The following is a 57671-nucleotide window of genomic DNA, read 5'->3' on the forward strand; positions in this document are numbered from 1 at the left end:
ATCAACGTCCCCATCCGACTGATCAACACCTACGGCGCCATCCCCCGCAACGGCACCTACCTGCGCAACCACGCCAACGGCAACATCGTCATCATCGCCGGCAGCGCCAAATACAGCCTCACCGCCGCCCAGTACGACACCCTCGGCAAACCCGCCTTCACCAACGTCCCCATCGGCTTCATCAACAGAATCGGCACCGACCCCACCAACGGCACCTACCTACGCAACCCCGTCACCGCCTCGGTCTACCTCACCGTCGGCGGCGCCAAACACGGCCTCAGCTACGACGAATGGATCGCCCTCGGACAACCCGCCCCCACCAACGTCCCCATCGAATGGATCAACACCTTCGGCGCCATCCCCCGCAACGGCACCTACCTACGCAACCCCGTCGACAGCAGCATCTACGCCATCACCAACAACCACAAAAAGGCCCTCAGCTACGACGAATGGGCCGCCCTCGGCAAACCCGACTCCACCAACGTCCCCATCAACTACCTCAACACCATCCCCAACGTGTGACCCGAAGCATGCCGGCCGGACTTCCCAATGACGGCCCGGACGAGATCACCGCACAACCCCTCGAAAGGAATCACCGATGAACCGGACCTCCGGCAGGAGTTCCCGCGCCCGCCGCACGTTCACCGTGACGGCGCTCGCCCTGGCGAGCCTCACCGTGGCCGCCCCCGCGCCGGCGAACGCGGCGGCCGCGGCGCCGGCGTTCCAGCTTCCCTTCCCCTGCGGGGAGAAGTGGCAGCTCAACAGCTGGGGGCACGCCCCCGCGCTGGACATGGTGAAGGAGCCCAACCAGGCCGGTACCGACGGAGCGAAGCTCATCGCACCCGCCGACGGCACCGTCGTCCAGTCCACCTACCACTCCAACGCCGGCAACATGATCCAGATTAACCACGGCGGCGGCTGGTTCACCACCTACATCCACCTGAAGACCCGGTCGGTCAGCGTCAACCAGCGCGTCACCCAGGGGCAGCAGATCGGACAGGTGGGCGCCACAGGACCGACCTCCAACGGCCACCCCCACCTGCACTACGAGCAGGCCTTCGACTCCAACGGCGACGGGCGTGCCAGCTGGGGCGCGCCGGGCACCGAGCGGGTCCGCCCGACCTTCAACGGCGTGGAGTACGGCCAGAGCAACGGCCAGGAGTGGAACAACGTCACCAGCGCCAACGGCTGCTCGGTCGCGCCGGTGGAGGGTCGTCTGTATCGGGAGCCCAGCGGGACGATCGCCGTCGTCGCGGGCGGCGCACCCGTCCGCTTCTCCAGCATGGAGGAACTCAACGCCTCCGGCTACGAAGGCGCCCCCTTCACCAACGTCCCGGCCGGCTGGCTCAACACCCTGCCCCAAAGCCCCCGAGACGGCACCTACCTACGCAACGCCGCAGACGGCGGCATCTCCGTCATCGCCGGAGGCGCCAAATACGGCCTCAGCCACCCCGAATGGACCGCCCTCGGACAACCCGCCTCCATCAACGTCCCCATCCGACTGATCAACACCTACGGCGCCATCCCCCGCAACGGCACCTACCTGCGCAACCACGCCAACGGCAACATCGTCATCATCGCCGGCAGCGCCAAATACAGCCTCACCGCCGCCCAGTACGACACCCTCGGCAAACCCGCCTTCACCAACGTCCCCGTCGGCTTCATCAACAGAATCGGCACCGACCCCACCAACGGCACCTACCTACGCAACCCCGTCACCGCCTCGGTCTACCTCACCGTCGGCGGCGCCAAACACGGCCTCAGCTACGACGAATGGATCGCCCTCGGACAACCCGCCCCCACCAACGTCCCCATCGAATGGATCAACACCTTCGGCGCCATCCCCCGCAACGGCACCTACCTGCGCAACCACGTCGACGGAACCATCTACGCCATCACCAACAACCACAAAAAAGCCCTCAGCTACGACGAATGGGCCGCCCTCGGCAAACCCGACTCCACCAACGTCCCCATCAACTACCTCAACACCATCCCCAACGCCTGATCTGAGAAAGGCGCGGGAGGTCCGGATGGCCAGGTCTCCCGAATCGAGCACGGCGACCTCGAAGCCGATCCGAAACCACGTGGCCTCGCCGGGCGGACACGTCGACGTGACGATCAGCGTCGGCCCACACCCCGTCAAGGCCGCCTGAAGCAGGCGCCCCATTCCCCTCCCGAACGATGCGAAGGCCCTCCGAGATCGTCTCGGAGGGCCTTCGCCACGCGGAGCCACCCTGAGAATCGAACCCCTGGCCCCCTTCATGACGGGTGAACTGCACGGCCCAGGTCAGTGGAGTAAACGCCCTACTTCGGCGCCTGCTGACATCACTTGACCTCAAGTTAAATCGAGGTCGCATGATTCAGATCAGGGCCTCGGTCCTCATCTCACATCGCCGCACAGGGGAGAACGCACTATGAGCGCGGAGACCGGTTTCTACTCGATCATCGACTACACCGTTGACGGCGCCGGTACCCAGCGTGAGCTCGTGGACGCCTTCGCCGAGATCCAGGAGCGATGGGTGCGTTTCCACCCCGGCTACCGGTCGGCCCGCTTCCACGTGAGCACCGACGGCACCCGGGTTTACAACATCGTGCACTGGGCGAGCGAGGCGGACTACCGCAACTTCGTGGAGACGTCCGACACCGAGGGCCGGATGGCCGCCATCCAAAAGGCTCTGGAGGGACTTTCCGGTAAGGCCGAGGCGCGCATGAGTGGAGTGCCCACCTACACCGTCATCCGCGAGATCGGCCCGGGGCCGCAGACAACCGGTTCCTGATCCGACCGACCCAATGGGCGCGAACGCCTCGCTGTCGATGGACCGGCTCCGTGTCGCCGGCCACGTCCAGCGGCTGGTCCGTCATATGCCGAAAAGGAAATCATGAAGGTTGAAATCTACGCTGACGTGCTGTGCCCATGGTGCTTCATCGGGAAGAGACGTATCGCAACCGCTCTGGCACAGGTCGCCGACCGCGATCGGCTGGAGATCGTCTGGCGCAGTTACGAACTCGCCCCGGAGGCAGGCCGGATCCCCGGCCCGACGGCCGCCGAGGCGATGAAGGGGTGGTGGGGCGACCAGGCGCCCGCCAGGGTCGCCCGCATCCAGGCGATCGGTGCCGCGGAAGGCCTGGAACTCAACCTGCACGCCGCCCGGCCGGTGAACACCTTCGACGCCCATCGGCTGTGCCACCTGGCCGTCAAACACGAACTGGCCGACGAGGTGATGGAGCGTCTGCTTCGCGCGTACCACACCGAGGGCCTCAACATCGCCGACCCGCAGACGCTGGAGCGCCTGGGGGTCGAGGCCGGGTTGGATGCCACCGAGGTGCGCGCCACCCTGGGCGGTGACGCCTACGCCCAGGCCGTCAGGGCCGATGAACGCCGCGCCACCGAGCAGGGCGTCACCGGTGTCCCTTCGATAGTGATCGACGGAAGACTCCCCGTCTCAGGTGTCCAGTCGCCCGCCGAGCTTCGGCGACTACTGGAGGACGCCTTGGCCGCATCACATGCCACACATGGATCGGTCCGTTATACGGGATTTAATCCGTTTTAATCTTGCCAAGATCTTCAAGGTGATAGAGATTGGCAGGTTCTCTGACACCGCCAAACGAAACAGGACGAATTCTGATATGCCGTATCTGTCGCGGATGATCACTCGTAGGGGTCTGTTCAAGACCGCCACCGGCACCGCCGCGGCGACGGCCCTGGGCGGCTTCGCCGGCGTCCGGGGCGCCGCCGCCGAAACCGCGGCGGACCGGTTCGACCTGACCGCACCCGCGACGCAGTTGATCTGGAAGAAGGCCCTCTACGACGAGACGGTGCTGCAGTCGTTCGGCTTCGACAACACCAACGGGCACATATACGTGGTCCAGGTGAAGAACGGCTCGGGGTCGGCGGCGGCGGGCAACCTCTGCCTGACCAAACTCAGCCTGACCGGAACGGTGCTCGGGCACATGTACCTGATGGGCTTCGGGCACGGCGTCCAGATCGGAGTGGAGCCGTCGGGGACCTCGGCCTACCTGTGGACCGAGACCAACGCCGTGAGCGACGGCGCCAACGCCTGGGGCAACAGGCTGGCCCGGTTCAAGTTCGTCAACGGCCAGACCCTGACCGCGTCCTCCTCCGCTCTCACCAAGTACGCGCCGATCGCGGGCGCGACCAGCACCACGTGTGCGATCGACCCCTCCACCAAGCGGTTGATCATGCGTTACTGGGTCGACGGAAAGGCACGCTACGCGGCGTACTCCCTGTCCGCGCTCAAAAATGGAACGGCCACCCCGCTGTTCGACATCGCACAGCCGTCGGGGCTGGGCGTCTTCCAGGGCTACGCCGCCCACGGGAACTATCTGTACCTCCTGGACGGCACCTCCTACAGCACCTCCAACCCGGCTCCGGGCAACGCCTACATCACCTGCGTCGATCTGCGCACGGGCAGTAAGGTCCAGCGGTCACTCACCCAGGCGGGCAAGTCCCTGGACTTCCGGGAGCCGGAGGGCATGGCGATCCAGATCGCGGGCGGCGCGCCCCGCCTGTGCCTGGGACTCGCCTCGGGCGTCGAGGGAGCGAGGAAGGCCAGCATCTTCTACAAGACCGCCCTCGTCTGACAGCCGAGGGCGTCCCGGTTTCCGGTCGCCCCCGACCAGGGCCGGGGGTGACCGATCCGGCACGGCGTGAACGCCCTTACTCGCCGTTCAAGAACGAGGCGATCCGCACGGTGCTGGACGGAGACCGCCCGGTCGTCTGGGCCCGCCACCCCCGGTGGCCCCGGAACTCGTCCCCATCGTCGACCTTTTCAAGACTCCGGCCCCGAGCTCATCACGTCCTGGCCCGGCTGAGGGGCGGGCGGTGAGCCCAGGTGGCCCAGCGCCAGAGCCACTCGATGGGGCCCTGGCGGTAGCGGCGCAGCCAGAGGGTGGAGAACAACCACTGGGCCGCGAGGATGGCTCCCGAGGCTAGGAACGCCGCCTCCGAGGACTGGCCGACCGGCAGGCCGAGGATGTGAGCGGCCGCCAGGACGAGGAGTGTGGCGGTCAGATAGTTGGTCAGTGCCATCCGGCCCAGCGGCGCGAAGATGGCCCGCAGCGCCGGTCGCAGCGGCGTTCTGAGCAGGACCAGCAGGGCACACACGTACACGCCGGCGAGCAGCAGATCAGTCAGGCCGGAGGTGAAAGACGGCTGCGTCGTGTCCGTTCCAGTCTGCATGTTGGCCTGTCCCCACAGGACGGAGGCCGCCCCCGCCGCGAAGACAAGGCCCAGCAGGAGCGGCCCTCGGGTGGACCGCTCGATCTGCTCGATCACCCCGTATCGGACCAGTGCCGAGCCCAGCAGGAACAGCCCGGCGACCAGCAGGGGCCCGCCCCCACCAAAGATCAGCGCCGCCGGGATCAGTGCGGCGGCGAGGCCGGCCGCGGCCCACCGCGGCAGCCAGGTCGAGGGCAGTAGCACCAGCATGCCGACGAGGGCGTACTTGGTCAGGATTTCGCCCGGCCACAGCAGCATATGCGCGAGGCCGATCGCGAGCAGCGCCAGAAGCCTGCGCAGCAGGACCAGCCGTGGGCGGGGGACGCGGTTCGCGGCGGAGTTCAGCAACAGTGAGAACCCGATACCGAACAGCAGGGAGAAGATCGGGAGCCCGAGCCAGGGGTCCCAGTCGCCCATGGGCCGCGTCACGACGGCGGTGCCGTGGTTGGCTATCAGCTGGATGTTGGCGAGCAGGATCTCGCACAGCGTGAACCCGCGCAGCACGTCGAGCGCGATGATCCGGGGCCGATCCGGGGAGGCGGCGGGTCCGTCCTGCGCGAGACGGTGGCCGGGGTGGCTGGTCGGGCCCTTGGGGTGCGGTTCCTGGGGGAGATCTTCGCGTGGCATGGGGCCTCATCCTGCAGGGCCGCCCGGGGAACGGCACCGGTCGAAAGCAGGGTGCACGGCGTCCGAGACCGTACTTTCGGCCGCCGGTTCATCGGGTGAGGGCGGGCGCCTGCTTTCAAGCCCCCCTGTAGCCCCTGGTTTCGGCAGATGAGCGGGGGCGGCATCGCCGTCTAATACAGCTGGACACGGGTGATGATGCAGTGCGGCTCGGCCGCGTCCGCAACGACGACGTACTCGGCGACGCCCAAGATCCCATGCTTACCGAGCGGAACCCTACGCTGCTGCGGCCACTGAACAGAAGCCGTGTGCCCGGAGACATCGCCTCTCGTCTCGTTGATCTCAACGGACAGTGCGACAACCGCCGAAAACAACGCCGGGCTGATCTGAGGATCGGCTAAGAGCTCCGCGACCCCCTCGGAGAAATGGCAAGGCCACCCCTCCGCTTCGGGTTCACTCAAGGGGCAGCCCTTGCCGCTCTCGGCGATCAAGAACATCGGCGAGGGTGGCGACGGGCAAGGTGCCCTCCAGCGCAGCCTTACGGATCTGGTCGGCCTCGGGATCCGTGTCGAGCATCGCCTCACACCACCAACGGCGCAGGATCGTCTCCGCCTGATCCAGAGGTGCTGTGCCGAGCTCCCGGTAGAACTCCATCCGCCGACCGCTTTGAAGGGCCGCAGCGATCCCATCAACGGTGCGTGGCACCCGGGGCTCCCCAGGAGCATACGGATGGACAGGCTGAGCACTCATACCGTGAGAATAGCCGGAGGGGAGGCGTCACATCGGGAAGAGACAGGATGAATCCCAAAACCAAGCATGCCCCTAACCGCGAATCACCTGTTCAGAGACCTTACGGACGCAGAGCCGACGAGAAGACCCGGCTCGCGTGGCAGCGCTCCGAGCACTCCGCGAGCAGCAGTTCACCGAACGCTCCGGTCACTGGAACGACGGGGAGGAACACGGCATCGCCTTCCTGTCTCTGCGCGGCACTCCGATGGAGCCTGACAACCCCTGACCTTGCCCAGTGCAGGCTCAGGGACTTTACGTTGAGCTGTGCACATACGAACTGACCCCTCGGTATCGCCTCGTCTCCACACCTTCCTTCACGAAAACGCACGCTGGCATGAACCGACGCCTGTGGCCTGGATCGAACGGACTGCCCGTGCCGTTGATCATGCCGGGGTCGAGGTCGAGGCTCCCGCTGAAGCCGTTGAAGCGATGATCGCTTTTGAGCAGAGATACGGCGGACTGTGGTGCCCAGCTTTGGGACCCAATGGAATGGAGTACGGGCTGGATGGCGACGCGAGGGTCTACCGGACGGCCCAGGGATGGGCGTTCTTCGGAATCATGGACGGTGACTGGACGAATAGCGTGAAAGTCCTGCTGGACGGCCGCACCGGGATGGCCCTCGCCGACAAGCCGCTCAGGATTCTCAATCGGAGTGTCGACCAGCGACTTGAAGCACACGCCCTGCTCCTCGCCCTCCACCGCTGGCCACATCTGACGCTGGAGCTGGCCCTTCCGCAGGGAACAACACCCGGTCCTGATAGGTACGGACCTTCCGCCACGAGTCGATGAGGCCTCGGGGCCGGCGGACCTGTGGTGGTTCGACGGAGCATCCGCCGTGCACCTTCACCTCAATGCCTGGTGGACAGATGATCATGACATTTGGGTCGTACGGTGCTTCGGCCAAGACGACACAGCCCTGAACCAGATCAAGAAAGCGTTGCTCAGCGAGGTGACCGAACTGCTGCAGCCGAGGGAGATTCGATGCTTACTGTGCGGACGGCATACCACCTCGGGCGGACCGTGTTCATGAACACCGCAGCCTCCAGGTGTTGAAGACTGATCGATTCCAAACACTCACCCTGTCGCGGGCGAGGCCGCCGGATCCACAGCGCTGTCGGCAAGGGGGTTGACAAAAGGCCCCCACCGGAACCCGGTGAGGGCCTTCTGACCTGGAGCCGCCTTGGGGAATCGAACCCCAGACCCCTTCATTACGAGTGAAGTGCTCTGGCCGACTGAGCTAAGGCGGCGTGCCGTGTTTCACCACGGCCTACGGCAGTCTACAGGCTCCCGGGGCCTTCCCGCGCCCTGGAATCAGCTGATCTTGGGGCAGCGGGTCCCGTCCTTGGGAACGGTCAGATCGATCAGGTAGTCGTCCACCAGGCGATCCACGCACGTCGAGCCGGTCAGGTAGGCGGTGTGCCCGTCGCCGTCGAAACCGACGAGGACGCCGGAGGAGAGCTGGGAGGCGAGGGCCTCGGACCACTGGTAGGGCGTGGCCGGGTCGCGTTCGGTGCCGACGACCATGATGGGCGGGGCTCCGGGGGCGTCGATCTTCGGCCGTGGGCCTCCCCTGGCCGGCCAGTACGCGCAGGGCAGCGAGCTCCACATGACGTACGCGCCGAAGAGAGGGGCGTCCTTGGCCGACTCGCGGGCCGCCGTGGCGTAGGCGGCGGAGTCGCGGGGGTAGGGGGCGTCGACGCAGTTGACGGCCAGGTTGGACTCGGTCTGGTTGGTGTACTCGCCGTTCGTCTCGCGGTCGATCAGCAGGTCGGCCAGGCGGAGCAGGGTGGTGCCGTCACCCTTCATCGCCCGGCCGAGCGCCTGGCGGAGGATCGGCCAGGCGTGCCGGTCGTAGAGCGGGGTGATCAGGCCGAGGGTGGTCCAGGCCTCGGTCACCGTACGGCCGTCGCCCGTCCCGTTGGTCAGGGGGGCCGCGTCCGCGCGGCGGAGCAGGGCGGCGATCTCCGCGCGGGCGGAGCCGACGGAGCCGCGGAAAGGGCAGTCGGTGGCCGTGAGGCAGTCTCCGAGGAAGGCGTCGAGGGCGACCTCGAAACCGCGTGCCTGCGCGGTGTTCATCTCCAGCGGGCTGAGTGAGGGGTCCACGGCGCCGTCCAGGACGAGGGCGCGGACGCGGTCGGGAAAGAGGTCCGCGTAGGCGGCGCCCAGCTGGGTGCCGTACGACTTGCCGAGGTAGGTGAGGCGGGAGTCGCCGACGGCGGCGCGCAGCAGGTCCATGTCCCGGGCGGCGTCGGCCGTGCCGACGTGCGGCAGGAGCCTGCCGGAGCGGGCCTGGCACCCGGAGGCGAACCGCCGCGAGCCCTCCTCCAGCATGGTGACCTCCCCCGGCGAGTCGGGCGAGCTGTCGAGGCCGACGTAGGTGTCCAGCTCGCTCGACGACAGGCACCGGACCGGCGCGGACTCGCCGACCCCTCGCGGGTCGAAGCCCACGACGTCGAAGCGGTCTCGGACGGCCTTGCTCACCGCCGTGCGGGCACCTCGCGCGTACTTAACGCCGGAGGCGCCGGGACCGCCGGGATTGAGGAGGATCGAGCCGATCCGATCACCCGAGGCGGGGAGCCGGATCACGCTGAGCTCGATCTTCTCGCCGTCCGGCTTGGCGTGATCGAGGGGAACGGGGAGCTTCGCGCACTCGAAACCGTCCCCGCACCCGTCCCAGTCGAGCGACGCTCCCCCTACCTCGCCACCGCCCGTACCGCTGCCGGAACCGGCGTTGGCGCCGGTTCCGGTGCACGCGCTCGCGAGCAGGGCCACCGCCGCCAGTACGGCGACCACCTGGGATCTCATGCCTTGCCCGACTCGCGGGAGGGCGGATCGTATGCCGATCCGGCATACGAGGTCCGGTCACGGAGCTCCCGACGCGACGAATCCCCATACTTCTGAGGTGCACGCATCCGCTTCACCTTCTTAAGGCCGGAATGTCAAGATTGTGGGACACGATCGTCACGCGCTCAGCAGGAGAGCCCGGTGTCCTTCGAATGGCCACCGGCCGAGTGGACACCGGTGGCATCTTAGCCAACCGGCCTGATCCCGATGGGCGTCCTCCACGTTCCCCTGCGTGAATATGACGATCGGCGAACGGATGAAGCGTGCACCCTCACCGTCGAGGAGGCCTCATGTCCAGCAGGACGCCCCGCCAGACCCCCGGCTCTCCCTGGCCCGCGGGGACCCTGATCTCAACCCTTGACGCCGAGGGGCGCAACGAGCTTTTCAAGCTTGGCGAGTCACAACGCCACGAGCCCGGAGCGATTCTGATCCGGCAGGGCGACCTGCGATGTGATCATGTTCTCCTGCTCCGTTCCGTCCGGCCCGCGTCGCCCGCCTGCGCGAAGATCACGGCGATCCTCGACAACGGCACCGAGGCGTTGCTCGGCATAAGGCTGAGCGGTGACCTGGTGGGCGAGATGGCCGCGCTCCGGGAGACGGAGCGCTCGGCGACGGTCACGGCCTGCACCCCGCTGGTGGCCTTCCGGATCCCCGCGACCACGTTCTTCGCCCATCTCGACGAGCGTCCGCGCCTGTGGTCCGCGCTGGCCTCCATGATCGCGGAACGGCTGGAATGGGCCAACCAGCGCCGGCTCGAGTTCACCGCCTTCGAGGTCCCGGTACGACTGGCACGGGTGCTCGGCGAGCTGGCGGCGCGTCACGGATTCGCCGTCGCGGGCGGTACGGACCTCGGCATCAGGCTGTCGCAGCCCGAGCTGGGACGGCTCATCGGAGCGAAGGAGGCCGCGGTGAACAACGCGGTCCGGCTCCTCAAGCGGAACGGGCTGCTGCTGACCGACTACAGGCGGGTGGTCATCACGGATCTGGAGGCGCTCCACGCCTTCGGCGCCGCGGGTTGAGCGCACGGGGGTGGCCTCGCCGCCGCCCGGATCGCACTCCGCGAGGCGTCCTCCCCATGACGCCGTGACGCTCCGCGGGCCGCACCCGCGGCGGTGTCGCGCAACGGGGGTCATCTCCATACCGCCGTGACGCTCCGCGGGCCGCGCCCGCGGCGGTGTCGCGCGACGGGGGTCATCTCCATGCCGCGACGAGCACCGTCAGCGATATCGCCGCGACGAGCGTCAGCCCGGTCCAGGGCAGCGCGCTGGACACGTGACGGTACTTGCGCTCGGCGATCTGGGCAAGGAGGCGCGTCATCGCCCACGCCTCGTCGATCCTGGTCGCGACGTCCTCGTCCGCCGCCTGGGGCAGGTGGCCGGCGACCCCGGTTATGCCGTACCGGCTCCGCGTGTTCGGCGGCCACAGAACCGGCCGGATGGTCTGGAGCATGTGATAACCGGACACGAGAAAACCCAGCAGGAAGAGTCCCAGCAGCGCGTTCCCCGCGACGAGGCCCGCGTGGGCGAGTCTGGCGACACCTCCGGCCTGGGCCGCGACCGTCGCCGCGGCCCCCGCGTGCGCCACGGCGAGGACGCCCACCTTCCCGTCGGCATGCTGAACGTAACTCTGGAACGAGATCATCACCGCCAGCGCGCCATCTAGATCCTGATTCGTCAACTTTTGCGGCTTTTGTCGCATCCAGTGCACCGTTTTCCCCTCGCCTCTTGGCATCAAACTTCAGGAAATGGCGCGAACCAGGTTATGAGTATGCATTAATCCACCTTGGGGCTTATTCTCCATATTTGCTAGGGCCACATCCCCTACCAGTAGGGGATGTGGCCCTAGACATTCCCCCATACTGATGGCTTCGAGCTGGAGTTACCACCAGACCGTAAGGAACCGGAAGAATCCATGAAAAGCGGCGATTTCGGACGCGCCCTCATCATGTCCAGCGATCTACGAGGATACGGACAAGGAGCTGACAAACGCCACGAGACCATGCAGCACGGCTTCATCGACCTTCACGAGAACGCGGCTGCCCGGACGGGGCTCAACCGGCACCGGTGGGTGATCCAGCAGGGAGGCGACGGCGAGCTCGCGGTGCTCCCCGCCGACGAACCCGACCCTCTCGTCGTCGACCAGTACATACGCGCCATCCACCAGGGACTGGTCGACCACAACGACGGCCTGGCGGCGGAGGAGCGGCTCCGTCTCAGGGTGGCCCTCGCCTTCGGCACCGCCTACCCGTCGGCCAACGGATACGCCGGCCAGGCGGTCGTCGAGGCGAGCCGGCTGGTCGACTGGCGGCCACTCAAAAAGATCTTCAAGAAGAGAGAGGACATGAACATTGTTCTCATTCTCTCCCAGCGGGTTTTCGAGGACGTGGTGCAGCAGGGACACACCTCCTACGGGATCGGCGACTTCCACAGGGTGACGATTCGGGAGAAGGAGTTCTCCGGCTCCGCATGGATATGGAGCCCGGAATTCAGGCCTGAAGATTTGCGCCTCCTGTCCGATTCAACGGATACGAAAGCGGACGACCAGGCGGAGAACCTCGGAACCGGTACCTCCCAGCAGGCGGAAGTGATCAACAATCTGAGTGGTCCCGTCGACGCCCGCCGCGCGGTCTTCGGGATCGGCCGTAAATGACGACGGCGGAACCCCCTCCGGGCAACGATCCACCGGCCGAGCCCCTCGCCGAACCGGAGCAGGAGGAGCGGCAACAGGCCACCCCGGACGAACCGGCCGCCGAGCGCACGGACGAGGACTTCGACGAAGGCGCTCTCGGCCAGACCGCCACAGTGATCAACAACTTCTTCGCCGAGGTACAGGCGCAGAAGGCGACCTTCGGCATGGCGGGCACCGGAACGGCGCGATCGACGTCGCGACGGCTCGACGAGAAGGAGATCGATCGCGCCCTCAGGCACTTCGTCAGGCCGCCGGGTTTCGACAGGGCCGTGACGATCCTGCGCGAACGTCGCGTGGTGGTCCTCGTGGGAGGCGAGGGCATCGGCAAGTGGACGAGCGGAACCGCCCTCCTCGCCCAGGTCAAGCTACCCGCGGACAAAGTGGTCGTCCTCTCCCCCCGCCGTGACCTGGAAGACCTGCTGGCGACCTCGTTCAGGAAGGACCGCGTCTACTTCATCCATGACTGGATCAACGACAAGGCCGAGAAGGGCCTGCGGCGCTTCACCTTCGACACGCTGAGCGCCAGGCTGGCCCAGGCGGAGGCGCATCTGGTGATCACCCTCAACCGCGCGGAGGTGCGCTTCGAGCTTGAGGCGTTCGAGATCGGATGGGAGCCTCCCGACTCCCTGAAGCTGCTCGACGCCCATGTCGGCACGGATCACCCCGCTCTCTCCGAGGTCCAGGTCCGCGAACACGTCGCCGCGCTGCGCTCACCCCAGCGGGTCGTCGAGCTGGCCGAGCAGCTGACCGGCGGCGCCCGGCACGCGCGGGAGATCCTGGCCGACCTGGACGGCAGTACCGTCATCCAGTGGTTCGACGGCGAACCGAAACGCTCCGAGGTGCTGGCCGTCGCGGCCCTGGCCTTCGCGTACGGCATGCCGGAGCGGGTCTTCGAGCGGCTCCTGGTGCGACTGACGAGCATCGCGGACGAGATCGAGCGCCAGGGGGCCGAACGCGAGACGCGCCCGATCGGGGAGGATCTGCCGCAGAGCCGGAAGCTGTGGAACAGCCGGCATTCGCTGATCGGCACGTCCACCGAGGCGGGCGAGCCCAGGGTGGTCTTCTGCGGTCCTCGCCACCGCGAGCACGTGATCACCCAGCTCTGCCTGCACTACGGATACAGCGTGTGGGAGCCGTTGCGCGAGTGGATCCGCGAGCTGGCCGGGGAGCTCCCCGAGGTCCAGGTACAGGTCGCGGCGGGGCTCGCGCTGCTCGCGAGGACACGCCCCGAGGAGGTCAGGGAATCCTTCCTGCGGCCCTGGGCCGGAGGCCTGGCCCAGGAACGGCTCACCGCGGCCAACACGCTCTCCATGATGTGCGTGGACGACGTCACCGCGGCCATCGCCTTCGGCACCGCCCTGAGCTGGGTGGAGAACGCCGGGCAACCACAGGCCATGACCGCCGCCCTCGCCCTCGCGGGCGGCCTGTCCATCCGATATCCGGGTGAGGCCGTCGACTGGCTCTGGTACCTGTCACTGCGCGGGATCCGGGTGAGCAACGTGGCCCAGAGGGCGCTGACGCTCCTGTTCCAGACCGCGGCGGAACGAGACGGTGAGGCGCTGACCGGGCTGCGGCTGCTCGCCAAGCACCTGGAGCGTGACCTCGATGAGGGCATGCCACCGCAGTTGGCCAGGCGGGCCCTCGAAGCCGTGCTCGGCGTGCTGCGATCCGACCGGTTGGAGAGCGAGAGGCCACTCATGGCATGGCTGCTCCTGTCCCAGCCGTCGAGCGCCGAACCGATCGGCGTCCTGTGGGCATGGGCCCTCCACAACGCCCACCACCGCGCGGAGGCGGTTCGGGCGCTCTGCCGCACCCTCCAGGCCCTGGAGGAGCAGGACGGCGCCCTGGCCGCCGCGGAAGCGCTGGGCCAGGTGATCTGGACGACCCTGCCCGGCGGCGTGACGGTGCTGGTCAAGCGCGCGATCGATCGCGCCTGCGGCGAGACGCACGCGCGGTGGGATCCCCCGCTCGCCAAGGAGATCGTCCTCGCCCTGCTCAACGCGGGCACACGGCGAAGCCAGCAATGACATCAAGGAGAACATCGATGCCCGCGCACAGCGAATACCCGATCGTGGAAGAACGCGCCCTCCGGCCTCCCCGTCGGCGGCTGGGACTCTTCCCCCGCCGCGATCCTGACGAGCTTCCCGAGACCCCGGTGGGAACCGTCCTCGTCTTCGCGCTGAACGGAGGCTACAAGGCGTACACGGAGGGCCAGCACCTGCGCGGGTCGGAGGACGCCGTCGTGGAGGCGAGATCCGTGAGCGTCGTCTACATGCGCAACCGGCAGGTCACGCTGGGGATCGAGATCCCGTCACAGGACATGGGCTACCAGTTCCTGCTGAAGGCCGTCTTCAAGTGCAGGGTGACCGACGCCGAGGCGGTCGTCTCCGCCGGGATCGAGGACGCCGCGGACGTGCTGACCAACCATCTCCGTGACGACGCGCAGCTGATGCGGCTCGGCACGACGCGGCCGATCGAGGAGGTGCACCTGCTGTCCGTGGAGGTCACCAACAGGGTCCGGGCCTACCTGGAGTTCTACCCGCCCCGGATCGACGGGCTGGAGGTGGTCCTGGTCAACGTCGACCTTCTCCCGCCCAACGACATTCTCGTCCACGGCCAGCGGCTCAAACGGCTCAAGTGGGACGGGGAGAGCAGGGAGCTGGCGTCGGCGATCGAGAACCGTGACGTCACCAGGATCGAGGAGATCTTCAAGCGCGGCGCCGAGGCGACCGTGGCGTTCGGCGTCAGCCGGGAGCAACTGCTGATGACCGACGCCGTCGGCATCACCCGCGAGGCGCAGGAGAACCGGATGAAGGCCCTGTCCGATCTCATCAACGGCATGCCCGACGGGGCACTGGACTTCCTGCCCATCGACACCCAGAGGCTCATCGAGAGGGTGGTGACGTCGGTCACCGGGGACAACCTGTTCGCCGAGGCGCCGAAGGCCGTGGAACCTCCCGCGCTGGGCGGTGGCCGGTCGTTCCAGAACGGGCACGACGGCCCGCGCAGGATCGGCCTGGAGGACCTCGATGACTGACGAGGTGCCGCCCGGCAGGCACTCGAAGGTCCCGCCCGCCGAGCCGGGCAGCCGGTTCGACCTGGGGCGGCGGCTCCGGGTCCTCTCCGGGGTCGACGAGGAGATCCTGGACCAGGTGCCGCTGGAGCGGACCCGGTACGTGGGTCTCGGCGGCGTGGTGCTGGGCACGGCGGTCGTCGCCGGGATCTCGATGTGGTTCGCCCTGAGCCAGGTTCTGGGCGGCTCCCACATCGGGCTGGTCATCCCCACGGTGATCTGGACGCTCATCGTGCTCAACCTCGACAGATGGCTCGTCTCGACCGTGACCGGCATCTGGCAGCGCAGGCTCCTGATGCTGGTCCCCCGCCTGCTCGTCGCCGTGGTGCTGGGCTTCGTCATCGCCGAGCCGCTGGTCCTGAAGGTGTTCGAGACCGCGGTGGTCCAGCACGTCCTGGACGAACGCCAGGACGCCCGCGGCGCGGAGCGGGCCCTGCTCCTGAGGTGCAATCCCCAGGAGCCCGGCGACGCGCGGGAACAGCGGGGTTGCGAGGACGCCAGGCTCCTGGCCCCGGCCGCCGAGTCGGACGCGACCAGGCTGCGCGATCTGGAGAGGGACGCCGAAAGGCTCCGCACCCGGGTCAACGCCGACAGCGCGCGGTACGACAGGCTGTTCACCCAGGCCACGAACGAATGCGGAGGGAAAAAGACAGAGGGGACGAGCGGCAGAAGAGGCATGGGACCGCTCTGCGAACGCCTGGACACCGCGGTGAAGGCCTTCGCCGCCCGCAGCAAGCTGGCCGAGAACCAGAAGAGGCTGCGCTCCCTGGACGACCAGGTGTCCGCGCTGCGCGAGCCTCTCGCCGACAAGCGGGCCGACTTCGGGCAGCGGGTCGAGGCGGACGTGCAAAAGCGGGTGGACGCGATGCCCGGGGCGGACGATCCCGTGGGTCTCCTGGAGCGTATGCGGGCGCTGCACGAGCTGACGGCCGAGAACCCCTACCTGTTCGGGGCGAGCTGGCTGCTCCGGCTGTTCCTGATCCTGATCGACTGTCTGCCCGTCCTGGTCAAGCTCATGGGGGGCACGACCGCCTACGACCGGATGGTGGATCGCGCGAACCGTACCCAGGAGAGAATCCACGAGAGGCGTCTGCAGTTCAGCGCGGACGGGCGCGTCGGCGAGCTGGAGCTTCAGGCGCACCGCGACGCGGAGGACCGCCGACGGCGGCGCCAGCTGATGGACATCGAGAGCAAGGCCGCCGACGCCGAGGCGCGCGCCGCGGTGGAGGCCATGATCAGGCGTCGGACCGAGGAGATGAGTTTCCAGGGCGTCACGCACGTCATCAAGGAGGAGCGGCGCAACGGCTCCCACCCGCACATCGACCTGACGAGCTCCCAGAACTGACCGCGTTCCGGGCCGTCGGTCGACTCCGGGCCGGGCGCCCTTCCCTCACCCTCCCCACGTGCTCACCGCGTGAGTCCGCGGACGGCCCCGATCCTCCGGGCGGGTTCCGAGGCAGGGGTCCGTGACCGTCGGCCCATCGGCCCGGCGACCCGCCGGGCCACCCGGTAGGCCCCCGCCGTGGCCAGGTGACCCGGCGGGCCGGCCGAGTCACCTGGTACGGCCCGCCGTGACCGCCCGCCGTCTCTTCCCCGAGGGCCTGGCGGGCCTCGTCGCCGCCCGCCGGTCTGGCCGGACCGGCGGGCGGTCATTCTTCCCCGCGGCACGAACCCGGGTACCCGTGAGAACACCGGCTCGGCCGGTCACCCACCGGCGTGCCGCGGGACGCGGACGCCCGCGGCCCCCGGCGACCCCGGTCACCCGTGCTCAGACCCCGGTCACCCATGCCCACGCCCTGGTCATCCCTGCTCAGGCCCTGGTCACCCGTGCTCAAACCTCGGTCATCCCTGCTCAGACCCCGTCGTCGGCGACCTTCACCGCGTCCCCGTACGCCGCGTCGTGCTGTTTGCGCGGGGAGCACACCGACGCCGACGGGCACGCGCAGCGGCGCCCGCCGTCCTCCAGGCGGACCACGACGGAGTCGGAGGGCACGTTACGGCCCACGACGGTTCCCGCCCCCTCAGGGGTGTCGACTTTCAGCCCGACGCGGGGCATCCTGCTGTGCGCGTCGAGGTAGAGAGGGTGCTCGTACTTCAGGCAGCACATCAGCCGCCCGCACGCCCCCGCGATGCGCAGCGGGTTGACCGGCAGGTCCTGGTCCTTGGCCATGCGGACGGAGACCGGCTCGAAGTCCTTGAGGAAGGTGGCGCAGCACAGGTCGCGACCGCACGGGCCGATGCCGCCCTGGAGGCGGGCCTCGTCGCGTGGGCCGATCTGGCGCAGCTCCACCCTGGCGCGCAGGTTGCGGGCCAGGTCGCGGACGAGGGCCCGGAAGTCGACCCGCTGGGGAGCCGAGAAATAGACCGTGTAGACGTTCTCGGCGTCGGTGTAGTCGACGCCGACGACCTTCATGGGCAGTGTGTGTCGCTTGATCAGGCGCTTGGAGACGCTGCGGGCCTCGGCGCGACGCCGCTTGTTGCCCTCGTCGCGGGTCAGGTGCTCCTCGTCCGCGATGCCGGCGCACACCGGCAGCCCGCCGACCTCCTCACTCGTCCACTGGGGCGCCCAGACGCACTCGGCCACCTCGGGCCCGGCGTCGGTGGGGACGAGCACCTTGTCTCCGACCTTGGGACTGTACTCACCGGGATCGAGGTAGTACAGCCTGCCGTAGCGGGTGAAACTCACCGCCATGATCATGCCCATATGGCTCCAAACCTGGGGGTACGGCCTTCGCCCACCCGCCACATTACGCGCCGGGGCCACCCCTGGGGACCCGCCGCTTCAGCATTTCCCCTCGGGCGACAGGCATCCTTGGTCGATCACGTTGGCGACACCGGGCAATGTCCTGACGGCCGCGACGATCGCCTTTCGATCGGCACCCGGCTCCGGCGTGACCCGGAACGATATGGGCATGTCCTTGACCTGGATCGCGGTGATCAGCTCCTTGTTGGCCTTGTTATGCTCCTTGAAGTTCTCGTAGCTCTCCGCCTGGTCCTCGAAGCCGATCCACGCCACGTCCCGCCGGCTCCACAGCGCCTCGGCGATCTTCGCCCTGTTGGGGCTCCGGTCCTCGCACTGGGGAAAGGGGTCGCGCTTCTTGCACAGGAAGACCGAGATCTCGAGCTTTGGACCCGGCGGAGCCTGGACGGCGGTGGCCGTCCGGGGGTCCGGCCGTCCCCCCCACGCGTATCCGGCCCCGACGACGGCCGTCACCGTGACGGCGGCGACCAGCAGCATCGGGACTCTGGACCGGCGGCGGGTCCGGACGGCCAGCGGGCGGACGTCCACGGCGGTCGCCGCGGCACCGGACAGGGCGTCGCGAAGGCGGTTCTCGGTGACGGGCAGGGCGTCGCGGAGGCGGTTCTCGGTGGCGTTCATGATTGCTCCCCAAGCACTCGGGCGAGGGCGGCCAGCCCACGCGCGATGGTGGAACGGGCAGTACCGGCGGCGATCCCCATGGTCTGGGCGATCTCCAGGTCCGTCAGGTCGAGGTAGTAGCGGAGCGTCAGCGCCTCCCGCTGCCGCCTGGGCAGCGCGCGCAGGGCCACGAGCACCTCCCGGCGCTCCTCACCGAGCAGCGCCGCGTGTTCGGCCGACCAGACAGGCGGCTCGTACGGCGCGGCCCGCCGGAAGGCGACCGCCCGGCGGCGCAGCACCGAGCGGGACCCGTTGAGCACCGCCGAACGGATGTACGTCAGCGCCCGGTCGGGGTCGCGCAGGCGGCGTCGTCCCGCGTGGGTGCGGGCGAACGCCTCCTGTACGACGTCCTCGGCCGTGGCCTGGTCTCCCACCATGAGCAGCGCCAGCCGTACGAGGCCGAGATGGTGCTCGGCGAACAACGCCGCGACGTCGACACGGTCCCTCGACACCGCGGCGTCCACGTACTCCTTCGACATCGCGGCGTCCGTGTACTCCTTCGACGCCGCGACACCCACCTGTTTCTTCGACGTCGTGGCTCTGACGCGGTCCCTGGCCAGGGGCTCCCCGTGGGAGAGCATTTCGATCACTGGGTCGGGAATTCTTCCCGAGGATGACAGGGTCACATCACAGAGACGCCCTACCGGGCCATCCGCTGCTCCGGTCAGCGACCGAGTTTGGCGAAGGACTTCTCCCAGCGGTTTACGATCATGGAAATGTCATAGTTCCTGGCCGTCTGGAGAGCGTTCTCGGCCATCCGGCGGCGGCCCTCCTCGTCGTCGATCATCTGGATCAGCCCGGCGGCCAGGGCGTCCACGTCGTCGGCGGGGACCAGCAGCCCGTTCACCCCGGAGGTGATGATCTCGCGGGGACCCCGGGGGCAGTCGAAGCTGATCACCGGCACCCCGGAGGCGAACGCCTCGATGATGGTCATGCCGAAGCCCTCGAACCGGGAGCTGACCGCGTGGATCGAGGCCTTGGCGAGCTCGCCCTCGATGTCTCCGGTGGGACCCATGAACGTGACGTTGTTGTGCAGCCGCAGCTTGACGGACTGTCTCACCAGTTTGTCGCCGACCCGGCCCTCGCCGTAGATCCGCAGCTTCCAGTCCGGGCGTTCCCTGGCCACCCGGACGAACGCCTTCAGCAGCCGGTCGTACCCCTTGACCGGCACCAGCCTGCCCGCGGCGAGCACGATCCGGTTCTCCTGCCTGGAGCGCGGACGCGGCCCGCCGGGCAGCCCGTTGCCGATGGTGAACACCCGGGTGGACGACCCGTTGAGCATCTTCCGGTAGTCGTGCTCGTCGGCCTCGGTGAGGGTCACGACGGCGTCGAGCTTCGGGTACCACGTCCGGATCTCCTCGAAGATCCCGGGCTGGTGGGCCTCGAAGTGCAGGTGCTCCTGGGCGATCGTGACGACTCGTTTGCGGGCGTACCTCGCGGCCATAATGTTGAGCCCCGCGCGGGTGGTGATCAGCACGTCGCTGCGGAGCCTGCGCAGCTCGCGGACAAGAACCTCGTCGCTCCAGGCGCTGAAGGAGGCGTACGCGCGCTCCTCGGGGTGGATCAGCGCGCTCTCCCGCGCGCTCAGCCGCTCGGCCCTCTTCGTGTACGGCCAGCGGACCTTGGCCCCCTCCCGCAGGTCCACCAGCGAGCGCAGGCGGACCTGGGAGCCCAGCGGCAGGAAGGGCGTGTCGGCGTGCTGGAAGACGCTGACGATCTCGACCTCGTGCCGCTCGGACATGGCCGTGGCCAGGTCGAAGGTGGCGCGAATGGTGCCGCCCATACCGTAGGCGTTGAGGATGAGGAAGGAGATTTTCACGAGCCCTCCTCCTCGATGCTGAGCGCGACGGCGAGGCTGTCGGTCTCGGTGTAGTACGGCCGGACCCTCACCTGCCCGACCCGCTGGGCGGGAAAACGAACTTTGGTCTTCTTGTCCGTTATGTCATCAAGACGAGTGGCCAGCGGCAGCCGGGTTCCGGAGATCTCCGCGTACAGATCCCAGAAGACACGGCGCCGTACCTGCGCTTCGGCCATCGGCGCGATCTCGACCCCTCCATCGAACCATCGCCCCTGGAAGCTCGCGGGCCCGCTCACGGGCTCCGGCCCCCGGCGGGCCACCGCCACGAGCCTGGCCGCCCCCCGGATCGGCTCGCCGTACGCGACGGCGCCCTCGACCTGGATCACACCGTCCTCCGCGGTCACCCGGATCACCTCGACGTACGGCTCGACCTCGCGGACCCGCAGGCCCAGCGTGCCGAGAGAGGTGCGGAACGCCCTGATCTCCCGGTTGCGGGGGGTCTCGGCGTAGGACCACAGCCCGTCGAGCGAGAACCCCGGGTCGTCGGTGGCGACGGGCTCACCGCCGCGCGACGCCATCCAGACACCCGAGGACAGTGTCTTCAGGTCAGCGGCCTCGCACTCCTCACCGGTCTCCACGTGTCGCAGGACGATCCCCGGATCGTTCCCGTCGATCGGTTCCGGCCACTCGATCCTCAGCGCGTCGTCGTCGCCCACACGGCTCGTGACGGCCCGCCCACTCATGGACGGAATCACCCCGTGGCGTGCCCCCATGCTCACCAAGAGTCCCCCGGTCTTCTCTGCTCATCCCCGTAGAGCAGGACACTGTCCACTGATTTATAACGGAATAGCTTATTTTTGCCTGTTAATCCTAACGACCCACACTCGTACTTTGAGGTGACTTAGCGATGAATGGTTCCATCTAATCGGAAACAGACGGGTAGTGACCACTTGGTGCGGTCACTACACGCCTTCTCACCAGCCGATATCCATCTCGCCGGTTCTGGAGAAACTCCGAAGTGTCCGATACCGGCCGGAGCTGACCACCCCGTACTCCGCCCCCCGGTGGACCACGAGATGCCCGCCCGAACCGTCCGCGTCGACCAGCCGGAAACCTCCCCGACCGTCGCGATAGAGCACGGCCGACTGAACGCCGTCCTCCACGTCGAAACGCACGATCTCGGCGGCCCCTGGCACGACGGAAAGGCTGCTCCCGTCGGCCCTCTGGACGATCCGGCCGAGCGCCGCGACGAGCGAGCGGCCGTCGGCGTCGATCCGCACCCCGTGCACGGCGGCGGCCACGCCGGAGGAGGTCCTGAGCTGGACCTTCCTCGCCCTGTCCATGTCCTCTCCGTCCTCGCGCAGGTCGAGCACCCACACCTCCGAGGGGTCGGGGTTGACCTCGAGGACCGCCGTGGCCCCGCTCTGCTCAAGCACCTTGGTGGCATCGGGTACCGGGGTGCCCGTCACCTCCGGGCCCGGCACCGGAGTGAGCGCCTGACTCGGCGCCCCGGACGACGGGACGTCCGGCGTACGAGGCACCACGGTGGGTGTCCCCGGCCCGGGATCCGTCCAGACAGGGGTCACCGGAACGGAGGCCGGGCTCCGGACGGGGGTCACCGGGGCGGCGGTCGGGGGAGGCAGGTTCAGGGGAGGCGAGGTTTCGAGAGGCGAGGTCGTAGAAGGCGAGCTCAGGGGAGGCGAGGTTTCGAGAAGCGAGGTCGCGGGAGACGAAGTCGGGAGAGGCGAGTTCGTGACACCCGCGCCTGGATCAGGCCGTACGGGAGAACGCTGGAAGGCGACGAAACGACCGTCCGCGCTGACCGTCACATTATTGACCTCACCGTCGCTCGACGAGCCGAACACCCGGCTCTCACCGGTGGCCAGGTCGGTCACACCGATCCGCGCGGCGCCGGAGGAGTCACCTGCACACGGCCTCAGACCGTAAACGAGCGTGCCGCCGTCAGCGCTGACCGCGAGCGACGTGGGTACGGTGCCCGGTGGCGGGCCGCCCAGTGGCTTCTCCGCTCGCGGAGACCCACCCGGCCGGCCGGGCGTCACGCGGAGGAACCCGAAGCCGCAGGGGCCCGTCCTCACCGCGGTGTAGAAGTCGCCTCGCGCGGAGTCCACCAGGAGGAAGTATTCCTCCGTGGTCCCCAGGGACCGCCTGTCGACCCGCTGACCGGTGTCGGCCCGGTAGAAGGTGATGCCGTTACCGCCGGTCGTCGCGAAGTACTCCGGTCCCGGACCCGGGGTCGGCGGCGCGACGACGCCGTCCCCCCGCTCACCGCCCTGGACGACCACCACCCCCGCGGCGGTCACCGCGGTGACCGCCGCCGCGGCCACCAGCGGCACGACCCAGGATCTTCTCGTACGAGGCGGCGGCGGCCTGAAGGCGGGGACGTCCTGAACGGTCTCCCCAACGGCTCCGGCCGCGTCCCGCAGCCGGTTGACGATCTCGTTCACTGGTTATCCCCCAGGAGACGGCCGAGCGCGTTCAGCGCCCGATGCGTGGTGGACTTGACGGTGCCGCGACTGATCCCCATGGCCCTGGCGGTCTCGTCCTCCGACAGGTCCGCGTAGAAGCGCAGCAGCAGCACCTCGCGCTGCCGGCGCGGCAACCGGTGGAGAGCCTCGACGACCGCCCGGCGCTCGTCGCCGAGCATCGCCTCGGACTCGGCCGACCAGACGGGCGGCGTGTACGTCCCGGCGAACCACGAGGGCAGCCGCCTGCGACGCAGCACGGTGCGCGCGTTGTTCAGCACGGCACTGCGCAGATAGACGAGTGCCTTCTCCGGATCCCTCAGCCGGCCGAACCGGCGATGGAGACCGAGGAACGCCTCCTGCACCACGTCCTCGGCGGACTCGCGATCCCCGATCATGAGCAGGGCCAGCCGGGTCAGCCCTAGCGCGTGCCCGGCGTAGAGCCCGCTGATCGTCTCAGCGGGCTCGGGTCTGCCCACGCCCAACGTTTCGGGTTGCATGACCAAGAGACGCGGAAACCGCCCCCGGGTTGCCTCCCGTCACGAACCGGATCGAAGTCGAGGCCGGCACGGCTCAGCACCGGCCCGGCCCGACGTGGAACCGAGGCCCGCCCAACCCGAGGTCAAGCCCGGTACGAGGCTCGGGGACGAGACCGGTTCAGAGCCGGGGCCGGTGCAGGGAGATGGTCATCGACTCGACCGCCATCTGCGGGCTGACGTTGGACGCCAGCCGCCTCCGGCAGCGCATGATCGCGTCGATCCTGCGCAGGGTGTCCTCCGGCGTGGAGGCGCGGGCCAGGTCGTCCAGGTCGGCGCGGCGGTCCTCGCTGGCCAGTTCCACGTGCGCGCCGAACTGCACCGCCAGCACGTCGCGGTAGAACGCCACCAGGTCGAGCAGGGACGCGTCGATGACGTCGCGCTTGGTGCGGGTCGCCCGGGACTTCTGCCGATCCTCAAGATCCTTGAGCGCCCCGGCACCGCCGCGGATCAGGCCCCTGTTGAGCCCCTTGCCCGTAGAGCCCTCGCCGTAGACCTGGCGCAGCTCGGTGATCTCCGACTCGTTCAGCACCGCGGTGACCGCGGCGGCCTCGTCCTCGGCGGTCTTCACCAGCCGCTCGGCGGCCATCACGCACTCCCCGACGCCGGTGAGCGACCGGGGGATGGACAGCACCGCCTCGCGGCGCGCACGCGCCTCCCCGTCCAGGGCCAGCCTGCGGGCGCGGTCGATGTGCCCCTGGGCGGCCCTGGCGGCGAACTCCGCCATCGTCGGCGGCACGTTCTCGCGCGTGGCCAGCACGTGGGCGACCGCCGCGGTGGGCGGGGTGACGAGCGTGACGAGCCTGCAGCGGGACCTGATGGTGATCATCATGTCGTCCGGGGAGGGCGCGCAGAGCAGCCACACCGTCTTCGGCGGCGGCTCCTCGATCGCCTTGAGCAGCGCGTTGGACGCCCCCTCGGTCGCCCGGTCGGCGTCCTCGAACAGCACGACCCGCCAGCGGCCCAGCGTCGGCGCCCCGGCCGCGCGCAGAATGAGCCGCCGGGTGTCCTTGATGCCGTACGAGAGCCCCTGCGGGCGGACGATCTCCAGGTCGGGGTGGGAGCCGACCGCCACCTGGTGGCACATGTCGCAGTGGCCGCACCCCTGGTCGGGGCAGAACAGCGCGGCGGTGAACGCCCGCGCGGCCTCCTCGCGCCCGGACCCGGGCGGCCCGGTGAACAGCCACGCGTGGGTCATCCCGGCACCGCGCCCCCCGGCCAGCAGGTCGGCCCCGGCCGCCGCCGCCCGGCGGAGCGTCGCGGCGGCCCGCTCCTGCCCCACAAGATCATCAAAGACTCCCACGCCCCCCAACCTACCGTCGGGGACGCGGGCTCAGTCGCGGATCGCGCTCCCGGCCCGGTACGGACACACCGTGCCGACCACCATCGGGAACGCTGGCTCAGTCGCCGATCGCGGGCATGGTCCGGTACGGACGCACCGTGCCGGCCGCCATCGGGAACGCTGACTCAGTCGCGGATCGCGGGCATGGTCCCGGTGACATCCTCCGACTCCTGCGGCACCGGATCGGGCAGGATCTCGCGGACCCGGTCGTGGATGACCAGGGAGATCTGGTTCTGGGGCAGGGTCCCGTCGACGACCAGGTAGCGGTCGGGCTCGGCGGCGGCCAGCGCCCGGAACTCGCGGCGGACGCGCTCGTGGAACTCCAGGGGCTCCGACTCGATACGGTCGGCGGCCCCGCCCAGCCGGGCCAGTCCCACCGACGGCGGGGTGTCGATGAGCACGGTGAGGTCGGGGACGAGCCCGCCGGTGGCCCAGCTGTTGATCCTCGTGACGTCCTCGGTGTCCAGGGCCCGGCCCGCGCCCTGGTAGGCGAGCGACGAGTCGACGTAGCGATCGGAGATCACCATCGAACCCCGGTACAGGGCCGGGCGGATGACCTTCTCCACGTGCTCGGCCCGGTCGGCCGCGTACAGCAGCGCCTCGGACCTCGCGGACAGCCCCTGGTGCACCGCGTCGAGCAGGATCGCCCGCAGCCGCATCCCCACCTTGGTCGATCCGGGCTCACGGGTCTGCACGACGTCGAAGCCCTGGTCACGCAGCCAGATCGCCAGCAACCTGGACTGGGTGGTCTTCCCCGACCCCTCGCCGCCCTCGAACGCGATGAACATCCCGCGCCCCTGCTCGGCGCTCTCGGGGGCGAACCGCTCGCCGCGCACCGCGGCGAACAGGTCGGCGACGATCGAGACGCCCCTGCGGTCGTCCATCTGCCGCAGGGCCACGATCCCGACGATCACCGCGAGCAGCCCGCCGACCAGCAGCACCAGGTTCGAGCCGTCGAACCGGTAGACCGGATCCGGGCCGACCCTGATCTGGTGCTCGCCGAACAGGCCCGCGAGGGTCGGCGCGACCGCGACCACCAGCAGCAGGGTCACCCGGGCGAGCGACTGCAGGAAGGAGAACGTACGGCCCCGCAGGTTGTCGTCCACCTCCAGCCCGATCATGGTGTAGCCGATGATCCAGGCGATTCCCGCGCACGCGCCGAGCAGCACGGTCAGCAGGACGACGATCACCAGGTTGTGGACGAGCGCGACCGCCACGAGGACCAGCCCGGCCACCACGATCGCCAGGCCGAACAGCCTGCGCCGCGACAGCTCCCTCAGCAGCTTGGGCCCGAAGAACATGCCGGACGCCATACCGACGAAAACCGCGCCGAAGACCACGCCGTACGCCGCGTCGCCGCCGCCCAGCGCGTCCACGTAGATCTTGGCCACCCCGACCACCGCGCCACCGGCGGCGAACGCGCCCAGCATGCCGATGATCAGACCGCGGATCAGCCGGTTGCCGCCGACGAACCGCCAGCCCTCGAAGATCTGCCGCAGCACCGACGGCGCGGAGGCGGCCCGCGCGCCGTTCCTCGGGATGTCCTTGAGCGAGAAGATGATCACGGCCGAGACCAGGTACGCGAGCGCGTTGATGAACAGCGCCAGGTAGGTCTCGCGCTGGGCGAGGAACGGCACCAGCCTGCCCAGGACGTCGTCGACGACCGACAGCAGCGCGAACAACAGCGCGGCGATGGGCGCGGTGCCGTACGTGACCAGGAGGTTGAGCTGGTTGGCCTCCTCCAGCCGCTCCTTGGGCACCAGGTTGGGCACCGTGGCGTCCTTGGCCGGGACCCAGAAGAGGTTGACGCACTCGACCATGAACGTGGCGATGATCACCCACTGGTAGCTGCCGATCAGCGGGATCGACAGCACCAGCGCGAAGCGCAGGAGGTCGCAGAAGAACATCGTCAGCCGCCGGTCGAACCGGTCGGCGAACGCGCCCGCGAGCGGGCCCAGCAGGATGGCCGGGAGCATCTTCGCCACGAAGACACCGCCGATGGCCAGGCTCTGGGCCGTGTAGCCCGACGCCGCGGTGAGATTGCCCGCCAGGGCGGTCAGCGCCAGGAGGTTGAGCCAGTCTCCCAGACTGCACACCGACATCGCCGTCCACAGCTTGCGGAACGGGGCGTTGGCCAGCACGTGGGGAGTCTTGCGTCGCGCGGTGCTCCGGCCAGGGGTGGTCATAGTGTCAGCGTATCCAGATGCTCGCTGGGCTGGGGAAAACATGAGCCAGGCGGAAACGCCCGGCTGCCCGTCGCATGAGGGTAATACGTCCGCCCCGCACCTCGCAGGTCACACCCGCGAAAAGAAGCGCCCGGTACGGCTGTTTCCAGAGTTGCTCGTGGCGGGGTTCCCGGGGTTGCTCGTTCCGGCGTCCCCAGGGTTGCTCGTTCCGGCGTCCCCAGGGTTGCTCGTTCCGGGGTTCCCGGGGTCGTTGTTCGCCGCGGAGCTCCTAGGACCGCTCGTGGCGGACTTCCAGAAGGGTGATCTCGGGGGGAGCGCCCACCCGAACCGGCGGTCCCCAGAAGCCCGCGCCCCGCGTCACGTACACCTGGGTGCCGTCCACCTCGCCGAGGCCGGAGACGACCGGCTGCTGCATCGGGATGACCAGGTTGAAGGGGACCATCTGGCCACCGTGCGTGTGCCCGGACAGCTGGAGGTCCACGCCGTACGCGGCCGCCTGGACGGCCTGGACCGGCTGGTGGGCGAGCAGGACGGTGGACCGGGAGCGGTCGCGGTCGCCGCCCAGCGCCCGCTCGAAGTCGGGGCCGTCACCCGAGACGATGCCGCCGAGGTCGTTGACCCCGGCGAGGTCGAGCACGGCTCCCCCATGGGCGATCTCGACGCGCTCGTTGCCGAGAGGGCGGATGCCGAGCCCGCGCAGCTCCTCGATCCACTCCTGCGGGCCGTTGGCGGTGTAGTACTCGTGGTTGCCGGTGACGAAGTAGGCGCCGTAGCGGGATTCGAGATCCTTCAGCGGCCCGGCCAGCGGGCCGAGCTCGGCCACCGTGCCGTCGACCAGGTCGCCGACGATGGCGACCACGTCGGCCTCCAGCGAGTTGATCATGCGGACGATACGCCGGGTGTGCTCCGTACCGGTGAGCGGGCCCAGGTGGATGTCGCTGACCACCGCGAACCGCAGGCCGCTCAGGCGCGGATCCAGCCTGGGCAGCACGACCTTGGCCGGCTCGATCACCGGGTCGCCCAGAGCCGTCCTGACCCCGAACCCGACCGTGCCCAGCGCACCCGCCCCGGCGGCGACCGCGGCCGTACGGGCGATGAACAGCCTCCTGCTCATCCCGCCCGGCCCGTTCGGCCCGCCCGCGGGCCCTCCGGCGCGCCGCGCGTCCCCGGCACCCGGAACGACGATCACACCACCGATCTCGGACTCCGCCTCGGACACGGACCGGTCGGCGACGTCGGATCGGACGGCAGACAGGTCGGCGATGTCAGACCGGACGGCGGACAGGTCGGCGACGTCCGGCTGAACGACGGACACCGGCTGAGCGGCCACGAGCGCGGCCCGATCCGCCCTTCTGGCGGCCACTCCCGGCGGAACCCAGCGGCGCTCCGCACGGCGCTCCGCACGGCGCTCCGCCCCGCGCAGGACCATCAGGGCCGCGGCCCTGGGAATCTCCAGGATCACCAGGAACACGAAGAGGTAGAACATCACCGCGATCCAGAAGAACCCCGGCCACGCCAGGAAGTGGCCCCACTCGCTGCGGGAGGCGACCAGCGTCGCCGGGGCGAGCACGGCCAGGCCGACGAGAATCCACGTCAGCACCCGGCGAGTCCGTCCGGGCCGCGTGGTCGAGCGGATCAGGCGATGCCACAGGTAACAGTGGACCAGCGTGACCCCGCAGACGACCAGCGACACGAAGCCCACGATCGTCACTCGCCCCTCCCGCACCCCCACCGGCCGTTCCCGGTGCGCTCCGAAGAACGCCCGGGACGGCGAATGCGTTCCCAGAACCCTGGAAACAGGGGTGTCAGGCCTTCGCCTTGGCCCGGGTGGTGCGGGGACGCTTGGGCGCCGGGCCGCGCGCACGGCGGTCGGCGAGGAGCTCGGCGGCACGCTCGGTGGTGATCTGCTCGACCTCGTCTCCCTTGCGCAGGGAGGCGTTGGTCTCGCCGTCGGTGACGTACGGCCCGAACCGCCCCTCCTTCACCACGATCGGCTTCTTGGAGACGGGGTCCTCACCCAGCTCGCGCAGCGGCGGCGCAGCGGTGGCCTGCCTGCCCCTCGCCTTGGGCTGGGCGAACAGCTCCTTGGCCCGCTCGAGGGTGACCGTGAACATCTCCTCCTCGGACGCCAGCGAGCGCGAGTCGGTGCCCTTCTTGACGTACGGCCCGAACCTGCCGTTCTGGGCGGTGACCTCCAGATCGTCGATCATCCCGAGCACCCGGGGCAGCGACAGCAGCTTCAGCGCGTCCTCAAGGGTGATGGTGTCCAGGGACATCGACTTGAGCAGTGATCCGGTGCGCGGCTTGGCGACGTCGGCCTTCTTGGTCTTCTTCTTGGCGCCCTCGGCCGGCGGCGCCTCCTCGGGAAGGATCTCCGTGACGTACGGACCGTAACGCCCGTCCTTGGCCACGATCACGTGCCCGGTCACCGGGTCCTTGCCCAGCTCCCGGTCGCCCGTCGGGCGGGAGAACAGCTCCTCGGCCCTCTCGGCGGTGAGCTCGTCGGGGGCCAGGTCCTCCGGCACGTTCACCCGGGCGCCGTCGCGGTCCAGGTACGGGCCGTAGCGGCCCACCCGGATCATGATGTCGGTGCCCCTGATCGGGAACGAGCTGATCTCCTTGGCGTCGATCTCGCCGAGGTCGGTGACCATCTCCTTCAGGCCCTCGTCACCGTCGGCGCCGAAGTAGAACCGGCGCAGCTCCGGCAGCCGCTCCGCCCTGTCGTTGGCGATGTCGTCGAGGACCTTCTCCATGTCGGCGGTGAAGTCGTAGTCGACGAGGTTCCCGAAGTGCTGCTCCAGCAGGTTGACCACCGCGAACGCCAGGAAGGACGGCACCAGGGCCGTCCCCTTCTTGAAGACGTATCCGCGGTCCAGGATCGTCCCGATGATCGACGCGTACGTCGACGGGCGGCCGATCTCCCGGTCTTCCAGCTCCTTGATCAGCGACGCCTCGGTGTATCGCGCGGGCGGCTTGGTCGCGTGCGCCAGCACGTTGAGGGCGGACGCGGTGAGCGGGTCGTTCTCGGTCAGGTTCGGCAGGCGCTTCTCGGAGTCGTCCCGGTCGGTGGACGGGTCGTCCGCGCCCTCGACGTAGGCCTTCAGGAAGCCGTGGAAGGTGATGGTCCGGCCGGAGGCGGTGAACTCGACCCGCTCGCCCGAACTGGACGTGCCGCCCACCTTGACGGTGACCGACTCGCCGACCGCGTCCTTCATCTGGGAGGCCACGGTCCGCTGCCAGATCAGCTCGTACAGGCGGAACATGTCGCCGCTCAGCCCGGTCTCGCCGGGCGTGCGGAACTCCTCGCCCGAGGGACGGATCGCCTCGTGCGCCTCCTGCGCGTTCTTGACCTTGCTGGCGTACACGCGCGGCTTGTCGGGCACGTACGCCGCACCGTACAGCTTGATGGCCTGGCTGCGGGCCGCCGCGACGGCGGTCTCCGACAGCGTGATGCTGTCGGTTCGCATGTAGGTGATGAAGCCGTTCTCGTACAGGCGCTGGGCGACCTGCATGGTCGACTTCGCGGAGAAGCCCAGCTTGCGGCTCGCCTCCTGCTGCAGCGTGGTCGTCCTGAACGGCGCGTACGGCTTGCGGGTGTACGGCTTGCGCTCGACAGACCTGACCTTGTACGAGACACCGGCCAGGCGCCCGGCGAGGGCGCGGGCGGCCTGCTCGTCCAGGTGGAGCACGTCGGCGCCCTTGAGGGTGCCGTTGCTCGTGAAGTCACGGCCCTGGGCGACGCGCTTGCCGTCCACGCCGGTCAGCGTGGCGGTGAACTCGTGCGGGATCTCGTCGCGGCCGGTGTCGAGCAGCGCCTGCAGGTCCCAGTAACTCGCGCTGGTGAACGCGAGGCGCTCACGCTCGCGCTCCACGACCAGCCGGGTCGCCACGGACTGCACGCGCCCGGCGGACAGGCGGGGCTTGACCTTCTTCCACAGGACCGGGCTGACCTCGTAGCCGTAGAGGCGGTCGAGGATGCGCCTGGTCTCCTGGGCGTCGACCAGTCTCAGGTTCAGGGTGCGGGGATTGGCCACCGCCTCCTGGATCGCCCGCGGGGTGATCTCGTGGAACACCATGCGGTGGACCGGCACCTTGGGATTGAGCACCTCACGAAGGTGCCAGGCGATCGCCTCGCCCTCGCGGTCCTCGTCAGTGGCGAGATAGAGCTCGTCGGCGTCCTTGAGCAGCTGCTTGAGCTTGCTCACCTGCGCCTTCTTGTCGTGGTTGACGACATAGAGCGGCTCGAACTCGTGATCCACGTTGACGCCGAGGCGTGCCCAGGACTCCCCCTTGTACTTCTCGGGGATGTCGTCGGCCTTCTCGGGGAGATCGCGAATATGCCCGATGCTGGACTCCACGACGTAGCCGCGGCCGAGGTACCCGGCGATGGTCTTCGCCTTGGAAGGCGACTCGACGATCACCAGGCGGGTTCCGCCGGCGTTGCCGTTCTTGGCTGGCACGCTGCTTCCTACCTCGCTGTTCGCATTCGTTCCCCGTTTTCTTCCCCTCGGGTTACCCGGTCTCAGCCGGGAACACTCCCAAGGGAAGCCGCAAGGACGCAGAATAAAGCCCTATGAGTGTCGACGTCCCCCAGCTCACCCTCGGAGACTAATCGCTGTGCTCGACTACTCCTACTTGGTTCTCCACCTTCCGCGTGGCACATCCCGGGACGCAGCCCGGCGGATACTGACCGAACATGCAGAATACGGCGACTGGGAACTCGACCGCCTGCGACTGTATCCCGATGGCCGCCGGGACGTCCGACTGCGCCGGAAGATCATACGTGTGACCAGGACGATGTGACGTCGGACATGGCTTTGCCCGCTCCGGGCCGCGCCCCCGGAACGGGCAAAGCTTTCGTGCCTCTTCGGTCGAGCGGACGCCGCGCCGTGGGGGCGCGGCCGTCCTGTCCCGGGCCGTCGAGGCGTCTAGGTGCCTTCCTCAGTGGTTCGGGGAAAGCGTGTCCATTGGGTGACTAATGTCTTACTTCTCGCGCCTTACTTCTTGCCGAAACGGATCCGGCGGGTGGTGCCGAAGACCGTCGCGGCAGCCGCGGCCATCGCGCCGATCAGCAGGGTGACCAGGGAACCGATGTTCATTCCGGTCACGCCGACGGGCTGGGCCGCGCTCATCAGGCCCAGGTCACCGACCGGCAGGGCGCCGGCCGGGGTCGAGGTCAGGCCGGCGACAGGAGCCGACGGGGAACCGTTCCCGGCCTCCGAGGCCCGGTCGCTCGCCGGGCTCGCGGGCACGGCGGGCACGGCGGGAAGCTCGGGCAGCCGCGCGGCGGCCGGGAACCGCGACCGGTCCGCCGCCGCGCCCTGGGCCGCGGGCGTCGACGCCAGGCCGGGGGCGGACGCCTCTCCGGCCGCGCCGCCGAGAGCCGGGACGGCCGGGAGGGCGGGCAGCAGACCGCTGGTCTTGTGCCGGCCGGGCTTGGAATCCCCGTCGCCGTGACCATTGTCATAGCCGCCGTGACCGCCGGGGCCACCCCACTGGCCGCCGCCCGGACGCCCGGACGGGCCGCCGACGCGGGAGCCCCCGAGGCAGCCCGCGGCGGCGTCGCCCAGGACGGCCACGGCGTTGCCGCAGATGTTGATCGGCGCGGTGATCGGCGCCACCACCTGGTTGCCACCCAGCACGGAGTGCTGACCCGAGGTGCGGTTGCCACCGGCGCCCGTACCCGCGCCCGCGCCGCCCGAGACCGAGGCGCCGCCCCTGCACGCGGCCGCGGCCTGGCCGAGCACGCCCACCGCGTTGCCGCAGACGTTGATCGGCGCGGTGATCGGCGCCACCACCTGGTTACCGCCCAGCACGGAGCCCCGGCCGGACGTGGTGTTGCCACCCGCGCCCGCGCCACCGCCGCCCCCGACGGACGCGCCGCCCTGGCAACCGGCGAACGCACCGCCCAGGACCGCCACCGCGTTGCCGCAGACGTTGATCGGCGCGGTGATCGGCGCCACCACCTGGTTGCCACCCAGCACGGAGTGCTGACCCGAGGTGCGGTTGCCACCGGCGCCCGCGTCGCCACCCCGGCCCGCGGGGACCGACACCCCTCCCGGGCAGCCCGGCCGGCCGTTGCCGACGGCGTTGCCGCAGACCTCGGCGGGCGCGGTGATCGGCGCGACCACCTGGTTGCCGCTACCGGCGCCGAAACGCCCGTCGGTGTCGTTCCCCGGCCGGCCGTAACCCCGGTCGGGCCCGCCGGGACGGGGGCCGCGCTCCCAGCCGTCGCCGGGGCCGCCCGAGCCCGGACCGCCCGGACGCGTGCCGTGCTCCCAGCCGCCACCGGGACGCGGCCCCCGCTTCCCACGGTCGCCGTGGTCACCGTAACCGGGCTCGCCGGGCCTGCCGTGCTCTCCGGGGCCACCGGGCCGGCCGGGCCCCTCGTGCCCTCCGGGCTTACCGGGCCATCCCGGCCCCCCCGGGTGCCCAGGCCCGCCAGGGTGGCCGGGACCACCCGGGTGACCCGGACCGCCGGGGTTCCCAGGGCCACCGGGGTTCCCAGGCCCGCCAGGGTTTCCAGGCCCGCCGGGGTTTCCAGGCCCGCCAGGGTTCCCGGGCCCGCCAGGGTTCCCGGGCCCGCCGGGCGTGCCGCCGCCGACGACCTCGGCGCCACCCTCGCAACCGGAGAAGGCCCCGCCGACGACGGCGACCGAGTTGCCGCAGATGTTGATCGGCGCGGTGATCGGCGCCACCACCTGGTTGCCACCCAGCACGGAGCCCCTGCCGGAGGTGCGGTTGCCGCCCGCTCCGCCACCGGCCCCGCCCTGGTTGCTCACCGAGGCCCCACCACGGCAACCGGCGGTGGCCCCGCCGAAGATCGCGAAGGAGTTGCCGCAGGCGTTGATCGGCGCGGTGATCGGCGCCACCACCTGGTTGCCGCCGCCGACGCTGTGGTCACCGTTCGTACGGTTGCCGCCGGCTCCGCCGCCGTTCCCGCCCTGGTTCCGCACCGAGGAACCGCCCCGGCAGCCCGCCTCGGAGCGGCCGAACACCGACACCGCGTTGCCGCAGGCGTTGACGGGCGCGGTGATGGGGGCGACGACCTGGTTGCCACCCAGCACGGAGCCCCGGCCGGACGTGGTGTTGCCACCGGCGCCCGCACCGCCACCGCCGTTCTCGACGGAGGCGCCGCCCTCCGAGGAGGCGGACGACTGCCCGGCCACACCGGCGGCGTTGCCGCTGATGTCGATCGGCAGGGTGATGGGAAGGTTGACCTGGTTGCCTCCGCCGATCGAGTGGTCACCGTCGGTGTCGGCGAAGGCCGTACCGCCGCCCATGGCCATGACGCCCAGTGCGAGCAGTGCCGCGGGGGCCGTGCCCGTAACCCACGTACGCATGATTGAAGCTCCTAGCAGTTTCGGGGGGGACCTGACCCTCGTGAGGGCGTACGAAGCCGTGCGAGGGCCGGACAGGCCCGCACAGCGGAGGCCCCGAGGACCGTCACGAGGAATTGGGAATTGCCTTTTCTCCGGCCTGCTGATCGCTCACCGACGGAGTGGCTCTCCTGGGGATGGAGGATGAAGGCAGGCTCCGCGACCGGCTGATCACCCGAGAGGGGATGGGCCGGTCCGCGAGACGAGATCAGTCAGGGGAGAAAGAAGGGTCGTCCGCCGCTGTACGGACGACAGGGGGGAGCACGAACGCCGGCGGGACACGCTGCGTCACCTGCCGCGGATCGTAGGCGAACCACGCGACATCTCCCGGACCCGGTCCTGAGAGGCCGGATCCACCACCGCTCTGGGGCACGAATCCATTGGCGCCAGAGCCGTGTTCGACGGTGGCGGGTGCCGGGAACCCCGGCTTGGACTGGCTGGTGAGCCCGTCCACACCTCGCCCCGCCATGGCTTCGGCGTTGTGCGTCGCCGACAACCCGCCGCTGACCGTGGGGAAGACACCGGCCCCGAGGGCCGATCCGGAAGCGGCTGTGTGAGGGGTCTGGGAGCGGGCCTCCCCTGTCGTCGCGGTGGTGTCCGCGACCGCGGGAGCGGCGCCGAGGAGCCCGAAGACGACCGCGAGCAGCCATGCGGCGGCCAGGAGACCGCCGATAGCGAGGGCTCGCCTGACGCCCCGCCGAGTGCCGGCCGCGAACCGCGCCATCCGGTCAGCCCGGCCGGGGATCGTGTCGTCGACGGGAAGGGCCACGGGCGCGCGTCGGACAGCGGGCGAGGACGCCCTCCACTGCCCGTGCGGCACACGCGCCACGTGACCTCCCCAAAGCTCCTGGACGGGCCCGCTTGGACACGAGCCATCCCTCAACGGAGAGTTACGCTAGCACCACATCGAGTCAACACAACGGTTTTCCCGGGAACGGCTCAGCAGCCGTCCAGGAAACGGTCAAGGACCCGGACTCCGAACTGGAGCGAATCCACCGGCACCCTCTCGTCGATGCCATGGAACATCCCGGAGAAGTCCAGGTCCGCGGGCAGCCTCAGCGGCGCGAACCCGAATCCCCGGATGCCCAGCCTGCTGAACGCCTTGAGGTCCGTGCCCCCCGACAGCGTGTACGGCACGGCCAGCGCGCCCGGGTCCTCGGCGAGGAGGGCGTCGGCCATCGCGCGCACCAGCGGCCCGTCGAAGCCGGTCTCGATGGCGATGTCGTGGTAGACGAACTCCCTGGTCACGTTGGGGCCGAGCAGCTCGTCGAGCGTCTCGAAGAACTCGTCCTCGTACCCCGGCAGGAAGCGGCCGTCCACGTGCGCGGTCGCGGTCTGGGGGATCACGTTGGCCTTGTAACCGGCCTCCAGCATCGTGGGGTTGGCGGTGTTGCGCAGCGTGGCGCCGATCATCCGAGCGAGCGGCCCCAGCTTGGCGACGGTCTTCTCCGCGTCGTCCAGGTCGAGTTCCAGCTCCAGGGCTTTGGAGGTCTCCTCCAGGAACGTCCTGACCGTCCGCGTCATCCGGACCGGCCACTCGTACCGCCCGACGCGGCCCACCGCCTCGGCCAGCTCGGTAACCGCGTTCTCGGCGTTGAGCATCGAACCGTGCCCGGCCCTGCCGGTGGCGGTCAGGCGCATCCAGGCGATGCCCTTCTCCGCGGCCTCGATCAGATAGAGCCTGCGCGCCTCGTCGATGGAGACGCTGAACCCGCCCACCTCGCCGATCGCCTCGGAGCATCCGTCGAACAGGTCCTTGTGCTCGTCGGCCAGCCACTGCGCGCCGTACTTGCCCCCCGCCTCCTCGTCGGCGGTGAACGCCAGCACCACGTCCCTCGGCGGCCGGCGGCCCTCGCTGAGCCGCTGCCGCACGACCGCGAGGATCATCGCGTCCATGTTCTTCATGTCGACCGCGCCGCGCCCCCAGACGCAGCCGTCGGCGATCTCACCACTGAGCGGGTGCTGGGTCCAGTCGGCGGCGTTGAAGGGGACGACGTCCAGGTGCCCGTGGAGCAGCAGGGCGTCACGGGAGGAGTCCTCCCCCGCGATGCGGGCGATCACGTTGGCCCTGCGGCTGTCCGACTCCAGGATCTTCGGCTCCAGCCCGACCTCGGACAGTTTCTCGGCCACGTATTCGGCGGCGGCCCGCTCACCGGGCCCCGAATTGTCGCCCGCGTTGGTCGAGTCGATCCGGATCAGGTCGCGGCACAGCCCGACGACCTCGTCCTCAGCGTTGATCGCCGTCATGTGGACTCCTTGGGGTTCGGTACGGCTTCCACCTCCCATCCTGCCGCCGTACCCCCCTTCCCGGCACCCCGCCCGTGCCTGCCCTCTTACCGATATGACGCCGGCTCAAGAGTTTGCTAACCTGAGTCCGCCGACGCGGGATGACGGTCCCGCGTGCAGGCACCACGTCCGGGTGGCGGAATAGGCAGACGCGCTAGCTTGAGGTGCTAGTGCCCTTTGCGGGGCATGGGGGTTCAAGTCCCCCCTCGGACACAAACCGGTCCCCTATGGGGTCCTGGTCATGTGTAGACATGACCAGGACTTTCTGTTTTGACGGGTGGTAGACCAGCCGCAGTCCGATGTTCGCGTAGATCTTGGCCTTCCGGATCGGGTCGGCATTCGAGAGAACTCGCACCATGTCTCCAAGCCTGTGCGTGATCTCCGCCAGCTCATCACGCCCCACCCGCCTCTGAGGCAGTACGTGCGCGCGGCCGAGGCGTTGCTCGGCCGCGGTCTTGCGGACAAGCTCTTCCTGGATCCATCCGGCGACGAGCGCCGGGTCGGCGCCCGCCTCAAGGGCAGCCCGATGCTGGGCGAGCTTGCGGTCGCACTCGGTGATCTGGCGGCGTGCCACAGCGAGTGCTTGGGCCTTGGGCGGTGTCACGTCCTGTGCGGCCGCCAAGACGTCGAGAGTCTGATCAACGTTGTGGGGCGCGAACAGCCGGCCGAGCCAGCGGTCCAGTCGCGGGACGACGCGGTCCTCTCGTAGGTAGACGTTGCGGGGATGCATGAGGTGGTTGGCCAGGGCGTACTCCTCGGGGAAGCGGCAGCGGTAGTAGGCCGCGTCGTTGACCCATTGGCCCTGCATTCTGCGGTCGCAGACACCGCAGTACAGCAGCCCCCGGAGCTGGTACGGCTTGGGGGTGCGCTTGCGGGTCTTGTCGGTGTGGCGATCGCCTCGCCCCGTCAGCGTCATCTGCACGGCGTCGAAATCCTCTGTGGACACGATCGGCGGGTGAACGACTGTCTTCGACCAGACCCAGTCCTGCTTGGAGTTCCACCTGAGCTTCGTGGTGTGGCCCAGGCCGACATCGTCCACATCGATGAGGACCTCGTCCTTGCGCTGGCGGTTCCACACCTGGTGGCCGGTGTAGCGGGGGTTGGTCAAGATGGCGCGCACCGCGCTCTTGGACCAGGCGATGCCGGAGCGGTGACGGTTCCGGCCCGGATCGTGAGCTGATGGGCTGGAAATCCCGTTGCGGGTCAGTCTCTCGGCAATGGCGAACAGGCCGTAGCCGTCGAGAAAGACCGCGAAGATCTCTTCCACCACGGGTGCGGCGACGGGATCAAGCTCCAGCCGGTGAGCACGCTTGCCATCGGCCGCCTTGGCCGGGTTGGGGTGTGGGCCCGCGTCGGCCAGCCGGTAGCCATAAGGCGGCCGACCTCCCAGAAAGCGGCCTTCCATCTGGGCTTGGGCTGACATGGCGCTGCGCACGCGGATCTTGATGCGGTTGCGCTCGCCTTTGCTCATACCGCCGAACACGCTCATGACCAGGTCATGAGCCTCGTTGTTCGGGTCGATCGGACCACCCACCTCGGGCACCCAGAGCGGAACCCTGAAGTGCTCGAAGACGGGAAAGGTCAGGCCGTACTGGTTGCCGTAGAAGGCTCGTTGCGGCTCGCCGATCACCACCGCGTCGAAGCCGCGGTCGGGGTTGCGTAGTTCGGCGAGCAGCGCCGCCGCGTGCGGGCGGCGCTGCCAGGGGATCGAGCGGGACTTGTCGACGTCGAAGAACTCGGTGACGATCACGCCCCCGCGCGACTCGATGAGCGCGCGGGAGCGGGTGATCTGCCAGCCTCGCGAGGACTGGGGATCTTGCTTGTCCTCGGTGGAGACCCGGCCGTAGAAGGCGAAGCGGATGGTGTTCATGGGTCCTATGCGGCGTTGGGGCGGTTGACGAGCATGGCTTGGTGAGCCTCCAGCAGGATGGCGAGCAGTTCCGTGGCGGCGCCGGGCGTCAGGCGGGGCGGTCCACTTGGTAAGACGATGTGCGGAGTCCGCTGTTTACGAGTGGTGGACGCGGTCATGATGAGAGGCGCTCCTATGCGTTCGTTGCTGGCGGGTAGGGGTACGGCCCCGGCGACGTGCTTGGCGGTACTGGAGTCGGGGCCGCTTTGCCGCCGTACCTTGGCGTAGATCCGCACGTCGCGGCCGACACCTCGGCAGGGCGGTGGGTCGGATGTTTCCGTGACGTCGAAAGCGCAGGTTGCCTGCGGTGCTTTCTCAAGCAAGACGGTGCTTTGCGTCTGGTCATGACGCAGGTCTCTCAGCTGCAAGCGGGTGGCACGCCGGGCAGCGCGCCACAGTGTTGTCGCGAAGTTCCATCTGCCGGGTGCGCTCGTCGCAGTAACCGCACCAATCCGGGGTGATCCTCAGCGATGGACTGGGCTCGACGCCCTCGACCGCAGGCAGGAACCTGTCGGGGTCTTTCTCGATTGCCGTGGCCACGTAGCGACTGCGGTACTTGACGGGCCGGCCATCGAGGATCGTGTGGCGGATCGCGGCCGCGTCGAGGAGGCGGATCTCGCGGCCGGTCAACTCAGCCAGGAGCTGGACGATACCGCGATCGATGGAGTCGTCGTCGTTCGCCCAGGCACGCGCGTTACGACGAGAAGATGACTGATTGTCTTCATCTTCTTCCGTCCTAGTCCCCTTCGGGGACTGGACGGAACTGGGTGGCGTTAGTAACGCGTTACGTTTGGCGTTACTAACGCCACCGTCGACTGCGGGTGGCTCGGTCCGGTTGCGTTGCCTGTCTCGCCACCTCTTCTGCCGCTCGGCGTTGGCCTTCCGTTCTTTCTCCGCCCGCTCCTTAGTGGGCACGAATGCGAAGAAGTCATGGATCACCCACCCCTTCGCCACAGGCGCCGGGCAGAGATCGGAGGGACACTCTTCGCCAGGCGGATGCCAGGTACCCCGGGACACGAGTTCGGTGATGAAGCGCAGCGGCTTTCGCACTCGCGGACACACGTCGATCAGGTCTTCCTGGAGTACCGCACCGTCGGTCAGGTTGCGGGCACACCAGAAGATCGCTGTGAAATGTATACGAAATGCGGCGTCCGACAGGCCTGCTACCTGCCTCCGAGTCGGGAATCGGTCGTCGAAGTACAGCCCTTCCCGTTTCATCTAGTGCCTGCCTCTGTCTGTCAGATGCAGAGCGGCCGTGGTGTTGAAGGCATGGTCGATTCGGAGCGCGAGGTCACGTGCTGTCTTCCGGGCCGCCGCAAGTTCTGACAGGGCCTTGTCAAGACGCTCGTCGGGGTCGCCATGGTCGTCACCCAGTTGCCCGGATTCCTGCATGCGCCGCAACGCCTCGCCGAGTTGCCCCAGCAGTTGGTCAAGCCCAGCTGTCGAAATGCCGATACGGCCGAGGACGTCGTACACGGTGGACGGATAGGTGACGCCGACATGGGAGAGCGTGGCGTGGTTGAGGACCCGGACGGCCTCGGACACGGCTGCGGCGACCTCGCTGGTGTAGTCGTCACCATGGGGGCCATCTGACGACAGCCAAACGGTGTCAGCCATCGGCGTTGACTCCGATCGCCGAGATCTTGTCAAGATGCCTGCGTCCCGTCAGAGTGGTGACGAGAGTCAGCAGTCGAGGCATGAGCCATTGAGGCACCCCTAGGGTGTCCGTGCTCGCGATCGATGGGATGCTGAACATGACCTACTCCCTTCGAGTGGGTCTGGCGGGAGGCCCGGCGCCAGCTGGCCTGCAAGCGATGCGGGCGCCGGGTCCTCCTGTAGTGAACTTGCAGAGGACCAACTTCATGATTCGGCGGGAGCTGTTCAGCTACGCCGACATGCGTAGTTGTCCGCTTCCCAACTGCTGGTGATCCCCCAGACGCCTCACCCCCTTGTGTTCCAGGAATCACGTACGTATCAGACGTATTTGCCATGATGACACAAATCGCTTTGCTGGTCTTGACTCTAAAGAGTCAGAAGATTCGCCCCGCGCTTCAGCGCCTCGCGATCCACCTGCCGTTCTCATCACCTTCACGCCGCACCGTTGGTTTGCCATGCGCGCACATCCATCCGGCTAGCGATCCAAAGCACGGCCGACATCACACCGGGCCGGAGCCATCAGCCCATGGCGATCGCTCTCACCTTTCCTTCTTGCCTGGCGATCAGTTTGGTCTAGGTAGACAGTACTGTACTAGTTCAATCTAGGTATAGCTCAACTGTGCTTTCCTAGTACAGCTGAAGGGCTTAGCCTTGGTGTTGTGTCCGTGCCTGATTTCAGCGATCCTCAGCCTGCCTACCTGCAGATCGCAGACGACCTGCGTCAAGAGGTAGCGGCAGGTCGACTCAAGCTCGGCGAACGGCTTCCGGCGCGGCGGCAGTTGGCCCAACGCTACGGCGTGGCCGTCGAGACAGTCCGTCGAGCCTTGGACAAACTCGCGCAAGATGGCCTGATCAGCACGCAATCGACGCGCGGCACATACGTGGTCAAGACTCCTGACCAGAATGAGCCGTCCTCCGAACTTCAGCAGGCGATGACCGAGGTGCGCCGGCTGGCCGAACGCATAGAAGGTCTGGAGTCTCGCGTGAAAGACCTCGAAGGCCGCTGACCCCCTCCACGCATCCCTTCGAGCTCCATCCCTTCAGAACGTCGTGCGTGTAATGCCACGCACCTTCGAGATTTCTCCCTCTCGGAACTCCGGGCTCTTCCTGGCAGCAGCCGAATCGGCCTGCGCGGAGCCACAGGTCCAGGTGGAGCGGCCCGAGCGGAGCGAGGGACGACTACCTGGAGGTGTGGCTCCGCGCAGGCCATCATCGGCCTGCGCGGAAGACTCGGGCGGCCGCGATTCTCGCCCGCCGTTGAATAAGATCGTTTCTGACGGTTCCGGCTGGGTTGCGTCTTCTCCCAGAGCTCGCGAAAGGCAGTGAGGGGCAGACCAAGTAAGCCGGAAAGGGGCAACGGCGGCGGGCACATAGGACAGAACATGGATTCTGTTCCGGGGCCATCCCCGCAGGCGCGGGGAGCACCCTCAGCCTGGTCAACATCACGTGCACGGACCTGGGACCATTCTCGCGGGCGCGGGGAGCACTGCTTCCGGGCCTGCCACTCGATCCCGGCGTAGGGACCAATCCCCGCGGGCGCGGGGAGCACGGGAACCCGCCGACGGATCAGGAGCGGTCCTGGGGACCATCCCCGCGGACGCGGGGAGCACACTCAGACCGAGCTGGAGGCGAAAGCCAGCCAGGGACCATCCCCACGGACACGGGGAGCACGCTGAACTGGTCGCTTACCAGCCGGAGAAGAAGGGGCCATCCCCGCGGACGCAGGGAGCACCAGGAGGGTCGGCTCGCCGCCAGCGAGAATGCGGGACCATCCCCGCGGGCGCGGGGAGCACTTGCGGACGTAGTTCGTGGCGTCGCACTCATCGGGACCATCCCCGCGGGCGCGGGGAGCACGGAGCAGCCCGGGGACGAGTAGACCTTCCTGAGGGACCATCCCCGCGGGCGCGGGGAGCACCCTCCTCACGGAAGACAGCCGGGCGTTCGCGTGGGACCATCCCCGCGGGCGCGGGGAGCACTCGCGGTCGTTCAACCCGGAGCTCACCGCGTCGGGACCATCCCCGCGGGCGCGGGGAGCACGATGGCCTGGCGCGGATGCTGGTGCGGATGACGGGACCATCCCCGCAAGCGCGGGGAGCACCAGGTCTCCCCGGAGCATCCGAGCAACAGCCGGGGAGCACCGTCGGAGTCCCACGCGGCCCGCCTCAGCTTGGGGACCATCCCCGCGGGCGCGGGGAGCACCGGGGCCGGGCGCGGGAAGCACCTCGACGTTCACCGGGTACACGGTCCTGTACCCGGGACCATCCCCGCGGGCGCGGGGAGCACTTGGTCGCCGAGTACGCCGTGTCGGAGTCGTAGGGACCATCCCCGCGGGCGCGGGGAGCACAACTACTCGCTCAACGTGGTGGACATCACCATGGGACCATCCCCGCGGGCGCGGGGAGCACCCAGCACAGCCGGGGCAGGTGTACGACTCGAAGGGACCATCCCCGCGGGCGCGGGGAGCACATCGGAGTGATGCGCTCGCTGGAGACAATCTCGGGACCATCCCCGCGGGCGCGGGGAGCACAGGGAGCTGCGGGGTCAGGGTCGGGTGGTTCAGGGACCATCCCCGCGGGCGCGGGGAGCACCTGGCGGCGTCGGCGGGCAGCTCCAACAGGTGGGGACCATCCCCGCGGGCGCGGGGAGCACATCCGGGAGGCCCTTGGCCCGCTGATCACCGGGGGACCATCCCCGCGGGCGCGGGGAGCACCAGACCGACACCGCGATGGATGCGGCTTACCTGGGACCATCCCCGCGGGCGCGGGGAGCACGTATGTTGACGACGCGCGAACGGTGACCCCCTGGCGACGGCCGAATAGTGACCCCCTTGTAGTCACTCTGGAGGGTGATCAAGGTGGAGGACTGGGCGGAGATCCGCCGGTTGCATCGAGCCGAGACGATGCCGATCAAGGCGATCGCTCGGCATCTGGGCATCTCGAAGAACACCGTGAAACGGGCGCTGGCGGCCGACAGCCCGCCGAAGTACGAGCGGCCGAGCAAGGGATCGATCGTGGACGCGGCCGAGCCTCAGATCCGGGCGCTGCTGGCGCAGTTTCCGACCATGCCCGCGACGGTGATCGCCGAGCGGATCGGCTGGACGCGGTCGATCACGGTCCTCAAAGACCGGATCCGTGGGTTGCGGCCGCAGTTCAAGCCCGTTGATCCAGCGTCACGGACCACCTACCAGGCCGGTGAACTGGCCCAGTGTGACCTGTGGTTTCCTCCGGTGAAGATTCCGGTGGGAGCCGGGCATCTGGCCAGCCCGCCGGTGCTGGTCATGGTCAGCGGCTACTCGCGGTGGATGATGGCCCGGATGCTGCCCTCGCGCACCGCGGGGGATCTGTTCGCCGGACACTGGGCTTTGTTGTCGGAGCTGGGCGCGGTGCCCAAGACGTTGGTGTGGGACAACGAGGGCGCGATCGGCCAGTGGCGAGGCGGCACGCCGCAGCTCACCGCGGACGCCAACGCCTTTCGCGGAGCGCTGGGAGTGGGCATCTTGCAGTGTCGACCGGGTGATCCCGAGGCTAAGGGGCTGGTTGAGCGGGCCAACGGCTATTTGGAAACCTCGTTTCTGCCCGGCAGGGAGTTTGCCTGCCCGCAGGACTTCAACACCCAGCTGGCCGACTGGCTCCCTTTGGCCAACGGACGCCATCATCGGCGCATCCAGTGCCGGCCCCTGGATCGACTGCACGCCGATCTGGCGGCAATGGTGGCGTTGCCGCCGATCGCTCCGGCCGTTGGCTGGCGCACCTCGACCCGGCTGGCGCGCGATCACTACGTTCGTGTCGCCTCGTGTGACTACTCGGTGCACCCCTCGGTGATCGGCCGCCTGGTGGAGGTGGTCGCTGGCTTGGAGGAGGTCACGGTGACCTGTGGCGGGCAGTTGGTGGGCCGCCACCTGCGGTGCTGGGCGCCGCACCAGACCATCACCGACGCGCTGCATGCGCAAGCCGCCCCGCCGCGATGCGCCGCACTTGCCTGCGCACCGCCATTGCCTCGGCTAAAACCGAGGTCGAGGTCGAGGTCGAGGTCGAGCAGCGTCGGCTGAGTGACTACGACGCGCTACTGGGCATCGAGGGGGTGGCGTGATGGCCGCGACCGGCACGAATACCACCACGACCAGCGGCCGCAACGTCGCGGCCGAGCTGTCCTATCTGACCCGGGTGCTCAAGGCCCCGTCCCTGGCAGCGGCCATCGATCGGCTGGCTGAGCGGGCCAGGGCCGAGTCGTGGACGCATGAGGAGTTTCTGGCCGCGTGCTTGCAACGCGAGGTCGCCGCCCGGGAATCACACGGCGGCGAGGCCCGGATCCGCTTCGCCCGCTTTCCGGCCCGCAAGGCGTTGGAAGACTTCGACTACGACCACCAGCGTTCCCTTAAACGCGAGGTCATCGCACATCTGGGCACGCTGGACTTCGTCACCGCCAAGGACAACGTGGTCTTCCTTGGCCCGCCCGGAACCGGCAAGACCCATCTGTCCATCGGCCTGGGCATCCGGGCCTGTCAGGCCGGGCACCGGGTCGCCTTCGCCACCGCCGCTCAATGGGTCGCCCGGCTGGCTGAGGCTCATGCCGCCGGCACGCTGCAGGCCGAGCTCATCAAGCTGTCTCGGATCCCGGTGTTGATCGTGGACGAGGTTGGCTACATCCCCTTCGAACCCGAGGCGGCCAATCTGTTCTTCCAGCTGGTCTCCAGCCGCTATGAGCGGGCCAGTTTGATCGTCACCAGCAACAAGCCCTTCGGACGCTGGGGAGAGGTGTTCGGCGACGATGTCGTGGCCGCCGCCATGATCGACCGGCTGGTCCACCACGCCGAAGTCATCAGCCTGAAGGGAGACAGCTACCGCCTCAAAAACCGTGACCTCGGCCGCGTGCCAGCGGCCAATCCCAGCAACGACCAGTAACAATCAAGTACACGACAGGGGTCAGCTTTCAGACGCCGATAGGGGGTCACGGTTCGAACGACGTCGACACACGTACGTCAAAACGTTGCCACACGTCTGCACCTGGGACCATCCCCGCGGGCGCGGGGAGCACTCAGCGGGCGGCCTGGCGTTGACGAGCCTCGTGGGACCATCCCCGCGGGCGCGGGGAGCACGCTGATGCCCGCCTTTTCGGCGAGTTCTGCCTGGGACCATCCCCGCGGGCGCGGGGAGCACGCGTACGCCCTCGACCAGAGCTTCCACGTCCTGGGACCATCCCCGCGGGCGCGGGGAGCACGCTGATGCCCGCCTTTTCGGCGAGTTCTGCCTGGGACCATCCCCGCGGGCGCGGGGAGCACTCGGCGCGGGTCTGGGCGGTGGAGCGGGCGACGGGACCATCCCCGCGGGCGCGGGGAGCACGCTACGGGGGCTACCAGGGGGGCCACCAGCCCGGGACCATCCCCGCGGGCGCGGGGAGCACCGCACCGCCGAGCGCGGGCCCGAACCGCTGATGGGACCATCCCCGCGGGCGCGGGGAGCACCCGGCCGAAGGCGGGCCGACCGCCTCGAAGTCGGGACCATCCCCGCGGGCGCGGGGAGCACACTCGTTGACCTGGAGGGTTATCGGCGGCGGGCGTGGATTTCGAACACTTTCAAAGAATGCGACATTCTACACATTTACGGTTTTTTCGATCGAGTTATCAAGTATCTCAACGAGGAGGCGGCCGGTGTCTTGCGAACGGGCCGCGCCTTCCGGGGTTGCGCGTTGGGCAAGCGTAGCCTCTCAGCCGGTCAGAGCCTCAGAGGGCCGACGTTTTGGACTCTCTGTCATTAAAGGGATTCTTTGAATGAATGTGAGTATTTCGCTCTTTTGGTGCTTAAGGTGTCGGGGATTTGTGGTTCGTGAATTTTTGTCGGTGGTGGTGGCTTAAATGGCCGCATGCTCAATGAGGAGCCGTTGGTTGACCGTTTCGTTGACGGGCTTTCGGATGCGGCGCGTACGGTCTGGGCCAAGCATGACCGTGATGGTGATGGGTGGTTGCCGTTGTGGCGGCATCTGGCCGACAGCGGCGCGGTGGCCGGGCTGTTGTGGGATCGCTGGGTTCCCCTGCAGGTGCGGCGGCTGATCGCCGAGGCGCTTGCTGGGGGTGAGGTGGAGGCGCGGCGGCTGGTGGTGTGGCTGGCGGCCACTCACGATGTCGGCAAGGCCACCCCGGCGTTCGCCTGCCAGGTGGAGTCGCTCGCGCAAGTGATGCGGGCGGCCGGGCTGGACATGGCGGCTGTGGAGCAGATGCCGGATCGCCGGCTGGCCCGGCACGGGCTGGCCGGGCAGATGCTGGCGCAGGAGTGGTTGATCACCCGCTACGGGTGGGCACGGTCGGCCACCTTGCCGTTCACCCTCATCATCGGCGCTCACCATGGGGTGGCGCCGACGCACGCCGATATCCGCGAGGTGAATCTCCATCCTGAGCTGCTGCGCAGCCCGGGGTGTGCGCCGCGGTGGCGAGAGGTGCAGTACGAGTTCCTTGATCGTTGCGCGCAGGTGTGCGAAGTCGCAGATCATCTGGCTGGGTGGGGGCAGGTCAAACTGCCGCAGCCGGTGCAGGTGGCGCTGAGCGGGCTGGTCATCGTCGCCGACTGGATCGCCAGCAATCCCGACCTGTTCCCCTACTTCCCCGACGCGAGCAAGCAGAGCGGCAGGCAGCGGGTGGAGGCGGCGTGGCGGGGTCTGGACCTGCCGACGCCGTGGCGAGCCCCACTCCCCGCCGGGGGGGCGGCCGAGTTGTTCTCCTCCCGGTTTCGGCTGCCGCCAAAAGCGCGTATCCGCCCGGTGCAAGAACGTGCGGTGCAGGCGGCGCGGGCGATGTCTTCGCCGGGATTGATGGTGATCGAGGCGCCGATGGGGGAGGGCAAGACCGAGGCCGCGCTGGCGGTCGCCGAGATCTTCGCGGCGCGCAGCGGAGCGGGCGGCTGCTTGGTGGCGCTGCCCACCATGGCGACGGGAAACGCGATGTTCCCAAGGTTGCTGGACTGGCTGCGTCGCCTGCCCGATGACCACCCCGAACCCGAGCCCGGGGGTGGGGGTGGGGGCGGGCGGCGTTCGGTGGTGCTGGCGCATTCCAAGGCGGCGTTGAACGAGGAGTACGCCGACCTGGTGCGCCGCGGCCGGCGGGTAGTGCGCGGGGTGGAGATGGACGGCGGCCAGGGGGATCGGCCGCGCTCTGGTGAGCGCCGCTCTTCTGCCGAGCTGGTCGCGCATCAGTGGCTGCGGGGCCGTAAGAAGGCGATGCTGGCCTCGTTCGTGGTGGGGACGATCGATCAGTTGCTGTTCATGGGGTTGAAAAGCCGTCATCTGGCGTTGCGGCACCTGGCGTTGGCGGGCAAGGTCGTCGTGATCGACGAGGCACACGCTTATGACACCTACATGAATTCCTACCTGGATCGGGTGCTGGCGTGGCTGGGCGCCTACCGGGTGGCGGTGGTGGTGTTGTCGGCGACGCTACCGGCCGGGCGCCGGCGTGAGCTCGCCGCGGCCTACGCCGGAACAGCAGCACAAGACCCCTCAGGTGAGGCCGCTTTTGTGAAGGTGGCGCAAGCCGATCACTATCCGCTGCTGACGATGGTCGAGCCGGGCGGGCCGGCCACGACGTGGGACGTTGCGGCGTCCGGCCGCAGCACGCGGGTGCGTCTTGAGCGGTTGAGCGATGACCTGGCCGCCCTGGGTGAGCGCTTGGAGGAGGACCTGGTCGGCGGCGGTTGCGTGCTGGTGGTGCGCAACACCGTCGACCGGGTCCTGGAGGCCGCCGCCTACCTGCGCGAGCGGTTCGGCGCCGACCAGGTCACCGTGGCGCACGCCCGGTTCGTCGATGTGGATCGGGCCGGCAAGGACGCTGATCTGCTGGCCCGGTTCGGCCCGCCGGGCACACGTGCCGGCCATCGGCCCACCGGGGCGCACATCGTGGTGGCCAGCCAGGTCGCCGAGCAGTCGTTGGACATCGACTTCGATCTGCTGGTGTCGGATTTGTGTCCTGTTGATCTTCTGTTGCAGCGCATCGGGCGCCTGCACCGCCATCAGCGCGGCGAAGGCCAAGCCGATCGGCCCGAACGGCTGCGGGCAGCGCGCTGTGTGGTGACCGGCGCGAACTGGGATGTGGTTCCGGTTGAGGCGGTGAGGGGTTCGCAGCGGATCTACCGCAGGCACGCGTTGCTGCGCTCGGCGGCGGTGTTGGAGCCCTACCTATCCGGAACTGCCGAGTCGGGGGATGTGGTGTGCCTGCCGCAAGACATCAGCCCGCTCGTTCAAAAAGCCTACGGGCCCGACCCGATCGGCCCGCCTTCTTGGCAGGAGGAGATGGATCGCGCGCGCGGCGAGCAGGACCTGCACCACGCACAACAGCAGGACAAGGCCCGCGGTTTTCAGGTCAACGAGGTCGGCCGAGCCGGCCGGGCGCTGATCGGCTGGATCGACGCCGGGGTCGGCGACGCCGATGACACCCGCACCGGCCGGGCCCAGGTCCGCGACGGCGCCGAGTCGTTGGAGGTGCTGGTCGTGCAACGCCGCCCCAACGGAACGTTGATCACGCTGCCGTGGCTGGGGCCGGGCCGGGGCGGGCTGGAGTTGCCCACCGAGGTCGCCCCCGACCCGCAGCTGGCGCGCATCGTGGCCTCGTGCGGGCTGCGGCTGCCCTACCACTTCTCCACCCCCCAGAGCGTGGATCGGGCGATCGCGGAGCTAGAGGCCGATTGCGTGCCGGCCTGGCAGAGCCCCGACAGCCCGTGGCTGGCCGGGGAGCTGATCTTGATGCTCGATGAGCAGGGCCGGGCCCGCCTGGCGGGCTATGACCTGCACTACACCCCCACCGATGGTCTGAAGGTGAGCCGTGCCCACTGAACCCACCGCCCCTGCGTCGTTTGATTTGACCCGCACCCCATGGCTGATGGTGCAGCGCCACGACGGCAGCCAGGACGAGCTGTCACTGCAGCAGGTATTCACCCAGGCCGAAGGCGTGCGGCGGCTGGTGGGGGATGTGTGCACCCAGGAGTTCGCGCTGTTGCGGCTGCTATTGGCGATCGTGCACGACGCGATCGACGGCCCCGATGATCTGGAGCAGTGGCAGCAGCTATGGGACGACGGGCTACCCGTTGCCCGCATCAGCGACTACCTGGAACGTCACCGCGACCGCCTGGACCTGCTGCACCCGACCCAGCCCTTCTTCCAGACCGCGGGCCTGCGCAGCGTCAGCGGTGAGGTCAGCTCGCTGGATCGCCTGGTGGCCGATGTGCCCAACGGGGCGCCGTTCTTCACCATGCGGGCCCGCGGCGTGCGGCGGCTGGGCTTCGCCGAGGCCGCCCGCTGGGTGGTGCACGCCCACGCTTTTGACACCTCCGGTATCAAAACCGGCGCGGTCGGCGACCTGCGGGTCAAGGGCGGCAAGGTCTACCCCCAAGGGGTCGCCTGGGCCGGCGCGCTGGGCGGGGTAGTGGTGGAGGGGGGGAGCCTGCGCGAGACGTTGCTGTTGAACCTGATCGCCTTCGACACCGACACCTTGCGCATCGACCCCGGCGATGTGCCCGCCTGGCGCCACCCGCCGCCTGGTCCGGCGCAGACCGAGGTGGTGGAGCTGAGCAGGCGCCCGGCCGGGGTGCGTGATGTGTATACCTGGCAGTCGCGGCGGGTGCGGCTGGCCTTCGACGACGACGGCGTGCACGGGGTGGTCCTGGCCTACGGCGACCCGCTGGCCGCGCACAACAAGCATCAGCGCGAACCGATGACCGGCTGGCGACGCAGCGCTTTTCAGGAGAAGAAACTCGGCCTGGCGCAGGTGTATCTGCCGCGCGAGCACGATGTGAGCCGAAGTGCCTGGCGGGGGCTCGGCGCGCTGGTCGCCGGCCGCACGCACGGCGCCGAACAACGCGCCGAGGCCGCGGCCATCGTGCGGCCACGCATTCTGGACTGGGTGGCCCGCCTCACGGTGGAAGGTGACCTGCCCGCGGATTTTCTGATCCGGGCGCGGCTGTTCGGCGCGATCTACGGCACCCAGCAGTCCGTCATCGACGAGGTGATCGACGACGCCGTCGCGATGCCGGTGGTGCTCTTGCACGAGCGCGACAGCGGGCTCGGCCAGGCCGCGATCGACGCGGTCGCCGATGCCGAAGCAGCGGTGAACGTGCTCGGCGATCTGGCCACCGATCTGGCCCGGGCCGCCGGCGCCGAACCCGACCCGCCACGCAGTGCGGCACGCGAGCTGGGATTCGCCACCCTGGACGGGCCCTTTCGCGACTGGCTCGCCGGCCTGCGCCCAGGCCAGGACCCCGCACAGCGCAGATCCCACTGGCAACACCAAGCGCACCGCCTCACCGCCCAGCTGGGGCGCCAGCTGGTGCGCTCCGCAGGAGATGCCGCCTGGGACGGGCGCATCGTCACCACGAAGAAAGGTCAGGAGCTCTGGTTGACCGCCTCCCACGCCGACCGGGTATTTCACGCCCGGCTCCGCACAGCACTACCCGCAACCACCCCCGCCCCCGATGGTGCCGAGCCCGGCTCTGGCGACCATGACGGCGACCGGCAGAACGCGCAGGCACACACATGACCCCACCCACCCCACCTACCCCTGCCCCCGCTACGAGCTCTGCTGCTGTTTCGGCGTCTGGTCGGCGGGTGGCCGACCTGGTCGCCGATGCCGCCGGCAGCTACATCGCCGAGCTACAGCGGGGATATCTCGCTGATCGCAGCAGCGCGGTGGCCGCGTTGGCGCAGCTGCGCCGCGGCGCGGGCAAACTCCCCGAACAGGTGCCGCAGCTGTGGGGCATGACCGGCACCGAGCAGCTGTATGCCGACGGCAAGCTGTCGGAAACCGACGCCGAGCGGGCCGAGGCCGCCGTGTTCTTGGCCGTCACCCTGTATGCGCTGCACCAGCAATCCCGTACCGGCCAGGGGATGCACCGCGCCGGGGTCGAGCTGGGAGCAGCGGTGCGGCGGCTGATGCCCGCCGGCGCCCTCGATGAGCCGATCCGGCGCCGCTTCGTGCGCGCCGGAACCGCCGAGACCCGGGCCGCGCTCGCCGACCGGCTGCGCGCCCTCATCTCCCTGCTGCGCAAAGTATCCATCCCGCTCGACTACGCGCTGCTGGCCCGGCAGCTGTATCAGGCCCAATTGCCCGATGGGCTGCGGCAGGTCCGCCAAAGCTGGGGCCGCAGCTTTCACGCCTACCGCCCCCAACAGAGCGGCGCCGGTTCTCCCGCGCCCCGCCCCGACACCACCACCCCCTCCGGTATCGCTTCCGTTGATGTTCCCTTCGCCGACAAGGACAGCTCATGAGCCGCACCATCCTCGACGTCCACGTGCTGCAGACCGTCCCGCCGAGCTGCCTGAACCGCGACGACACCGGCACCCCCAAAACCGCCGTGTACGGCGGGGTGCGCCGCGCCCGGGTCTCCAGCCAGGCCTGGAAGCGCGCCACCCGCCGCAGTTTCCATGACCTGCTGGACCCCAGCGAGCTCGGGGTGCGCACTCGGCGGGTCGCTGAACTGCTGGCCGAGCGGATTAACAAGCTGGACGAGACGATCGACCAAGCCCAGGCCTGGCAGCTGGCGGCCGAGACGATCCAGCTGGCGACCGGCTCGAAAATCGAGGCGCCCAAACGCAAAACCGAAACCGCCAAGGACAAGGCCAAGGGCGGGAGCGAGGCCGCCCCCGAGTCGCGGTATTTGATGTTCCTCAGCGCCCACCAGCTGGACGGCCTGGCTGAGCTCGCCGTCAAGGGCCATGGCGCCGGTAAGGACTACTTCAAGGACAAATCCATCAAGGAGCAGGCCAAGCAGATCGCCAACAGCCGGCACTCGGTCGACATCGCCCTGTTCGGCCGCATGGTCGCCGACGGCGCCGACATCAACGTCGATGCCGCCGCGCAGGTCGCGCATGCCATCAGCGTGCACCGGGTGGACAACGAATCCGACTACTTCACTGCGGTCGATGACTACAAGATGCGCGAAGACGACGACCTGGGCGCCGGCATGATCGGTACCGTGGAGTTCAACTCCGCCACCCTGTATCGCTACGCCGCCGTCGATGTGGACCTGCTGCGCAAGAACCTCGGCAAGGGGCTACGCGAGGACGAGCCGCTCACCGACCCTGTGCGCCGCGCCGTCGAGGCGTTCCTGCAGTGTTTCCTCACCTCCCTGCCCACAGGGAAACTCAACACCTTCGGCAACCACACCCTGCCTGATGCGGTGGTGGTGAAGCTGCGCTCGTCTCGGCCGATCAGTTTCGTCGCCGCGTTCGAGGAGCCGTGCCGGGCTGAGCCCGAAATCGGCGGCCACCTGCGCCAGGCGTGTGAGGTGCTGGCCTCCTACATCCCCGACCTGGAGCGCGCTTACGGCCTCACCGACACCACTCCCACCTGGGTGTTGCGCGTCGGCAAGAACACCGAAGCCTTGTCCGGCCTCGGTAGCGAGGTATCGCTCGCCAGCCTTGTGGAGGCGATCGGCGCGGAGGTCGCCCGTCGGCAGGACGAGGCATGAGCGTCCTAGTGATGCAACTCGCCGGCCCCCTGCAGTCTTGGGGGGCCTCGTCGCGTTTCGCCCGGCGCTCCACCGAGCCCGCCCCCACCAAAAGCGGCATCATCGGCTTGCTGGCCGCCGCTCAAGGCCGCCAGCGATGGGAGAACCTTGACGATCTGGCGGCGCTGCGTTTCGGAGTGCGCGTCGACCAGCGCGGCACTGTGCTGCGCGACTTCCACACCGCCCACCGCTTCACCACCGGCGAAGCCCTGCCGGTCTCTGAGCGCTTCTACCTGGCTGATGCCGTCTTCGTCGCAGCCCTCGAAGGCGAACCGGTGCTGATCGACCAGCTGTACCGGGCGCTGCTCACCCCGGTGTTCCTGCCATACCTGGGACGCCGCTCCTGCCCGCCGTCACGACCGGTGGACCTGGACCTCCATCACAACCTCACTCTGGAGGAGGCGCTGAGAAAGCAAAAGTGGCGAGCCGCGTGCTGGTATCAGCGCCGCCACCGCGAGGCCTCCCACGTCGACCTGGAACTGCTGCTGGAGGCCACCGCGGCTGACGGGCAGGTTGAGAGCCTGCGCGACCAGCCGATCAGCTTCGACCCACTGCACCGCCGCTACGCGCTACGCGGAGTGCGCCGAGACCGGGTGAACGTGCCCAACCCCGCCGCCCGCCCCACCCACGCCACCCGGGCCGCGCGTGCGGCCCGCCCTGACCATGACCCGACGTCCGTGCTGGGAGACGCGTGATGCACCTGACCCGGTTCCGCCTCAACACCGCCCGGGTCGGCGCCCGCAGACTGCTGTCCTCACCACAGATGCTGCACGCCGCCGTGATGTCCTCCTTCGCCGAAATCCCCGCGGCCGCGGGCGACAGGGCGCGGGTGTTGTGGCGCATCGACCGCACCAGCCGCGCCGAAACCCACCTCTACCTCGTCAGCCCCGCCAAACCCGACCTCACCCACCTGGTCGAGCAAGCCGGCTGGCCCGAAACCGGACGCTGGCACACCTACGACTACCAGCCGTTCCTCTCCCGGCTGGCCGCAGGCGAGCAGTGGGCGTTTCGGCTCACCGCCAACCCGGTCCACCACATCCGCCGCACCGACGACGAACCCACCAAACGCACCGCGCACATCACCCCCCACCACCAGCTGCGCTGGCTGCTACAACGCCAGGAAGGCGCCGGGTTCAAAGTGGTGGAAAAACCCGCCGAACAGCGCCTGGTCCCCAACGGCGACGAGCACGAGCTCATCGTCTACGACCGGCGCCAGCTCGCTTTCAAAAAAGCCGGACACCGTGGGTCGGTGACCTTGGTGACGGTCACCTACGACGGGCGCCTGGAGGTCACCGACCCTGACGCGCTACGGCGCACCCTCACCCACGGGCTCGGCAAGGCCAAAGCCTACGGCTGCGGCCTGATGACCCTGGCCAAGGCCTGACACCGTGGAGGCCATTGGCCGACAAGGCATGTCCTCATCGGGTGAGCTCATCTGGATGGCAGGCCGACTCTCGTTCGTCTACCTTGAACGATGCATCCTGCGTCGTGAGGACAACGCCATCACCGTCAAGGACGCAGAAGGTGCTCCCCATGCCCACGGGGATGGTCCCCCAAGGTCAGCCCACGACGTTGTCTTGGGTGTGTGCTCCCCGCATCCGCGGGGATGGCCTCGGACTGTAGCTGATGCGCCAATCGACGTTCTGGTGCTCTCCGTCAGCACGGCTGGACATCTCCAGCCGCCAGGTGGAGGGGGCCGGGGTTCCGCTCAACATGTTGGAGTGACACGGTGGCTGGTGGGAGCTGGCTGTCGTGTTGCGATGGCCAGCGTCGCAGCTGGAGAGCATAACCGCAGGTCAGAGAGACTGAGTTGTTCTCGTTGGGGAGGCGCTCTTTCCGTAAGGAGCCTCTGGGGTAGGCGTGGGCGAACTCGCGCGAGCACTACTACGTGAGATTAAGCGAACGGATGCAAACACGGCTGCAAAATTAGATGCCAACACTAATGTCAAAAACTTAGAAGATGACACTAACCGTGCTGGGAAACTAACTGCACCAGAGAAGATAATACTTAATGGGTAGAAAAATTATCCTCAGCGAGATAGTCGCAACGAAACCGTAGATGGTGGTTCGTGGACTACTCTTGGGGGAGCAGGCAAACGGATCCCGTACCAGGGTCCAACCAAGAACGGGATCCGCCGCCTCATCGAAGGGGAGGGCTCAGCAGCCCGTCGGCTAGCTGGGTCCTCCCCGGCTGAGGTACCAATCCAGCAGAATCAGCGCCAACTGCAGTTGAAACTGCAGTCGCAGCCACTTCTCCTGGTCATCTGGTCTCCTCGGCTCGTGACTCATCGATCCTCCAGTCTGGGGGCAGATGTCTGCCGGAAGCAGCGCTTCCGGGAAGACGACCGTGCCCCGCTCGGCCGTCTCCATGGAAGACGGCCGTGTTCGGTGGATAACCGAAGGTCATCGAGCTTCGTAGAAGTATAGCGATTACAGAGCTCTTCTTCTCCATTCTTCACTTCTTTCCATCTTTGCGCGGGCGCGCCGAACGCACCTGACAATTAGGAGTTGTAACGCAACCCAAGGTCAGCAACACGAAGGGCACAAAAAAGGCACATAGACGGGGGGCGGAATCACAGCTCATGATCTTCGTTTGGTCGTCTCTGCCTCGACCGGGAACTGGGTTGCACCTGTTCAGCGCGAAGATCAGCGGGCATCGAGAGGGGCAGGTCCTGCGTGAGGCGGGGTTCGCCGAGGTGGCCTGGCTGACCTGCGCTCCCAACGAGGCCCCCGTGTGGGATCTCCCGCAACCCCTTCCTCACCCGCCGGCCTGTCCGAACCAACTGGAGTTGGCGCCTACCGTTGCGCCGGATTTCCGGATCAATTCGCAGTGGCGTAGCGAGGCAGCCAGGGTGGACGACCTCGGGGAATAGGGGAAGGCATAGGGTGCTCCCGCGCCCGCGGGGATAGTCCCAGTGATGGAGATCGAGGACGGGTACGAGGTGGGTGCTCCTCGCGGGGATGGTACCGCTACGGTTGTCGCTGACATCAGGTTCTCCTGGTGCTCCCATGCCCGCGGAGAAGGTTCCCTTCGTCTCTTGAGAACTTCATAGGTGCTACCTGCACCTGCGGGGATGGTCCCGACCCCAAGTACAAGGCCAGCCTGAACGAGGCGTGCTCCCCGCGCCCGCGAGGATGGCCCCTTCCACATGCCCTGGGCCGAGACACCGGTCGCGTGCTCCCCGCGCCTGCGGAGATGGTCCCTTGCCGCGTTCGTCGCGCAGCTTGCCGTTGACGTGCTCCCCGCCCCCGCAGGGATGGTCCCGACGTCTCGCCTGCCGGCGAGGTGTTCGTCTGGTGCTCCCCGCGCCCGCAGAGATGGTCCCCGTCATCTGCACTTCTAAAGAGCAAGTTTGTGATGCTCCCCGCGCCTGCGGGAATGGCCCCTTGCAAGCCAGCCGGTCGCGGACGATCGTCTCGTGCTCCCTGCGCCCGCGGGGATGGTCCCGTAGAGATCACCCCGGGCACCGTGACCATGCCGTGCTCCCCGCGCCCGTGGGGATGGTCCCCAGTTGATGTGATCGAACGTACTGTTCAGGCTGTGCTCCCCGCGCCCGCAGGGATGGTCCCTCGGCCTGCAGGTCACCTCGCAGGCAGATCGAGTGCTCCCCGCGCCCGCGGGGATGGTCCCTCGACAAGAAAGCCTCCGCATGACTTCGTCCAGTGCTCCCCGCGCCCGCGGGGATGGTCCCTCGATCTGGTAGTCGCCGGTGATTTGATCGCCGTGCTCCCCGCGCCTGCGGGGATGGTCCCGATGTTGACGACGCGCGAACGGTGACCCCCTGGCGACGGCCGAATGGTGACCCCCTTGTAGTCACTCTGGAGGGTGATCAAGGTGGAGGACTGGGCGGAGATCCGCCGGTTGTATCGAGCCGAGGCGATGCCGATCAAGGCGATCGCTCGGCATCTGGGCATCTCGAAGAACACCGTGAAACGGGCGCTGGCGGCCGACAGCCCGCCGAAGTATGAGCGGCCGAGCAAGGGATCGATCGTGGACGCGGCCGAGCCGCAGATCCGGGCGCTGTTGGCGCAGTTTCCGACCATGCCCGCGACGGTGATCGCCGAGCGGATCGGCTGGACGCGGTCGCTCACGGTCCTCAAAGACCGAATCCGTGTGCTGCGGCCGCAGTTCAAGCCGGTCGATCCGGCGTCGCGGACCGCCTATCAAGCGGGCGAGCTGGCCCAGTGTGATCTGTGGTTCCCGCCGGTGAAGGTGGCGGTGGGAGCCGGGCATCTGGCCAGCCCGCCGGTGCTGGTCATGGTCAGCGGCTACTCGCGGTGGATGATGGCCCGGATGCTACCCTCGCGCACCGCGGGGGATCTGTTCGCCGGACACTGGGCTTTGTTGTCGGAGCTGGGCGCGGTGCCCAAGACGCTGGTATGGGACAACGAGAGCGCGATCGGCCGGTGGCGGGGCGGCAAACCGCAGCTCACAGCGGATGCCAACGCCTTCCGCGGAGCGCTGGGAGTGGGCATCCTGCAATGCAGGCCGGGCGATCCCGAGGCCAAAGGGATGGTGGAGCGGGCCAACGGCTATCTGGAGACCTCGTTTCTGCCCGGCAGGGAGTTTGCCTGCCCGCAGGACTTCAACGCCCAACTGGCCAACTGGCTCCCCCAGGCCAACAGCCGTCATCACCGGCGCATCCAGTGTCGGCCGCTGGATCGGCTGCACGTCGACCTGGCGGCGATGGTGGCGTTGCCACCGGTCGCGCCGGCCGTTGGCTGGCGCACCTCGACTCGGCTGGCGCGTGATCACTATGTGCGTGTCGCCTCGTGTGACTACTCGGTGCACCCCTCGGTGATCGGCCGCCTGGTGGAGGTGGTCGCCGACTTGGAGGAGGTCACCGTGACCTGCGGCGGGCAGCTGGTGGGCCGCCACCGGCGGTGCTGGGCGCCGCACCAGACCATCACCGATGCGCTGCATGCCCAAGCCGCTGCCGCG

At 68.6% G+C, this 57671-nt stretch carries 44 protein-coding genes, 2 tRNA genes, 2 pseudogenes and 2 CRISPR repeat arrays (2 of these 50 only partly in view); of the genes and pseudogenes, 25 read left to right on the forward strand and 23 right to left on the reverse strand.

What is annotated here, in order from left to right:
• From OG587_RS05930 to OG587_RS05950, 5 genes are all read left to right on the forward strand, one after another.
• On the forward strand, positions 1-522 hold the final stretch of the coding sequence (locus tag OG587_RS05930; protein WP_329087619.1) for a hypothetical protein. The gene continues 909 nt to the left of window position 1, outside the view; only the last 522 of its 1431 coding nucleotides appear in the window; the start codon falls outside the window, past its left edge; its stop codon occupies positions 520-522.
• Positions 523-598: 76 nt separating this feature from the next.
• Entirely contained in the window at positions 599-2005 is a 1407-nt protein-coding gene (locus OG587_RS05935; protein WP_329087621.1) for a M23 family metallopeptidase, read from the forward strand.
• 409 nt (positions 2006-2414) lie between these two features.
• Entirely contained in the window at positions 2415-2777 is a 363-nt protein-coding gene (locus tag OG587_RS05940; protein WP_329087623.1) for an antibiotic biosynthesis monooxygenase family protein, read from the forward strand.
• A 102-nt stretch (positions 2778-2879) separates the two neighbouring features.
• A complete protein-coding gene (locus OG587_RS05945; protein WP_329087624.1) occupies positions 2880-3551 on the forward strand; it encodes a DsbA family oxidoreductase in 672 nt (223 codons plus the stop codon).
• Between the two features lie 94 nt (positions 3552-3645).
• Positions 3646-4602, forward strand: coding sequence for a phage baseplate protein (locus OG587_RS05950; RefSeq protein ID WP_329087626.1), 957 nt, complete (start codon positions 3646-3648; stop codon positions 4600-4602).
• A gap of 211 nt (positions 4603-4813) precedes the next feature.
• On the opposite strand, the gene OG587_RS05955 is transcribed toward OG587_RS05950, so the two are convergent.
• Together OG587_RS05955 and OG587_RS05960 are read right to left on the reverse strand one after the other, a co-directional pair.
• Complete coding sequence (locus OG587_RS05955; protein ID WP_329087627.1) at positions 4814-5866, reverse strand: DUF418 domain-containing protein; 1053 nt, start codon at positions 5864-5866, stop codon at positions 4814-4816.
• Positions 5867-6316: 450 nt separating this feature from the next.
• Positions 6317-6568 (reverse strand): hypothetical protein, encoded by a 252-nt coding sequence (locus OG587_RS05960; protein WP_329087629.1) that lies wholly within the window; start codon positions 6566-6568, stop codon positions 6317-6319.
• Between the two features lie 181 nt (positions 6569-6749).
• Between OG587_RS05960 and OG587_RS05965 the strand changes: the two genes are divergently transcribed.
• Both OG587_RS05965 and OG587_RS05970 read left to right on the forward strand, forming a co-directional pair.
• Positions 6750-6878 (forward strand): hypothetical protein, encoded by a 129-nt coding sequence (locus tag OG587_RS05965; protein ID WP_329087631.1) that lies wholly within the window; start codon positions 6750-6752, stop codon positions 6876-6878.
• A 122-nt stretch (positions 6879-7000) separates the two neighbouring features.
• The gene (locus OG587_RS05970) at positions 7001-7441 is read left to right on the forward strand and encodes a hypothetical protein (protein WP_329087633.1); all 441 of its coding nucleotides are present in this window, start codon (positions 7001-7003) and stop codon (positions 7439-7441) included.
• Between the two features lie 381 nt (positions 7442-7822).
• Here the strand turns inward: OG587_RS05970 and OG587_RS05975 are convergent.
• Positions 7823-7899: transfer RNA gene (locus tag OG587_RS05975), tRNA-Thr, on the reverse strand.
• Positions 7900-7963: 64 nt separating this feature from the next.
• Positions 7964-9457: an alpha/beta hydrolase gene (locus OG587_RS05980; protein ID WP_329087635.1), complete on the reverse strand. Its 1494-nt coding sequence runs from the start codon at positions 9455-9457 to the stop codon at positions 7964-7966.
• Positions 9458-9786: 329 nt separating this feature from the next.
• Here OG587_RS05980 and OG587_RS05985 point away from each other — a divergent pair, with 329 nt between their 5' ends.
• Positions 9787-10515: a Crp/Fnr family transcriptional regulator gene (locus OG587_RS05985; RefSeq protein ID WP_329087637.1), complete on the forward strand. Its 729-nt coding sequence runs from the start codon at positions 9787-9789 to the stop codon at positions 10513-10515.
• A 172-nt stretch (positions 10516-10687) separates the two neighbouring features.
• Here OG587_RS05985 and OG587_RS05990 read toward each other — a convergent pair whose 3' ends face one another.
• The gene (locus tag OG587_RS05990) at positions 10688-11137 is read right to left on the reverse strand and encodes a hypothetical protein (protein ID WP_329087638.1); all 450 of its coding nucleotides are present in this window, start codon (positions 11135-11137) and stop codon (positions 10688-10690) included.
• A 270-nt stretch (positions 11138-11407) separates the two neighbouring features.
• Between OG587_RS05990 and OG587_RS05995 the strand changes: the two genes are divergently transcribed.
• The 4 genes from OG587_RS05995 to OG587_RS06010 are packed head-to-tail and all read left to right on the forward strand — an operon-like array spanning position 11408 to position 16602.
• Positions 11408-12145, forward strand: coding sequence for a hypothetical protein (locus tag OG587_RS05995; RefSeq protein ID WP_329087640.1), 738 nt, complete (start codon positions 11408-11410; stop codon positions 12143-12145).
• Complete coding sequence (locus OG587_RS06000; RefSeq protein ID WP_329087641.1) at positions 12142-14211, forward strand: hypothetical protein; 2070 nt, start codon at positions 12142-12144, stop codon at positions 14209-14211. The genes OG587_RS05995 and OG587_RS06000 overlap by 4 nt, the downstream gene beginning before the upstream one ends.
• A 17-nt stretch (positions 14212-14228) precedes the next feature.
• Entirely contained in the window at positions 14229-15221 is a 993-nt protein-coding gene (locus OG587_RS06005) for a hypothetical protein (RefSeq protein ID WP_329087643.1), read from the forward strand.
• On the forward strand, positions 15214-16602 hold the full coding sequence (locus tag OG587_RS06010) for a DUF4407 domain-containing protein (RefSeq protein WP_329087644.1): 1389 nt from the start codon (positions 15214-15216) through the stop codon (positions 16600-16602). Before OG587_RS06005 ends, OG587_RS06010 begins: the two co-directional genes overlap by 8 nt.
• A gap of 507 nt (positions 16603-17109) precedes the next feature.
• On the opposite strand, the gene OG587_RS06015 is transcribed toward OG587_RS06010, so the two are convergent.
• The 11 genes from OG587_RS06015 to topA all read right to left on the reverse strand — a co-directional run bounded on the left by OG587_RS06015 (position 17110) and on the right by topA (position 31480).
• Positions 17110-17961: a PSP1 domain-containing protein gene (locus tag OG587_RS06015; RefSeq protein WP_386266416.1), complete on the reverse strand. Its 852-nt coding sequence runs from the start codon at positions 17959-17961 to the stop codon at positions 17110-17112.
• A gap of 78 nt (positions 17962-18039) precedes the next feature.
• Positions 18040-18636 (reverse strand): permease-like cell division protein FtsX, encoded by a 597-nt coding sequence (locus OG587_RS06020; protein ID WP_329087646.1) that lies wholly within the window; start codon positions 18634-18636, stop codon positions 18040-18042.
• A complete protein-coding gene (locus OG587_RS06025) occupies positions 18633-19256 on the reverse strand; it encodes a SigE family RNA polymerase sigma factor (protein ID WP_329093752.1) in 624 nt (207 codons plus the stop codon). Before OG587_RS06025 ends, OG587_RS06020 begins: the two co-directional genes overlap by 4 nt.
• A gap of 83 nt (positions 19257-19339) precedes the next feature.
• Complete coding sequence (locus tag OG587_RS06030; protein ID WP_329087649.1) at positions 19340-20494, reverse strand: glycosyltransferase family 4 protein; 1155 nt, start codon at positions 20492-20494, stop codon at positions 19340-19342.
• Positions 20491-21216, reverse strand: a complete 726-nt coding sequence (locus OG587_RS06035; protein ID WP_329087651.1) for a hypothetical protein — start codon at positions 21214-21216, stop codon at positions 20491-20493. Before OG587_RS06035 ends, OG587_RS06030 begins: the two co-directional genes overlap by 4 nt.
• Before the next feature lie 231 nt (positions 21217-21447).
• Positions 21448-22938: a hypothetical protein gene (locus OG587_RS06040; RefSeq protein WP_329087652.1), complete on the reverse strand. Its 1491-nt coding sequence runs from the start codon at positions 22936-22938 to the stop codon at positions 21448-21450.
• Entirely contained in the window at positions 22935-23435 is a 501-nt protein-coding gene (locus OG587_RS06045) for a SigE family RNA polymerase sigma factor (RefSeq protein ID WP_329087654.1), read from the reverse strand. Before OG587_RS06045 ends, OG587_RS06040 begins: the two co-directional genes overlap by 4 nt.
• A gap of 178 nt (positions 23436-23613) precedes the next feature.
• Entirely contained in the window at positions 23614-24795 is a 1182-nt protein-coding gene (locus OG587_RS06050; protein ID WP_329087656.1) for a DNA polymerase III subunit delta', read from the reverse strand.
• 164 nt (positions 24796-24959) lie between these two features.
• On the reverse strand, positions 24960-27020 hold the full coding sequence (gene tmk / locus OG587_RS06055; RefSeq protein ID WP_329087658.1) for a dTMP kinase: 2061 nt from the start codon (positions 27018-27020) through the stop codon (positions 24960-24962).
• Positions 27021-27288: 268 nt separating this feature from the next.
• On the reverse strand, positions 27289-28731 hold the full coding sequence (locus tag OG587_RS06060) for a metallophosphoesterase (protein ID WP_329087659.1): 1443 nt from the start codon (positions 28729-28731) through the stop codon (positions 27289-27291).
• A gap of 94 nt (positions 28732-28825) precedes the next feature.
• Positions 28826-31480, reverse strand: a complete 2655-nt coding sequence (gene topA, locus OG587_RS06065) for a type I DNA topoisomerase (RefSeq protein ID WP_329087661.1) — start codon at positions 31478-31480, stop codon at positions 28826-28828.
• Here topA and OG587_RS47050 point away from each other — a divergent pair.
• Positions 31407-31823: a DUF5703 family protein gene (locus tag OG587_RS47050; protein ID WP_443075483.1), complete on the forward strand. Its 417-nt coding sequence runs from the start codon at positions 31407-31409 to the stop codon at positions 31821-31823. The two genes, topA and OG587_RS47050, sit on opposite strands and share 74 nt — an antisense overlap.
• Before the next feature lie 194 nt (positions 31824-32017).
• On the opposite strand, the gene OG587_RS06075 is transcribed toward OG587_RS47050, so the two are convergent.
• The 3 genes from OG587_RS06075 to OG587_RS06085 all read right to left on the reverse strand — a co-directional run bounded on the left by OG587_RS06075 (position 32018) and on the right by OG587_RS06085 (position 36646).
• Positions 32018-34363 (reverse strand): chaplin family protein, encoded by a 2346-nt coding sequence (locus OG587_RS06075; RefSeq protein ID WP_329087666.1) that lies wholly within the window; start codon positions 34361-34363, stop codon positions 32018-32020.
• Between the two features lie 244 nt (positions 34364-34607).
• Positions 34608-35228: a hypothetical protein gene (locus OG587_RS06080; protein ID WP_329087667.1), complete on the reverse strand. Its 621-nt coding sequence runs from the start codon at positions 35226-35228 to the stop codon at positions 34608-34610.
• Positions 35229-35338: 110 nt separating this feature from the next.
• The gene (locus OG587_RS06085; RefSeq protein WP_329087670.1) at positions 35339-36646 is read right to left on the reverse strand and encodes a M20/M25/M40 family metallo-hydrolase; all 1308 of its coding nucleotides are present in this window, start codon (positions 36644-36646) and stop codon (positions 35339-35341) included.
• 166 nt (positions 36647-36812) lie between these two features.
• Here OG587_RS06085 and OG587_RS06090 point away from each other — a divergent pair.
• A tRNA-Leu gene (locus OG587_RS06090) sits at positions 36813-36898 on the forward strand.
• A gap of 64 nt (positions 36899-36962) precedes the next feature.
• Entirely contained in the window at positions 36963-37394 is a 432-nt protein-coding gene (locus OG587_RS06095) for a hypothetical protein (protein WP_329087672.1), read from the forward strand.
• Positions 37395-37442: 48 nt separating this feature from the next.
• Here the strand turns inward: OG587_RS06095 and OG587_RS47055 are convergent.
• From OG587_RS47055 to OG587_RS06110, 4 genes and pseudogenes are all read right to left on the reverse strand, one after another.
• Positions 37443-38555: pseudogene (locus OG587_RS47055) on the reverse strand (recombinase family protein); the annotation flags it as partial.
• Positions 38556-38560: 5 nt separating this feature from the next.
• Entirely contained in the window at positions 38561-38830 is a 270-nt protein-coding gene (locus OG587_RS06100; protein WP_329087674.1) for a hypothetical protein, read from the reverse strand.
• A gap of 106 nt (positions 38831-38936) precedes the next feature.
• Positions 38937-39812, reverse strand: a complete 876-nt coding sequence (locus OG587_RS06105; protein ID WP_329087676.1) for a hypothetical protein — start codon at positions 39810-39812, stop codon at positions 38937-38939.
• On the reverse strand, positions 39813-40211 hold the full coding sequence (locus OG587_RS06110) for a hypothetical protein (protein WP_329087678.1): 399 nt from the start codon (positions 40209-40211) through the stop codon (positions 39813-39815). It lies immediately after the preceding gene.
• A 698-nt stretch (positions 40212-40909) separates the two neighbouring features.
• Between OG587_RS06110 and OG587_RS06115 the strand changes: the two genes are divergently transcribed.
• The 10 genes and pseudogenes from OG587_RS06115 to istA (OG587_RS06160) all read left to right on the forward strand — a co-directional run.
• The gene (locus OG587_RS06115; RefSeq protein ID WP_329087680.1) at positions 40910-41257 is read left to right on the forward strand and encodes a GntR family transcriptional regulator; all 348 of its coding nucleotides are present in this window, start codon (positions 40910-40912) and stop codon (positions 41255-41257) included.
• A 389-nt stretch (positions 41258-41646) separates the two neighbouring features.
• Positions 41647-43021: a CRISPR direct-repeat array (repeat unit 29 nt; unit sequence GGGACCATCCCCGCGGGCGCGGGGAGCAC).
• Positions 43022-43095: 74 nt separating this feature from the next.
• Positions 43096-44339 (forward strand): annotated as a pseudogene (gene istA, locus OG587_RS06120) (IS21 family transposase).
• Positions 44339-45151 (forward strand): IS21-like element helper ATPase IstB, encoded by an 813-nt coding sequence (gene istB, locus OG587_RS06125; RefSeq protein ID WP_329093754.1) that lies wholly within the window; start codon positions 44339-44341, stop codon positions 45149-45151. Before istA (OG587_RS06120) ends, istB begins: the two are co-directional and overlap by 1 nt.
• A gap of 104 nt (positions 45152-45255) precedes the next feature.
• A CRISPR array of direct repeats spans positions 45256-45772; the repeat unit is 29 nt; unit sequence GGGACCATCCCCGCGGGCGCGGGGAGCAC.
• A gap of 337 nt (positions 45773-46109) precedes the next feature.
• The gene (gene cas3 / locus OG587_RS06130; protein WP_329087682.1) at positions 46110-49061 is read left to right on the forward strand and encodes a CRISPR-associated helicase Cas3'; all 2952 of its coding nucleotides are present in this window, start codon (positions 46110-46112) and stop codon (positions 49059-49061) included.
• Positions 49051-50760, forward strand: a complete 1710-nt coding sequence (casA, locus tag OG587_RS06135; protein ID WP_329087683.1) for a type I-E CRISPR-associated protein Cse1/CasA — start codon at positions 49051-49053, stop codon at positions 50758-50760. The genes cas3 and casA overlap by 11 nt, the downstream gene beginning before the upstream one ends.
• 68 nt (positions 50761-50828) lie before the next feature.
• On the forward strand, positions 50829-51488 hold the full coding sequence (casB, locus tag OG587_RS06140; protein WP_329087685.1) for a type I-E CRISPR-associated protein Cse2/CasB: 660 nt from the start codon (positions 50829-50831) through the stop codon (positions 51486-51488).
• Entirely contained in the window at positions 51485-52690 is a 1206-nt protein-coding gene (gene cas7e / locus OG587_RS06145) for a type I-E CRISPR-associated protein Cas7/Cse4/CasC (RefSeq protein WP_329087688.1), read from the forward strand. The genes casB and cas7e overlap by 4 nt, the downstream gene beginning before the upstream one ends.
• On the forward strand, positions 52687-53424 hold the full coding sequence (cas5e, locus tag OG587_RS06150; RefSeq protein WP_329087690.1) for a type I-E CRISPR-associated protein Cas5/CasD: 738 nt from the start codon (positions 52687-52689) through the stop codon (positions 53422-53424). The genes cas7e and cas5e overlap by 4 nt, the downstream gene beginning before the upstream one ends.
• Positions 53424-54113 carry a type I-E CRISPR-associated protein Cas6/Cse3/CasE gene (cas6e, locus tag OG587_RS06155; protein WP_329093756.1) on the forward strand — a complete coding sequence of 230 codons (690 nt, stop codon included), beginning with the start codon at positions 53424-53426 and terminating at the stop codon, positions 54111-54113. The genes cas5e and cas6e overlap by 1 nt, the downstream gene beginning before the upstream one ends.
• Before the next feature lie 2442 nt (positions 54114-56555).
• Positions 56556-57671, forward strand: partial view of an IS21 family transposase gene (gene istA, locus OG587_RS06160; protein ID WP_329083819.1) — the 5' portion only. Its footprint extends 126 nt past the window's final position; 1116 of the gene's 1242 nt are visible here — the first part of the coding sequence; it begins with the start codon at positions 56556-56558; the stop codon falls past the right edge of the window.

Source organism: Streptosporangium sp. NBC_01469, from assembly GCF_036227305.1.
Taxonomy (GTDB): domain Bacteria; phylum Actinomycetota; class Actinomycetes; order Streptosporangiales; family Streptosporangiaceae; genus Streptosporangium.

Coding starts and splice junctions, on each gene's coding strand:
- OG587_RS05935 (WP_329087621.1), top strand. CDS start 599: ATGAACCGGACCTCCGGCAGGAGTTCCCGCGCCCGCCGCACGTTCACC.
- OG587_RS05940 (WP_329087623.1), top strand. CDS start 2,415: ATGAGCGCGGAGACCGGTTTCTACTCGATCATCGACTACACCGTTGAC.
- OG587_RS05945 (WP_329087624.1), top strand. CDS start 2,880: ATGAAGGTTGAAATCTACGCTGACGTGCTGTGCCCATGGTGCTTCATC.
- OG587_RS05950 (WP_329087626.1), top strand. CDS start 3,646: ATGATCACTCGTAGGGGTCTGTTCAAGACCGCCACCGGCACCGCCGCG.
- OG587_RS05955 (WP_329087627.1), bottom strand. CDS start 5,866: ATGCCACGCGAAGATCTCCCCCAGGAACCGCACCCCAAGGGCCCGACC.
- OG587_RS05980 (WP_329087635.1), bottom strand. CDS start 9,457: ATGAGATCCCAGGTGGTCGCCGTACTGGCGGCGGTGGCCCTGCTCGCG.
- OG587_RS05985 (WP_329087637.1), top strand. CDS start 9,787: ATGTCCAGCAGGACGCCCCGCCAGACCCCCGGCTCTCCCTGGCCCGCG.
- OG587_RS05990 (WP_329087638.1), bottom strand. CDS start 11,137: ATGATCTCGTTCCAGAGTTACGTTCAGCATGCCGACGGGAAGGTGGGC.
- OG587_RS05995 (WP_329087640.1), top strand. CDS start 11,408: ATGAAAAGCGGCGATTTCGGACGCGCCCTCATCATGTCCAGCGATCTA.
- OG587_RS06000 (WP_329087641.1), top strand. CDS start 12,142: ATGACGACGGCGGAACCCCCTCCGGGCAACGATCCACCGGCCGAGCCC.
- OG587_RS06005 (WP_329087643.1), top strand. CDS start 14,229: ATGCCCGCGCACAGCGAATACCCGATCGTGGAAGAACGCGCCCTCCGG.
- OG587_RS06010 (WP_329087644.1), top strand. CDS start 15,214: ATGACTGACGAGGTGCCGCCCGGCAGGCACTCGAAGGTCCCGCCCGCC.
- OG587_RS06015 (WP_386266416.1), bottom strand. CDS start 17,961: ATGGGCATGATCATGGCGGTGAGTTTCACCCGCTACGGCAGGCTGTAC.
- OG587_RS06020 (WP_329087646.1), bottom strand. CDS start 18,636: ATGAACGCCACCGAGAACCGCCTCCGCGACGCCCTGCCCGTCACCGAG.
- OG587_RS06025 (WP_329093752.1), bottom strand. CDS start 19,256: ATGCTCTCCCACGGGGAGCCCCTGGCCAGGGACCGCGTCAGAGCCACG.
- OG587_RS06035 (WP_329087651.1), bottom strand. CDS start 21,216: ATGAGTGGGCGGGCCGTCACGAGCCGTGTGGGCGACGACGACGCGCTG.
- tmk (WP_329087658.1), bottom strand. CDS start 27,020: ATGACCACCCCTGGCCGGAGCACCGCGCGACGCAAGACTCCCCACGTG.
- OG587_RS47050 (WP_443075483.1), top strand. CDS start 31,407: ATGGTCTTCGCCTTGGAAGGCGACTCGACGATCACCAGGCGGGTTCCG.
- OG587_RS06075 (WP_329087666.1), bottom strand. CDS start 34,363: ATGCGTACGTGGGTTACGGGCACGGCCCCCGCGGCACTGCTCGCACTG.
- OG587_RS06085 (WP_329087670.1), bottom strand. CDS start 36,646: ATGACGGCGATCAACGCTGAGGACGAGGTCGTCGGGCTGTGCCGCGAC.
- OG587_RS06105 (WP_329087676.1), bottom strand. CDS start 39,812: ATGAAACGGGAAGGGCTGTACTTCGACGACCGATTCCCGACTCGGAGG.
- OG587_RS06110 (WP_329087678.1), bottom strand. CDS start 40,211: ATGGCTGACACCGTTTGGCTGTCGTCAGATGGCCCCCATGGTGACGAC.
- istB (WP_329093754.1), top strand. CDS start 44,339: ATGGCCGCGACCGGCACGAATACCACCACGACCAGCGGCCGCAACGTC.
- cas3 (WP_329087682.1), top strand. CDS start 46,110: ATGCTCAATGAGGAGCCGTTGGTTGACCGTTTCGTTGACGGGCTTTCG.
- cas7e (WP_329087688.1), top strand. CDS start 51,485: ATGAGCCGCACCATCCTCGACGTCCACGTGCTGCAGACCGTCCCGCCG.
- cas5e (WP_329087690.1), top strand. CDS start 52,687: ATGAGCGTCCTAGTGATGCAACTCGCCGGCCCCCTGCAGTCTTGGGGG.
- cas6e (WP_329093756.1), top strand. CDS start 53,424: ATGCACCTGACCCGGTTCCGCCTCAACACCGCCCGGGTCGGCGCCCGC.